The 55,485-nt window shown below is 64.2% G+C and carries 57 protein-coding genes, 3 tRNA genes and 5 riboswitches (1 of these 65 only partly in view); of the genes, 18 read left to right on the forward strand and 42 right to left on the reverse strand.

The features are described from left to right. Nucleotides 1–276: aspartate 1-decarboxylase (locus FEF27_RS09040; RefSeq protein WP_208009769.1), on the forward strand; the 276-nt coding region annotated here is incomplete at its 5' end. Nucleotides 277–447: 171 nt separating this feature from the next. Beyond that, nucleotides 448–819, forward strand: a complete 372-nt coding sequence (locus tag FEF27_RS09045; protein WP_138170540.1) for a hypothetical protein — start codon at nt 448–450, stop codon at nt 817–819. Between the two features lie 36 nt (nt 820–855). Here the strand turns inward: FEF27_RS09045 and FEF27_RS09050 are convergent, their stop codons facing one another. The 13 genes from FEF27_RS09050 to FEF27_RS09110 form a co-directional block, all read right to left on the reverse strand. Further along, nucleotides 856–1,542 (reverse strand): hypothetical protein, encoded by a 687-nt coding sequence (locus FEF27_RS09050; protein WP_243729176.1) that lies wholly within the window; start codon nt 1,540–1,542, stop codon nt 856–858. Between the two features lie 425 nt (nt 1,543–1,967). Beyond that, nucleotides 1,968–2,690 carry a DUF6318 family protein gene (locus FEF27_RS09055; RefSeq protein ID WP_138170541.1) on the reverse strand — a complete coding sequence of 241 codons (723 nt, stop codon included), beginning with the start codon at nt 2,688–2,690 and terminating at the stop codon, nt 1,968–1,970. 171 nt (nt 2,691–2,861) lie between these two features. Continuing rightward, a complete protein-coding gene (locus tag FEF27_RS09060) occupies nt 2,862–4,019 on the reverse strand; it encodes a hypothetical protein (protein WP_166429982.1) in 1,158 nt (385 codons plus the stop codon). Nucleotides 4,020–4,035: 16 nt separating this feature from the next. Beyond that, nucleotides 4,036–4,752, reverse strand: coding sequence for a hypothetical protein (locus FEF27_RS09065; protein WP_138170543.1), 717 nt, complete (start codon nt 4,750–4,752; stop codon nt 4,036–4,038). 76 nt (nt 4,753–4,828) lie between these two features. Then, nucleotides 4,829–6,232 (reverse strand): LLM class flavin-dependent oxidoreductase, encoded by a 1,404-nt coding sequence (locus FEF27_RS09070; protein ID WP_138170544.1) that lies wholly within the window; start codon nt 6,230–6,232, stop codon nt 4,829–4,831. A gap of 11 nt (nt 6,233–6,243) precedes the next feature. Next, the gene (locus FEF27_RS09075; RefSeq protein WP_138170545.1) at nt 6,244–7,047 is read right to left on the reverse strand and encodes an ABC transporter permease; all 804 of its coding nucleotides are present in this window, start codon (nt 7,045–7,047) and stop codon (nt 6,244–6,246) included. Further along, nucleotides 7,044–8,096 (reverse strand): aliphatic sulfonate ABC transporter substrate-binding protein, encoded by a 1,053-nt coding sequence (locus tag FEF27_RS09080; protein ID WP_138170546.1) that lies wholly within the window; start codon nt 8,094–8,096, stop codon nt 7,044–7,046. The genes FEF27_RS09075 and FEF27_RS09080 overlap by 4 nt, the downstream gene beginning before the upstream one ends. 83 nt (nt 8,097–8,179) lie before the next feature. Next, nucleotides 8,180–9,022, reverse strand: a complete 843-nt coding sequence (locus FEF27_RS09085) for an ABC transporter ATP-binding protein (protein ID WP_138170547.1) — start codon at nt 9,020–9,022, stop codon at nt 8,180–8,182. 3 nt (nt 9,023–9,025) lie between these two features. Next, a riboswitch (SAM riboswitch) is annotated at nt 9,026–9,124 on the reverse strand. Nucleotides 9,125–9,210: 86 nt separating this feature from the next. After that, on the reverse strand, nt 9,211–10,440 hold the full coding sequence (locus FEF27_RS09090) for an acyl-CoA dehydrogenase family protein (protein WP_138170548.1): 1,230 nt from the start codon (nt 10,438–10,440) through the stop codon (nt 9,211–9,213). Further along, nucleotides 10,437–11,312 (reverse strand): MetQ/NlpA family ABC transporter substrate-binding protein, encoded by an 876-nt coding sequence (locus FEF27_RS09095; RefSeq protein ID WP_138170549.1) that lies wholly within the window; start codon nt 11,310–11,312, stop codon nt 10,437–10,439. Before FEF27_RS09095 ends, FEF27_RS09090 begins: the two co-directional genes overlap by 4 nt. A 17-nt stretch (nt 11,313–11,329) precedes the next feature. Then, on the reverse strand, nt 11,330–12,214 hold the full coding sequence (locus tag FEF27_RS09100; RefSeq protein WP_138170550.1) for a MetQ/NlpA family ABC transporter substrate-binding protein: 885 nt from the start codon (nt 12,212–12,214) through the stop codon (nt 11,330–11,332). Nucleotides 12,215–12,257: 43 nt separating this feature from the next. Further along, nucleotides 12,258–12,932 carry a methionine ABC transporter permease gene (locus tag FEF27_RS09105; RefSeq protein WP_138170551.1) on the reverse strand — a complete coding sequence of 225 codons (675 nt, stop codon included), beginning with the start codon at nt 12,930–12,932 and terminating at the stop codon, nt 12,258–12,260. Next, on the reverse strand, nt 12,932–13,840 hold the full coding sequence (locus tag FEF27_RS09110) for a methionine ABC transporter ATP-binding protein (protein WP_138170552.1): 909 nt from the start codon (nt 13,838–13,840) through the stop codon (nt 12,932–12,934). Before FEF27_RS09110 ends, FEF27_RS09105 begins: the two co-directional genes overlap by 1 nt. 6 nt (nt 13,841–13,846) lie before the next feature. After that, nucleotides 13,847–13,935, reverse strand: a riboswitch (SAM riboswitch). A gap of 124 nt (nt 13,936–14,059) precedes the next feature. Further along, nucleotides 14,060–14,179, forward strand: a riboswitch (SAM riboswitch). Nucleotides 14,180–14,299: 120 nt separating this feature from the next. Between FEF27_RS09110 and FEF27_RS09115 the strand changes: the two genes are divergently transcribed. Then, on the forward strand, nt 14,300–15,766 hold the full coding sequence (locus FEF27_RS09115) for an NtaA/DmoA family FMN-dependent monooxygenase (protein ID WP_138170553.1): 1,467 nt from the start codon (nt 14,300–14,302) through the stop codon (nt 15,764–15,766). Here the strand turns inward: FEF27_RS09115 and mgrA are convergent. Both mgrA and FEF27_RS09125 read right to left on the reverse strand, forming a co-directional pair. Beyond that, nucleotides 15,763–16,833, reverse strand: coding sequence for an L-glyceraldehyde 3-phosphate reductase (gene mgrA, locus FEF27_RS09120; protein WP_138170554.1), 1,071 nt, complete (start codon nt 16,831–16,833; stop codon nt 15,763–15,765). The genes FEF27_RS09115 and mgrA overlap by 4 nt on opposite strands. Nucleotides 16,834–16,941: 108 nt before the next feature. Then, nucleotides 16,942–18,162 (reverse strand): acyl-CoA dehydrogenase family protein, encoded by a 1,221-nt coding sequence (locus FEF27_RS09125; RefSeq protein ID WP_208009771.1) that lies wholly within the window; start codon nt 18,160–18,162, stop codon nt 16,942–16,944. 7 nt (nt 18,163–18,169) lie between these two features. After that, nucleotides 18,170–18,260: riboswitch (SAM riboswitch) on the reverse strand. A gap of 162 nt (nt 18,261–18,422) precedes the next feature. Then, a riboswitch (SAM riboswitch) is annotated at nt 18,423–18,510 on the forward strand. 7 nt (nt 18,511–18,517) lie between these two features. On the opposite strand from FEF27_RS09125, the gene FEF27_RS09130 reads away from it, so the two are divergent. Genes FEF27_RS09130 through FEF27_RS09145 form a run of 4 tightly spaced genes read left to right on the forward strand, consistent with a single transcriptional unit; the run spans nt 18,518 to nt 22,995 of the window. Beyond that, a complete protein-coding gene (locus FEF27_RS09130; RefSeq protein WP_138170555.1) occupies nt 18,518–19,057 on the forward strand; it encodes a flavin reductase family protein in 540 nt (179 codons plus the stop codon). 5 nt (nt 19,058–19,062) lie between these two features. Continuing rightward, nucleotides 19,063–21,159 (forward strand): acetate--CoA ligase, encoded by a 2,097-nt coding sequence (locus FEF27_RS09135; RefSeq protein WP_138170556.1) that lies wholly within the window; start codon nt 19,063–19,065, stop codon nt 21,157–21,159. Then, on the forward strand, nt 21,156–22,451 hold the full coding sequence (locus tag FEF27_RS09140; protein WP_138170557.1) for an O-acetylhomoserine aminocarboxypropyltransferase/cysteine synthase family protein: 1,296 nt from the start codon (nt 21,156–21,158) through the stop codon (nt 22,449–22,451). The genes FEF27_RS09135 and FEF27_RS09140 overlap by 4 nt, the downstream gene beginning before the upstream one ends. 4 nt (nt 22,452–22,455) lie before the next feature. Continuing rightward, the gene (locus FEF27_RS09145) at nt 22,456–22,995 is read left to right on the forward strand and encodes a CoA-binding protein (protein WP_138170558.1); all 540 of its coding nucleotides are present in this window, start codon (nt 22,456–22,458) and stop codon (nt 22,993–22,995) included. Here FEF27_RS09145 and FEF27_RS09150 read toward each other — a convergent pair. Further along, the gene (locus FEF27_RS09150; RefSeq protein ID WP_166429983.1) at nt 22,964–23,893 is read right to left on the reverse strand and encodes a PfkB family carbohydrate kinase; all 930 of its coding nucleotides are present in this window, start codon (nt 23,891–23,893) and stop codon (nt 22,964–22,966) included. The genes FEF27_RS09145 and FEF27_RS09150 overlap by 32 nt on opposite strands. Before the next feature lie 32 nt (nt 23,894–23,925). Next, entirely contained in the window at nt 23,926–25,212 is a 1,287-nt protein-coding gene (locus FEF27_RS09155; protein WP_138170560.1) for an adenylosuccinate synthase, read from the reverse strand. A gap of 94 nt (nt 25,213–25,306) precedes the next feature. On the opposite strand from FEF27_RS09155, the gene FEF27_RS13345 reads away from it, so the two are divergent. Beyond that, nucleotides 25,307–25,465, forward strand: coding sequence for a hypothetical protein (locus FEF27_RS13345; RefSeq protein WP_166429984.1), 159 nt, complete (start codon nt 25,307–25,309; stop codon nt 25,463–25,465). A 5-nt stretch (nt 25,466–25,470) separates the two neighbouring features. Here FEF27_RS13345 and FEF27_RS09160 read toward each other — a convergent pair whose 3' ends face one another. The 10 genes from FEF27_RS09160 to FEF27_RS09205 all read right to left on the reverse strand — a co-directional run bounded on the left by FEF27_RS09160 (nt 25,471) and on the right by FEF27_RS09205 (nt 33,977). Beyond that, nucleotides 25,471–26,121 (reverse strand): thymidine kinase, encoded by a 651-nt coding sequence (locus FEF27_RS09160; RefSeq protein ID WP_138170561.1) that lies wholly within the window; start codon nt 26,119–26,121, stop codon nt 25,471–25,473. Next, nucleotides 26,121–26,546 (reverse strand): DUF3151 domain-containing protein, encoded by a 426-nt coding sequence (locus FEF27_RS09165; RefSeq protein ID WP_138170562.1) that lies wholly within the window; start codon nt 26,544–26,546, stop codon nt 26,121–26,123. The genes FEF27_RS09160 and FEF27_RS09165 overlap by 1 nt, the downstream gene beginning before the upstream one ends. A 44-nt stretch (nt 26,547–26,590) precedes the next feature. After that, complete coding sequence (gene phnE / locus FEF27_RS09170; protein ID WP_243729178.1) at nt 26,591–27,769, reverse strand: phosphonate ABC transporter, permease protein PhnE; 1,179 nt, start codon at nt 27,767–27,769, stop codon at nt 26,591–26,593. Beyond that, entirely contained in the window at nt 27,766–28,845 is a 1,080-nt protein-coding gene (locus tag FEF27_RS09175) for a PhnE/PtxC family ABC transporter permease (RefSeq protein WP_138170563.1), read from the reverse strand. Before FEF27_RS09175 ends, phnE begins: the two co-directional genes overlap by 4 nt. Continuing rightward, nucleotides 28,842–29,636, reverse strand: a complete 795-nt coding sequence (gene phnC / locus FEF27_RS09180; RefSeq protein ID WP_138170564.1) for a phosphonate ABC transporter ATP-binding protein — start codon at nt 29,634–29,636, stop codon at nt 28,842–28,844. The genes FEF27_RS09175 and phnC overlap by 4 nt, the downstream gene beginning before the upstream one ends. Before the next feature lie 31 nt (nt 29,637–29,667). Continuing rightward, a complete protein-coding gene (locus FEF27_RS09185) occupies nt 29,668–30,762 on the reverse strand; it encodes a phosphate/phosphite/phosphonate ABC transporter substrate-binding protein (protein WP_138170565.1) in 1,095 nt (364 codons plus the stop codon). Nucleotides 30,763–30,963: 201 nt separating this feature from the next. Further along, the gene (locus FEF27_RS09190; RefSeq protein WP_138170566.1) at nt 30,964–31,761 is read right to left on the reverse strand and encodes an HAD family hydrolase; all 798 of its coding nucleotides are present in this window, start codon (nt 31,759–31,761) and stop codon (nt 30,964–30,966) included. A 29-nt stretch (nt 31,762–31,790) separates the two neighbouring features. Then, nucleotides 31,791–32,813 carry a class II fructose-bisphosphate aldolase gene (gene fbaA / locus FEF27_RS09195; protein WP_138170567.1) on the reverse strand — a complete coding sequence of 341 codons (1,023 nt, stop codon included), beginning with the start codon at nt 32,811–32,813 and terminating at the stop codon, nt 31,791–31,793. 103 nt (nt 32,814–32,916) lie between these two features. Next, nucleotides 32,917–33,228: an AzlD domain-containing protein gene (locus FEF27_RS09200; RefSeq protein ID WP_138170568.1), complete on the reverse strand. Its 312-nt coding sequence runs from the start codon at nt 33,226–33,228 to the stop codon at nt 32,917–32,919. Beyond that, nucleotides 33,225–33,977: an AzlC family ABC transporter permease gene (locus tag FEF27_RS09205; RefSeq protein WP_243729179.1), complete on the reverse strand. Its 753-nt coding sequence runs from the start codon at nt 33,975–33,977 to the stop codon at nt 33,225–33,227. Before FEF27_RS09205 ends, FEF27_RS09200 begins: the two co-directional genes overlap by 4 nt. 63 nt (nt 33,978–34,040) lie before the next feature. On the opposite strand from FEF27_RS09205, the gene FEF27_RS09210 reads away from it, so the two are divergent. Continuing rightward, nucleotides 34,041–34,493, forward strand: coding sequence for an Lrp/AsnC family transcriptional regulator (locus FEF27_RS09210; protein ID WP_138170569.1), 453 nt, complete (start codon nt 34,041–34,043; stop codon nt 34,491–34,493). A 35-nt stretch (nt 34,494–34,528) separates the two neighbouring features. Further along, entirely contained in the window at nt 34,529–35,188 is a 660-nt protein-coding gene (locus FEF27_RS09215) for a glutamate racemase (RefSeq protein WP_138170570.1), read from the forward strand. Here FEF27_RS09215 and FEF27_RS09220 read toward each other — a convergent pair. Next, nucleotides 35,160–36,149, reverse strand: a complete 990-nt coding sequence (locus tag FEF27_RS09220) for a diacylglycerol/lipid kinase family protein (protein ID WP_138170571.1) — start codon at nt 36,147–36,149, stop codon at nt 35,160–35,162. The genes FEF27_RS09215 and FEF27_RS09220 overlap by 29 nt on opposite strands. Nucleotides 36,150–36,233: 84 nt before the next feature. Between FEF27_RS09220 and FEF27_RS09225 the strand changes: the two genes are divergently transcribed. After that, nucleotides 36,234–36,527, forward strand: a complete 294-nt coding sequence (locus FEF27_RS09225; RefSeq protein ID WP_138170572.1) for an MGMT family protein — start codon at nt 36,234–36,236, stop codon at nt 36,525–36,527. Nucleotides 36,528–36,537: 10 nt separating this feature from the next. Here FEF27_RS09225 and FEF27_RS09230 read toward each other — a convergent pair whose 3' ends face one another. Next, entirely contained in the window at nt 36,538–37,212 is a 675-nt protein-coding gene (locus FEF27_RS09230; RefSeq protein ID WP_138170573.1) for a TrmH family RNA methyltransferase, read from the reverse strand. Between the two features lie 61 nt (nt 37,213–37,273). Between FEF27_RS09230 and FEF27_RS09235 the strand changes: the two genes are divergently transcribed. Next, nucleotides 37,274–38,455 carry a MalY/PatB family protein gene (locus tag FEF27_RS09235; protein WP_138170574.1) on the forward strand — a complete coding sequence of 394 codons (1,182 nt, stop codon included), beginning with the start codon at nt 37,274–37,276 and terminating at the stop codon, nt 38,453–38,455. A gap of 58 nt (nt 38,456–38,513) precedes the next feature. Here FEF27_RS09235 and pyrE read toward each other — a convergent pair whose 3' ends face one another. After that, complete coding sequence (gene pyrE / locus FEF27_RS09240) at nt 38,514–39,104, reverse strand: orotate phosphoribosyltransferase (RefSeq protein ID WP_138170575.1); 591 nt, start codon at nt 39,102–39,104, stop codon at nt 38,514–38,516. Nucleotides 39,105–39,211: 107 nt separating this feature from the next. Between pyrE and nadE the strand changes: the two genes are divergently transcribed. After that, nucleotides 39,212–40,039, forward strand: a complete 828-nt coding sequence (gene nadE / locus FEF27_RS09245; RefSeq protein WP_138170576.1) for an ammonia-dependent NAD(+) synthetase — start codon at nt 39,212–39,214, stop codon at nt 40,037–40,039. Nucleotides 40,040–40,067: 28 nt separating this feature from the next. Continuing rightward, entirely contained in the window at nt 40,068–40,871 is an 804-nt protein-coding gene (locus FEF27_RS09250) for an exodeoxyribonuclease III (protein ID WP_138170577.1), read from the forward strand. Nucleotides 40,872–40,889: 18 nt separating this feature from the next. On the opposite strand, the gene FEF27_RS09255 is transcribed toward FEF27_RS09250, so the two are convergent. The 3 genes from FEF27_RS09255 to FEF27_RS13655 are packed head-to-tail and all read right to left on the reverse strand — an operon-like array spanning nt 40,890 to nt 42,708. Next, nucleotides 40,890–41,207 carry a P-II family nitrogen regulator gene (locus tag FEF27_RS09255; protein WP_138170578.1) on the reverse strand — a complete coding sequence of 106 codons (318 nt, stop codon included), beginning with the start codon at nt 41,205–41,207 and terminating at the stop codon, nt 40,890–40,892. Next, nucleotides 41,207–41,812 carry a DUF1538 domain-containing protein gene (locus FEF27_RS13650; RefSeq protein ID WP_243729180.1) on the reverse strand — a complete coding sequence of 202 codons (606 nt, stop codon included), beginning with the start codon at nt 41,810–41,812 and terminating at the stop codon, nt 41,207–41,209. Before FEF27_RS13650 ends, FEF27_RS09255 begins: the two co-directional genes overlap by 1 nt. Then, the gene (locus FEF27_RS13655; RefSeq protein WP_243729181.1) at nt 41,812–42,708 is read right to left on the reverse strand and encodes a DUF1538 domain-containing protein; all 897 of its coding nucleotides are present in this window, start codon (nt 42,706–42,708) and stop codon (nt 41,812–41,814) included. The genes FEF27_RS13650 and FEF27_RS13655 overlap by 1 nt, the downstream gene beginning before the upstream one ends. Nucleotides 42,709–42,853: 145 nt before the next feature. Between FEF27_RS13655 and FEF27_RS09265 the strand changes: the two genes are divergently transcribed. Next, nucleotides 42,854–43,285: a VOC family protein gene (locus tag FEF27_RS09265; protein ID WP_138170579.1), complete on the forward strand. Its 432-nt coding sequence runs from the start codon at nt 42,854–42,856 to the stop codon at nt 43,283–43,285. Nucleotides 43,286–43,339: 54 nt separating this feature from the next. Here FEF27_RS09265 and FEF27_RS09270 read toward each other — a convergent pair. From FEF27_RS09270 to FEF27_RS09280, 3 genes are all read right to left on the reverse strand, one after another. Next, a tRNA-Phe gene (locus FEF27_RS09270) sits at nt 43,340–43,412 on the reverse strand. Nucleotides 43,413–43,434: 22 nt separating this feature from the next. Further along, nucleotides 43,435–43,508: transfer RNA gene (locus FEF27_RS09275), tRNA-Asp, on the reverse strand. Nucleotides 43,509–43,596: 88 nt separating this feature from the next. Beyond that, a tRNA-Glu gene (locus FEF27_RS09280) sits at nt 43,597–43,669 on the reverse strand. Nucleotides 43,670–43,813: 144 nt separating this feature from the next. Between FEF27_RS09280 and FEF27_RS09285 the strand changes: the two genes are divergently transcribed. Both FEF27_RS09285 and FEF27_RS09290 read left to right on the forward strand, forming a co-directional pair. Further along, entirely contained in the window at nt 43,814–44,179 is a 366-nt protein-coding gene (locus FEF27_RS09285) for a metallopeptidase family protein (protein WP_138170580.1), read from the forward strand. A gap of 389 nt (nt 44,180–44,568) precedes the next feature. Then, nucleotides 44,569–46,887 carry a C40 family peptidase gene (locus tag FEF27_RS09290; RefSeq protein WP_138170581.1) on the forward strand — a complete coding sequence of 773 codons (2,319 nt, stop codon included), beginning with the start codon at nt 44,569–44,571 and terminating at the stop codon, nt 46,885–46,887. 140 nt (nt 46,888–47,027) lie between these two features. Here the strand turns inward: FEF27_RS09290 and FEF27_RS09295 are convergent, their stop codons facing one another. The 3 genes from FEF27_RS09295 to FEF27_RS09305 form a co-directional block, all read right to left on the reverse strand. Then, a complete protein-coding gene (locus tag FEF27_RS09295; RefSeq protein WP_138170582.1) occupies nt 47,028–48,065 on the reverse strand; it encodes a universal stress protein in 1,038 nt (345 codons plus the stop codon). A gap of 80 nt (nt 48,066–48,145) precedes the next feature. Beyond that, entirely contained in the window at nt 48,146–49,156 is a 1,011-nt protein-coding gene (locus tag FEF27_RS09300) for a hypothetical protein (RefSeq protein WP_138170583.1), read from the reverse strand. Nucleotides 49,157–49,174: 18 nt separating this feature from the next. Next, nucleotides 49,175–50,503, reverse strand: coding sequence for an endonuclease/exonuclease/phosphatase family protein (locus FEF27_RS09305; protein WP_138170584.1), 1,329 nt, complete (start codon nt 50,501–50,503; stop codon nt 49,175–49,177). 152 nt (nt 50,504–50,655) lie between these two features. On the opposite strand from FEF27_RS09305, the gene FEF27_RS09310 reads away from it, so the two are divergent. Continuing rightward, complete coding sequence (locus FEF27_RS09310) at nt 50,656–52,788, forward strand: BCCT family transporter (protein WP_138170585.1); 2,133 nt, start codon at nt 50,656–50,658, stop codon at nt 52,786–52,788. Nucleotides 52,789–52,811: 23 nt separating this feature from the next. Here the strand turns inward: FEF27_RS09310 and FEF27_RS09315 are convergent, their stop codons facing one another. The 3 genes in view from FEF27_RS09315 to FEF27_RS09325 are tightly spaced (at most 41 nt apart) and all read right to left on the reverse strand, a layout consistent with a single transcriptional unit that may run on beyond the window. Next, a complete protein-coding gene (locus tag FEF27_RS09315; protein WP_138170586.1) occupies nt 52,812–53,597 on the reverse strand; it encodes a LytR/AlgR family response regulator transcription factor in 786 nt (261 codons plus the stop codon). 41 nt (nt 53,598–53,638) lie between these two features. After that, nucleotides 53,639–54,997 carry a histidine kinase gene (locus FEF27_RS09320; protein ID WP_138170587.1) on the reverse strand — a complete coding sequence of 453 codons (1,359 nt, stop codon included), beginning with the start codon at nt 54,995–54,997 and terminating at the stop codon, nt 53,639–53,641. Next, a protein-coding gene (locus FEF27_RS09325; RefSeq protein ID WP_138170588.1) for a sodium/solute symporter crosses the window boundary here: on the reverse strand, nt 54,987–55,485 show its 3' end. It continues 1,199 nt past the right edge of the window; 499 of the gene's 1,698 nt are visible here — the last part of the coding sequence; its start codon lies beyond the right edge, outside the window; the stop codon is at nt 54,987–54,989. The genes FEF27_RS09320 and FEF27_RS09325 overlap by 11 nt, the downstream gene beginning before the upstream one ends.

Consider the following 55,485-nt stretch of genomic DNA (forward strand, 5'->3'; position numbering starts at 1 on the left):
GACCCGGTACACAAACTAATTGACACCCCCATCGCCGGGGATCCGGGATCAGGAGTAGTGGGCATCAACGGTGCTGCGGCTCACCTGGTACACCCCGGTGACTTGGTCATCATTCTCTCCTATGTGCAGCTCGCAACTGCGGAAGCAAGAGTCCACCAACCACAGGTGGTCCATGTTGATGCCGGTAACCGGGTGATCCAGTTAGGGCAGGACGCTGCTCAACCCGCACCGGGAGCCGTCGACCAATTTGATCCGCGTCAAGCCACTCGCGTTTGAGTGCACTGTGAACCTGCACGAGTGGGCTGGGGGCCAAGCTCTGCTGCCTCTGACGGGAAAGTATCAGGGCAATATCAGGGCCTGATCAGGGGGCAATCCCCGTGACAGGGGGCCTGCGACCCCGCTAGATTGGGGAGATCCGGAATGATATTCACGAGACAGGAGCACATCATGGGACTGCTTTCACTGGGCGCCGGAGTAGCCATCGGCTACCTGATCGGGACACAGACCGGTCGAAACAAGGTCGACGAGGGGATCGAGCAGGCCAAGAAATCCGCTCAGGAGACCCTGGGCCGTGAGGAGGTCCAGGACTTCGTCTCGATGGCCTCTGACACGGCGACCAGGGTGACGCACGAGATCGCGGAGAATGCCAAGAGGGCTGCAAAATCTGCCTCCGAAGCTCTCCGGAAAGCCGCCGACAAAGCAGACGAAGCCCAAGCGATGATGGCTGACGTGGTAGACGAGGCGGAAGAGACGGTGGAGTCCAAGGCTGAAGAAGTCACCGGCCAAGGTTCGAAGTCTTCGGGGTCAAACAACACATAAACAGCCCGCGGCCCGCGGAGTCCGTTGACGTGGGGGCTACGGGGAATGGGACCCGATGTATCTTCCGCTGCTGTCGTAGTCCTCAGCGAAAATTTTCGGAGGCCGGTCCCCGGGGCCCAGCTCTACAGGGCCTGAGCAGCCCCAGTGGCTGGGTTCTCGGCATGCGCCTGAGACATGCCGATGGCTCAGGCGCCAAATATCAGCCTCACCGGGTGTGGCCGGAATTTCGACTGAGCCGCTAATCGGGGTCCAGGCCTCGCCGGGCAACCGATATTCCCCGATGAATGTCGTAGTGACGTTGACAGGAAAGACGCCAGTCTCTTGGTAAATGTGGGAGGTGGCAGTTTCCACTTCCCACGAGGAAGCATCGGCCCCCCGCGCCCGCACGGGAGCGGAGGGGCCTCCGGGATCAGATGATGTTCGACTGGTCCCATCGCCGTAGTCGAATTGATACTCCACCGGTACTGCGCGGATTTCGACGTTGATTCCCAAGAGCGATTCACTGAACGTTTGGGTCTCGACCTCGGCAAACACGTTGGTGTGCTGATTGATGTAGCCAAAGCCCAGCAGCTCTTCGTCAAAGGCCACTGCGCCACCTTCAATCGGCAGGTTGGCGAACGCGCGCTGCACCTCTCCAGGTATTTGCGAGAGCACCAGTTCCCAATCCGGCTCGCTCTCCTCCGACAAGTCTTCAGGCACGGCTTCTGTCGACGGGGGAGGCACGTCTTCTGCGCACCTTGGGGCATCCAATGACCCGGGTTGCCGCACCAGGATACATTCGGCGCCTGTAACGGGATTGGTTAGAGCAGCAGCAAAGTCCAGACAGCTTGAATCAGGCTCGCCATTCGAATCCATACAGTAGAAGGAGCTGGGACTGGGAGAATCATTTCCGGCGCGAGAGCTCGGATGCGGGTCTGGCCGCACGTGATTGACCTCCCTCTCACTCACTGGAGGTACAGTTTCCGGCACTTGCCTTCGCTCCTCGTCCTGAACTGGAGGCCTATGAGATTCGAGTTCTAGCGTGATTGCACGCTCACCGAAACCTGCATTGAACAAGCTCGGAGGCTGCTCTCCGGATGGGTCGTCTTGCTGGCTCAGGACAGCCCCCACCAATAAAGAAGCAACGGATATTGTCTTCGTATTCGCTTTCATTGAGCGAGCCCCCGCGCATCGGACTGGCTGGTCTCATGGCTCCACAATGAACCTACATGAGATACCTTCCAGCCATCGTCGATTAAATTAGCATTAAAAATGTATGTATTATTCTCAACATTTTTCATTTTCCCATATGATTTACCTTGCCAATGTGCATCGAACTCAGATTCCTCCAAAATAAACATTCCGGTGGCATTACCTGGCGTCTCGACACGGACATAAACGCTTGTTACTGCATCCCCGTCGCCTGTGTACCAGCCATTATTCGCAAATACTTCTTGGACTAACTCGCCCTCTAGGCGACACATTTCACAGTCTTCGTGGGAGACGTCCTCCAGGGGCTGGGTGTCGCCAGTTATTCGCGCGTAGTGGCGAGCGTCAAACCAGTACTGCAGGAGCGCTTCGGCGCCTTCCTCAGTCGGCTCGTAGATTTCTTCGGGCGGCTCGGGGGCGGGCCAATTCTGGGCTGGGCCCTCTGACGATGCCGGGATCGGCTCAGGCTCTTCAGATTCCTCGGGCTCGTCGTGGACCTGCTCCTCTTCCGCATCCCCCTCCGAGGACTCGAGGCCGGCGTCGTCCGAGCTGTCGTCGGCTGACTCCTCAGCCGTCGGCCCCATCTCCTCAGCCTCGGCTCGGTCCGTCCCCTCGGCACAAGCCGTGCTTACTGCCATAAGCGCTGCAGCCGCAGCTGTCCCCAGAACCTTGAAATGTGTCATTTTCGGTCACCCGTTCGCGCCCATTGCGGCACGGCGGAGTCCCTCCAGCAGCACCGCGAATACTCTCACGTGCTCAGCCCTGATCCAGAAGCAAGAACTGTGGCACATAGCCTAACCAGTCCCATCTGCTGGCACCAGACCCCGATCGCGATCTGTGGAAAACCCTTGGCGCTACCGCGAGGCCCGTTCCAGAATCTCGTCCATCACGGCGTCATTGACCTTCCGGGGCTCCCCATAGCTGGGATAGTGGAACTGCATAATGTTGGCGTAAGGATTCACCTCCAGCACCACCGCGCCTTCAGCAGTGCCCAGATCCGGGACCAGCAGATCCACAGCCGCGGCACCAAGTCCAGGGATGGCCCATAGTCCGTCAACCGCCAGCTCCTTGAGTTCCGGACTGAGCAACTCCAGGACATCTACCGCGACGCCGCCTCCCCTGCCGGTGTCAGCTATCTGGGTCAGATACCGCAGAGTTCCCTTCGGCAGCACCGTGTCACGGCGAAGCCCCACTCCCGCCAAGAACGCGTCGGTGACCTCCGGCTGGCGGCTCCGCAGATACTCATTGGACCGCCGCCGTGCAATCTCCGCATCAGCCAGTGCACCCACCGTGGAATCACCGTCACCGATGACGTAAAGCGGCAAGCGCGCCACCGCACCCACTACGCGGCCGCCAACCACGTAACACCGAACGTCCAGACCCGGTGCGTACTCCTCAATCACTATCAAGTACCGCGACTCCGAAGTCACTGACCGGGCGGCCATGGCTGCCTGCCACGCGGCCCGCAGCTCCGACTCTTTGGTGACGTTAATACTGATACCCCGCGCCGCCCGGCCCGCTGAAGGTTTCACTGCCACGCGCTTGCCCAGAGCTTTCATGTACTTCACTGCCCGGGCGAAATCAGTGGGGTTGATCGCCTTGCCCTTCGGCGTGGGGACTTCAGCCGAGGCCAGGTAGCGCTTGGTCATGGCCTTGGAACGTGACACCCGCCTTGCCTGGTGGCTCACCAACGAAGTGATAACCCCATCCATCCCTCCCACCAACACCCCGGAGAGGAAGAAGAGCTGATTCGACTCGGAAATCTTCTTGATGGTCATCCGCTTGCGGCGGGCGGCACGCTGGAGCAACTCATCATGGGCCAGGGTCGAATTCCATCGCCGCAGCTGCGCGTAGTGCGGCTCCACGTGTTCAGCGATGAACGCAGTGGTGGCCGAGGGATCCTCCCCCAGCCTGACCGTGGGCCGTCCCGCCTGTGCCACTGCCGGCGGCGGCGGAGGGCTCTGCCCTGGCCGAGGCCCCCGTCCGGGCGCGGGAAAGTACGTCTCTGGCATGGGACTTACCCTAGCGTCACAGTGCAGCCGTAAAAAGAATATGTTCTGCCAGGGCCTCTGCCACCGGCTGGCCCGGGCCCAAGTCCGGGTAGTGATGTGGAACCGTACTGGCCATCTCATCGATGCCGATCACGACGCCGCCCTCAGCAGTCTCCAGGGAGCTCACCTGAAGGTTCACCGCACCAGCCAGCAGCCCAGGAACACTGCACATCCCATCGACCGCAAGCTGCCCAATACCCTCCTCCACCCGGTCGGTGACATCTATGGTCAGGATCTTCCCCGTGTGGTCGGGGTCCGGTACCGCGCCAATAACACTGACCGCTTCCTTCCCCACACAGTAGGCCTGCAGAACCACCGGGTGATCCTCCTCATTCGGAGAGCCCTCCAGCTCGAGGGGGAGCATAGGCTGGAACTGCTCAGAGGCGTCGTCGAGCTCAATGGCGTGTGGCACCTCCATCAGGTCCAAGTGAGCCCGTAGCTGCTCAGGATCCCGCAGCAGGCGCCGCGAGTGCGCACTGACCAAAGTGGTGACCCGGTTGGCGAAGCCCCCGATCACATGGCCGCGGAACTCAAAGACCCACCTGCCTTCGGTGATGCGCTTGGCCGTGACGTACCGCTGAGCCAGTGCCGCAGCCAGCAGCTGGGAGTCGCTCAGCAGCGGGTCGGGACGCGCAGCATTGACCTGGTCCTGCTGGGCGCGCAACGGCGGGAGGAGACTGAGCAGCGGGTGCATAGCCACTCAAGAATAGCTTCCGCAGGGCCACTGCGCCCGTGACACGGCGGCGGTGCCCAGCACCGGCAGCTGTTGCCTAACGGGAACGACGCAGTTGGAACTGTGCTCCGTGGTGGCTCTCCGGCAGGTGGTCCCCGGCACCGAACAGCTTGTTCCGGAGCGTTCCGGGTGTGTACTCGGTCTTGTAGCGGCCCAGTTTCTGCAGTTCGGGCACCACGTACTTCACAATGTCTTCGAAGGTCCCCGGGGTGATGTGGTACGCGAGGTTGAACCCGTCAATGTCGGTCTCCTCCTGCCACTCAATCAGCTGCTGGGCCGCGGAGGGCCCGTCGCCGATGATGACCGGTCCGAAGCCCCCGACGCCGACCCACTCCGCCAGCTGCCGGACCGTCCAGACCTCGTCCTCACGGCCGGAGGCCTTCTGGAATGTTTCCACAGTGGACTGAATCGCATTGGACTCCACCTCACCGATGGGCTGGTCGAGGTCGAACTGGGAGAGGTCAATGCCCATCCACCCGGACATCAGCACCAGACCACCTTCGGCGTCGACGTAGCGGGTGAGGTCATCGTACTTGGCCTGTGCGGCGTCGTTGTCCGGGCCGGTGACGATTGTCTGCATCGCGAAGATGCGCACATCGTACGGGTCACGTCCAGCATCAGCCACTGATTGCCGGATCCGCTGCACCGAGGCCTTGGCCAGCTCCTTGGTGGGTGGGTTGATGAACACCGCTTCGGCATGCTTGCCCGCGAACGCCCGCCCTCTGGTGGAGGCGCCCGCCTGGTAGACCACCGGCATACGCTGCGGTGAAGGTTCGACGACACCGATGCCAGGAGTCTTGAAATACTCACCCTGGTGCTCAATCCGGTGAACTTTGGCGGGGTCGGTGAAGATTCCGGACTGCTTGTCCGCCAGGACCGCGTCGTCCTCCCAGGAGCCTTCCAACAGTTTGTAGACCACGTCCATGTACTCATCGGCGTGGTCGTAGCGCTGATCGTGCTCCATCTGGTCCTCCTGCCCCATGTTCTGGGCAGCGGAGGGCAGGTAGCCGGTGACCACGTTCCAGCCGACTCGACCTCCGGTCAGATGGTCCAGGGTGCCCAGCCGCCGGGAGAACGGGTAGGGGTGCTCATAGGCGGTACCTGCGGTGATGCCGAATCCGAGGTTGTCGGTCACCGCGGCCATTGCTGAGATCAGCAGGAACGGGTCCTGCAGCGGGATCTGTGCCCCGGAGCGCAGCGCGGCCTCGGGGTTGGCCCCAAAGACGTCGTAGGGGCCGAGCACATCGGCGATGAAGAGTCCATCGAAGAGGCCCTCTTCCAATGTTCTGGCGATGTGGGTCCAGTAGCCGATGGTGTTGTAGTCGCGCGCCCGGTCCTCTGGGTGGCGCCACAGGCCCGGCGACTGATGCACCACGCAGTTCATGTCAAAGGCGTTGAAGAGGATCTCGCGGTGACCGGCAGTGGTGGTCGGGTAGCTCATGTGGTTCTCCTTTATGCCCAGGTCTTCAGCGCTTTGCGCTCAATGACGCCAAGCAGCGCGTCGGTGATTTTGCCCAAGATTGCAAGTAGCACGATGGCGAGCAGCAGCCGGTCCACGCGCCCGTTGTTCTGTGATTCGATCAGTAGGAACCCAAGACCTTCGGACGAGGCCAAGAGTTCGGCGGCGACCAAGAACAGCCAGGACTGCGCCAGTGCCAGACGAAGTCCGGAAAAAACCGGTGGGACCACAGCCGGTAATTGGACTGCGGTCAGCAGCCGGGTGCCGTGGTAGCCGAAGGCTCGGCCTGCTTCCACCAAGTGGGGGTCCACGTGGCGCAGCGCTGAGTGCACTGAGGTGAAGACGGGGAAGAACGCGCCGATGGCGATCAGCAGCACCTTGCCGTCTTCGCCGATGCCGACCCAGAGCAGGATCAGCGGCACCCAGGCCAGGGAGGGCACGGCACGGAACGCTCCGACAGTCGGGTGCAGCAGCCCGTCGGCGATGCGCGACAGTCCCAGCAGTGAGCCCAGGAGCAGTCCGGCAGCTGCGCCGAAGAGGAAGCCCAGCAGCACCCGCTGGACCGAGACCCCCACATGGGCAAACAGCGCTCCCCCGTCAAGGAGGCCCACCCCTGCCTCAATTACGCTCTGGGGTGCCGGCAGCTGGGTCGCGGTGAAGAGGTTAAGCGGACCGGTGACCAACCACCACACCCCGACGATCAGCAGGGGAACGGCTGCGCCGATGAGGATCCGCCCGCCGGGCAGGGACTTAGCCCGGCGCGGCGGTGCCGACTGTGTGGCGAGAGTGGTCGTCATTGTTCCTCGTCCTCGGTGATGGTGGCCTCATCGGCGGCATCTTCGGTGCCTTCGGCGTCAGTGGCCTCGCGCGCTTCGGCAAAGTCCGGCCAGAAGAGGTCTTCGAGTGCCTCGTCCACGGCCTCCTGGCTGTCGACGTCGCCGTTCTCCACGAAGAACGGCCCCACCGGTTCCAGGGCGGCGTGGAGGTGCTCGCCCGGCACTGGGTCGATGTCGAAGCTGACGCGTTCACTGAGCACGCGCTGGGCCACCTCGCCGTCGATACCGGCGTATTCAGCGAGGATCTCGGCAGTCTCATCCGGATTCTCCTGCGCCCACTGCCGCGCCTGCTCGTAAACATTGACTACGATCTGCGCAATTTCGCCGTGGTTCTCCAGAAAATCGCTGGGGGCGCTGATGACGCTGAAGGTGTTGAAGTCGACGTTGCGGTAGACCAGTTCCGCGCCGTCGACCTCCGCACTGGCCATGATCGGGTCGAGTCCGGCCCAAGCGTCGACATCGCCGTTGTCCAGGGCCTGACGTCCATCTGCGTGCTGCAGAGACTGGACCTCCACATCGTCAAGGGAGAGCCCGTGCTCAGCCAGGGTGCGGGCCAGGAAGAAGAACGGGTCTGTCGCCAGGGTCGCGGCCACGGTCGCCCCCTCCAGGTCCTCCGCGCTTTCAATGCCTGTGCCGTCCCGGGTGACCAGGGCAGACCATTCAGGCTGCGATTCGATGAGGAGGGTGTGGGTGTCGGCGCCGACGGCTCGGTTCAGCAGCGCCGCGGAGCCGGCAGTGGAGCCGATGTGGATGTTGCCTGCCCGCAAGTTTTCGTTTGCCCGGTTGGAACCGTGGGACTGTGTCCACTCGACGTCGACCCCGTGCTCGTCCAGCTCTTCTTCCAACCAGCCGTGCTCGAGGATCACCAGCGAGAGCGGGTTGTAGGTGGCGAAATCGATGTTCAAGGTCCCCAGCTCGTCCTCTCCGCCGCAGGCAGTCGCAGCGAGCAGCGCTGCGGCTGCTGAAGCAGCGATGACGGGTTTGAGTCTGGTACGGAAAAGAGCGGGCACGGAAGCGGGCCTTTCATGGTGATGGAGCGAATTAACGGATTACGGTGAGCTGAGGCGCGCAGCGGCGCGTCAGCTGTTGAGGTTCAGTGAGAGTCGACGCCGAGACCGGCGTAGAGTTGGCTGCCCAGCCGCGCGAGGTCTTGACTGGCGCGGTTCCGAGGCCGGGTCCCGGGTACCGTCACCAGCGACTTCACTGTCGCCCCTTCAGCCGGGTCCGAATCCGGACAGCCCAGCAGCAGGATGCGGTCGGCCAGCTGCATCGCCTCGTTGACGTCATGGGTCACCAGCAGCACGGTGGTGCCGGTGCTGGCGTGGACGTCCATCAGCAGATCCTGCATTTTCAACCGGGTGAGTGCATCGAGTGCGCCGAACGGCTCGTCAAGCAGCAGCACACCGGGCTGGCGTGCCAGCGCCCGTGCCAGGGAGGCCCGCTGGGCCATCCCCCCGGAGATTTCCCGGGGACGCAGGTGAGCGCGGTCGGAGAGCCCGACGAGGTCCAGGAGTTCGTCCACGCGGGCCTTCCCGGCGGACTTCTCCAGGTCACGGGGCAATCCCAACTCTATGTTGCGCCGGATGCTGCGCCATGGCAGCAGGCGCGGCTCCTGGAAGCCCACCGCAGTGCGTTCGTCGTAGCGAGACACTGCGCGGTCGCCGATGAGCAGCTCGCCGGTGAACCCGACGTCCAAGCCTCCTACAGCACGCAGAAGGGTGGACTTGCCGCAGCCGGAGGCCCCCAGGATGGCCACCACTTCTCCCGGGTTGACGGTCATGGTGACGTTGCGCAGCACAGTGCGGCCGCCGAAGGCGCGCCCGACATCGTTGAACTTCACAGACAGGGACTCTGGGGCGACCACGGGGGTGGGCAGCTCCGGCTCAGCAGACTCTGCGGTGCTCACCGGCTGCTCTAGAGCAGGTGCAGACGTCATGGAAAATCATCACTCCCATCGGCTCTGGCGTTAGCACCTTGCCCTGCGGGCCGGTTGCTGCGACGTCATCGGGCCAGATCCCTCAGTCGCTCTGGATGGTTTGTACAGCTGGAGCTAACTGTAAGTGCTGATCCCGGTGGTCCGCAAAAATCCTGGCCTGCCGCGTCACACGGCGTAAGAATGCCTGGTCAGTTGCGGCTGTCTCCGATCGCGTTGAGGCCCTCAGGAAGTGTCCGGTTGATTTCGTAGTCCCCGATCGACCGTGCCCGGAACACTGTGGGGTTGTGCGTGGCGACGGTTTGGGCGTTGCGCCAGTGGCGGTCCAGGCCTTTGGTGCGCAAGGTGGCGGATGCTCCCACCGTCTGGAACAGCTCCTGGGTCACCTCCAGGACCAGCTCGTGCACAGTCACCTGCGCTTTCTCCACGGCGAGTTCGGGATCGTAGACCTCCTCTGGCAGCTCCCCGCGATACCCGGGATGGTGTGTGCCCGCCTGCAGTCCGCTCTGCAGCGCCTGGTCGTGGATTCGGGCCACCTCTAGCACTGTGGCCTTGGCCGCGAAAGCTTTCGCGGACATGCGGCCGACAATCTGTTGGATCAGCGGATCGTCTTTGAAGGCGGCACCGGCTGCCGAGGTGTTGAATGTGCGAGTGCGACGCCGCACAGTGGCGGCAGCATCGCGCAGAGCCGCCTGGGCGATGCCGACCTGTACTGCCAGCAGGTAGAGCTGGAAGAAAGCAGCTTCGTGCACTGCTTCGTGTGATCCGTAGTCGCGGTTGAGCAGGTTCAGCGCAGGGACGCTCACGTTCTCAAAACGGGTGGTGCCGGTACCGGTGAGCTTCTGTCCGAAACCGTCCCAGTCGTCGACTACGGTGACGCCGGAAGCCTGCACAGGCACCACCGCGAACCGCCGGCCGGGCACACCAGGGTCCTGGGCGGCCGAGACCCGGGTGTAGTCTGAGAAGATCGTGCCAGTGGTGTAGAACTTCTCGCCATTGAGCACCCAGCCCCGCTCTGTTTCCGTCACCGTGGTGTTCAGGGACCCCAGTGCGTTTCCGCCGCGCTCGGTGGAGGCATTGCCGACCGTCCCTCCCCCCAGCACCACGGGGTACCACGCGTGTTGGATCTCGGGGGGCTGGAATCTGAGTGATTCCACAAAACCAAAGTGTCCCCGGTAGAGGTGGGCGATATTGGAATCGGCCTGGGCGAGCGCGATGACCTCAACGATGAGCTCCTCCACACTGGCCCCGGGGCCACCGTGCTCAGCCGGCACACGCAGGGCGCCGAATCGGCGCTGATCCAGACTCCTGACTTGCGCAAACGGCAGGACGCGGTCCAGGTCGCGCTCTGCAGCACCTGCGGCAATCTCGTCGAGCAGTTCAGGTTCAAGCACACGCGGGTGGTCGGTGGTGGTCGTCATCGGTTCGCTTCCTCCCACGCGGCGTCAATGTCACGGTCAAAGGCCGGCGTGAGCAGACCGCCGAGGTATTCGCCGTACCACTGACGGACCTCCGCAGAGTGATAAGCGCTCTTCAACGCCTGGTACTTCTCCGGTTCAGCCTCCCGGAAGCCGGGTTGGGCCACGATTGTCATAGCGAACGGCAGCGCCTCATCCTGAGTTTCGATGATCAGCGCTTCCTCGGGCATCACGTCCACATCGGCCAGCAGTCTCGCAAACCCAAAAACGGCGTCGACGTCGTCATAGACAGTGCCGACCGACTGCTGGTCAACTTCGACGAACTCCAGATCCTTGGGGTTGCTGGTGATGTCGTTGACGCTGAGTTCCGGGGTGCTCTTGGACTCATCAACGTCAATCACTCCCGCACGCGCCAAGAGCCGGATGCCTCGTCCGTTATTGGCGGTGTCCACCGGCAGCGCGACCTGCGCCGCATCTGGAAGCTCATCGATGGAGTCGAACTCTTTGGAGTAGATGCCGGAGGGCTGTTCGAACATGAAGAACAGGGGCTCCAGGTCCAGTCCGTGGTCCTGATTGAACTGCCAAAGGTAGGTGAGGTTCTGGAAGAAGTTGACGTCGTATTCGCCGTTGTCGACGGTGAAATTGGGCTGGATGATGTCGGTGACGTAGGTGGTCTCCAGGGTCCATCCGTCCTCGTTCAGGAGGTCCTTGGCGATCTCTGTGGGTTCCTGAAACGGGGCGTTCTCGGTCACGACCATGCTGATGGTCTCATCCTGCCCTGCCCCGGGCATGAGCCCGCAGCTGGTCAGTGCCAACGCTGAGGCTCCGGCTGCGGCGGCGGCCAACAGGCTCTTCGAGGTGCTGGTGTATCTCATGGGTGGCTCAGTTCCTCTCAGGCTTCACCGTCGGTGAAGTCGTTCCAGGTCTCCTCGGCGTTGTCCAGGGTGATGAAATCGGCGAAGTCGATGACCCCGCCTTGGTACTCGGTGAACCATTCCTCCACCTCAGGTGAGTGGAAGGCATCCTGGAGCGCCTGGGCCTGCTCATCGGTGACTCCGTCCGGGCCCACCGCCACGACACAGGTGAAGGGGGTACGCACCTCGTCGCGTCCGTCCTCGAGATGGACAAGCGTCTGGTCAACCTCGTAGCCGGCCTCAGCGACTAACCGGACGAACGCGAAGCCCAGATCCACATCGGGCAGCACCTGTGCCCCGGACTGCTGGTCGGTCTCCACGAACTGCAGGTCCTTGGGGTTGTCGGTGATGTGATTCTGGGTCAGGTCGATGACCGGGACGTCCTCGTCGATCTCAATCAGATCGGCATCGGCGAGCAACTGAAGGGCCCGCCCGTTGTTGGAGGGGTCCACCGGCAGATTCACCTCTGCCCCGTCCGGAATGTCGTCGAGGTCGTCATGGTGCAGAGAGAACAGTCCTGAGGGCGCGTAGTACACCGAGAACAGCGGTTCCACCGCGGTGTCATTGGAGTCGTTGAAGTTGTTCAGGTAGGCCAGGTGCTGGAAGTAGTTCGCCTCGTACTCACCGGAGTGGACCACTTGGTTGGGCTGGTTGATGTCGGTGACGTAGGTGACGTCCAGTTCATAGCCTTGCTCCTCCAGCAGGTCCGCAGCAATCTCTGCAGGTTCTTGGAAGGGGGCGGACTCGGTGACCACAATGCTGATCACCGTCTCGTCCTCACCGGCGAGACCGCAACCAGTGGCAGCCAACGCAGCGGCCGGCAGCGCGGCAGTGGAGGTGAGCAGGCGGCGTCGAGCGTTCATTGATCCTCTTTCGGGCTGTGAGTGGAGTGGGACTGAAGGTGCTTCAGGCGGTGACGCGCTTGTCTGTGAAGCGGACCAAGCGGGTGCCGCTGTACTGGACAACCGTCACTAGGAGGACCATCAGCACGCAGGCCACCACCATGGTTTCTGTCTCATAGCGGTAATAGCCGTAGCGGATTGCGAGATCCCCGATTCCGCCACCGCCGACAAGGCCTGACATGGCGGAGTAGGAGATGAAGCTGACGGTGGTGATGGTGATGGAGCCGATGATCGCGGGTTTGGCATCCACCAGCAGCACGTGACGGATGATCTGCCCCCGCGTGGCACCCATGGCCCGGGAAGCCTCGACCGCGCCGGTGCCCAGTTGTGTGATGTTCTGCTCGACCAGTCGCGCGAAATAGGGGATGGCGTTGATCGTCAACGGCACGATCACCGCGGCTGTGCCCACCGAGGTGCCCACGATCAGCCGTGTGAACGGGATGATGGCGATCAGCAGGATCAGAAACGGGAAGGAGCGGACCATATTGACCACCGTGGAGACCACGGCGTGAGACTTGGGTGTGGGTTTCAACCCGGCGGGAGCATGGCTCCACAGCCAGATTCCCAGGGGGGTGCCTAGGAGCACTGCCAGAGGGATGGCCACGCCGATCATGGCGAAGGTTTCCAGCATTGCTTGGTTGATCTCCGGCAGACGTGCCTGAATAGTCTGGAGGTTCATCAGCGGAGTCCTCCTTCGACTGCGGCGAAGATCTTGTTCTCACGGGCGCGTGTGGGGTCCCAGGGCCTCGCCCCGGGTTCCGGTCCGGCCGCATCGAGTTCGTCCACGATGGCATCGAAGTCGGTCTCAGACGAGGTGTGCTTGCGCCGATTGAGGCTGATCCCGTCGGAGACCAGGTATTTTCCGATCGACGTGGTGGGAGAAAATCCCTCCCGCAGCAGATCGGTGGCGGGAAACTGCTCCACCACCCTGCCTGCTTCCATCACGGCCACATTGTCTGCCAGCGCTTTGATGACCTCCATCTCATGGGTCACCACCACTACGGTGATCCCGAACTCCGCATTGATGTCGGCCAGATATTGCAGCACCGTCGCGGTGGTGAACGGGTCCAGCGCAGAAGTCGGTTCATCGCAGAGCAGCACCTGAGGCTTGGTGGCCAGCGCGCGGGCAATTGCCACCCGTTGTTTCTGCCCCCCGGAGAGCTGGGCGGGGTAATTCCGGGTCTTGTCCGTAATGTCAACGATTTCCAGGGCTTCAGCGGCTCGACGGCGTCGCTGCCTGGGATCTTTCACTCCTGCGAACTTCAATGACAGTTCCACGTTCTGCACGACGGTGAGGTTGTTGACCAGGTTGAACCCCTGGAAGATCATTCCGATCTGGTGACGGGCCCGGCGCAGCCCTTCGGCGTTCAGACCCGTGAGTTCCGTATCGCCTATCCACACCTCACCGGAGGTTGGCCTTTCCAGAAGGTTGATATTACGCAGGAGTGTCGATTTTCCTGCACCAGAAAATCCAATGATCCCCTGAATACTTCCTGCCGGAATTTCCAGCGACACGTCGTCTACCGCAGCAATTGGTTCTTTTTTCCCGGCAGCAAACGTAGTGGACACACGGCGCAGTGAAATCATGTTAACTCTCCATCGTTCTGGCGTTAGCACCTTGCCTGTGAGGCCGGTTGCTGCGACGTCGTCGGGCCAGATCCCTCGGTCGCTCTGGATGGTGTACTGCTCGGTACTCTACGCAGTGAACATAACCCTACGTCAAAGTCGACTTCACAATTCGTCACCTCGGAGGCGCGGCGTCATATGGTTTGAACTTTGCTTGTGCAGAGTCGTACTGTTTCACCGTAACCATCCCGAGCGGCTGAGAGATCTGGCTCATTGACGCCGCAGCAACCCGGATACTGCAGACCTACCGAGTAGGGGAAGCACGTACCTGCCGGGTGCTACCGCCAGGACCGATGGGAGTCTTCTTGTGCTGAACATTATTGAAACCCACCCGAGAACGCCCTAGCGCCTCGGGGCAGTTCGCACCACGTCTGCCGCACCGAAGTTCTCCTGCATTCGCCCTATTTCACCGGAGGCCCCATGTCACGTCCGCCCCTGATCCTCAGTGCATTTCTCATGAATACCACCAGCCACATCATTGGTGGCGCCTGGCGCCGCGAGGAGGCCGAGCAGCATCGGTTTAACGAGCTCCCGCACTGGATTTCACTCATTCAGAAACTGGAATCGTCAGGTTTTGACATCGCGTTCTTCGCCGATGTGGTGGGGCTCTACGGTGACCATGAGGGCGGGTGGGCCTCGCACCTGCGCCGAGGACTCCAAGTGCCGTCGAATGACCCCCTGGTGCTGCTCTCAGCGCTGGCCGCGGTCACTGACCGCATCGGACTTGCGATGACGTCCTCTGTGATCCAGGCGCACCCGTTCACCTTCGCCCGGCAGCTCTCCACGCTGGATCACCTCTCAGCCGGCCGGGTGGGCTGGAATGTGGTGACAAATGTGCAGGAGAACGCGCACAAGAACTTCGGCGCCGCTGGGCTGGCCCAGCACGAGGACCGGTATGACTGGGCGGAGGAGTACTTGGAGGTCTGCTACAAGCTTTGGGAAGGTTCCTGGGAGGACGAGGCACTGCTGCAGGACAAGACGGCAGAACATGACCGGGGGCGCGGGCTTCACGCTGACCCCTCGAAGGTGTCAAAGATTCACCACCGTGGTGATCGATACTCAGTGGAGGGGCCTCACCTGAGCTCACCTTCACCCCAGCGGACTCCGTACCTCTTTCAGGCCGGATCCTCAGAACGCGGCCGTGAGGTTGCCGCTGCCCACGCGGAGGCCACGTTCTCGATGGCTCCGCGGAGGGACATTGCCGCCGCTCACGCGGCAGATATTCGCCGGCGCACCGCCAAGTTCGGCCGCCGCCCCGAAGATGTGAAGTTCATCCAGGGGCTGTCCTTTGTCATCGGCTCCACCGAGGCTGAGGCTGAGCAGAAGGCTCGTGATCTGGATGACTCCATCGATGACCATGCTCTCATCGCCCACACCGCCGGCAGTCTCGGGGTGGACGTGGGCCACCTGCCGATTGACGCCCCGCTGGAGGACCTCGAGCATACTGAAGGTGCGCAGGGTCATTTGTCTGAGATCAGGAAGATCGCACCCAATGGACGTGTGACCCTGCGGGATCTGGCCCATTTCCGCGCCCGGTCCACACGGATTGTGGGGACGCCGGAACAGATCGCGGATGTGCTGGCTGGCTGGCAGGAGGCTGGAGTCGACGGTGTCAACGTCATCAACTCCACCATTCCCGGGTCCTATGACGAGTTCATCGACCATGTGCTCCCGGTGCTGCGCGAGCGCGGCCTGGCCCGCTGGCCTGAACAGCTCCGTTCCAGCACGAGTCTGCGGGCACAGCTGACCGGCTCCGACCGCCTCCCATACTCACATCCCGCCGCCGCCCAGCGCGGTGCATTCCAGCACTTCAGCGCAGCTGCGACTGAGACTGAGACTGAGACTACGAAGTCACACACTGCTGAAGAGCTGGTGGCAAGACACTAGAGCTCGGAGGAGACCGACCAGATGTTGATGCCCGCATCACCCGTGGTGATGGTGTCAATGACCTCGAGCTCTTCAGTGGTGAAGCTGGTGTGGTGCACCGCTGCCAGGTTTTCGTCCAGCTGAGCCGTGGAGGAGGCGCCCAGCAGCACCGAGGTGGCGCCACCGTCTCGCAGCAGCCAGGCGATGGCAAGCTGCGCCAGGGTCTGCCCGCGTGCGGCGGCGACGTCGTTGAGTCTCCGCAGCCTGTTCAGGTTCTCCTCGCTCAAGTGATGATCCAGCAGCGATGACCGTCCCCCCGCGGGCTGCGCGTCAGGATTCTTCAGATACTTATCCGTCAGCAGTCCCTGCGCCAGAGGCGTGAAAGCGATGGAGCCCATACCGGTCTCCTTCAAGGTTGCCAACAGGCCGTCTTCCACCCACCGGTTGAGCATGGAGTAGGCCGGTTGGTGAATGACCAATGGCGTGCCCAACTCTCCGGCGATGCGCGAGGCCTCCTGGGTGCGCTCCGCGGAGTAGGAGGAAATTCCCGCATAGAGTGCCTTCCCGGAACGCACCGCCGTGTCCAGGGCACCAATCGTCTCCTCCAAAGGGGTGTCCGGATCCACCCGATGGGAGTAGAAGATATCCACATAGTCCAGGCCCATCCGAGTCAAGGCCTCGTCCAGGCTCGCCAGGGTGTACTTCCGGGATCCGAAGTTGCCGTACGGTCCGGGCCACATGTCCCACCCTGACTTCGACGACACAATCAGCTCATCCCGGTAGGGCTTCAGATCCTTGGCCATGATCCGCCCGAAGTTCTCTTCTGCGGCACCGAAGGGCGGTCCGTAGTTATTGGCCAGGTCAAAGTGTGTGATCCCGGAGTCAAAGGCGTGCCGGATGATCTCACGCTGGCTGGCAAATGGTGTGGTGTCACCGAAATTCCACCAAAGCCCCAGTGAGATCGGTGGCAGCAGCAGTCCGCTGCGACCCACGCGCCGGTAGTCGAACTGGGCATAACGGTCACTTGGGGCTGTATACGGCGTGTGGGTCTCCTGACCCCACGCGGAAACATCAACAGACTGCGTCACTGGTACTCCATTCGTTGCGATGGGACTGCCTACAGGTACCCTACCGAGGTCGTACTCACCCAGAGTGCCCGGGGTGGAGCACGGCTCCTCCGCTCGGCGTCTTCCCGCCTACACCTTCTGGGTTTCCTGCGGTTCTCCGACGCTCCAGAGCCGCACCGGTGCCGTTCCGTTGACCCGGTAATCTCCGGCAATGCGCGCCTTGTACACCCAGGGGTTGTGGCTGGCCACGGTCCGGGCGTTGCGCCAATGTCTGTCCAGGGACTTCCCCCGGTTCGTACCTGAGGCCCCCAATGCGTCGAAGATGCGACTGGTGGCCTCCAGCACCGGCTTATGCAGCGCCACCTGGGCCCGGCCGGTGGCCAGCTCCACCTCATCGACTGCCCTGTCCTGCTCCTCTCGGCTCAGCTTCCGAGTCGCGAAAGCCTCATCGAGTGCCCGCGCGGTGGCCAGGACCTGGGCCCGGGCTAGAGCTGCCGCGGCGTCGACCTCCCCCACCGCCTGCAGCAGCTGAGGGTCAGAGGCGGGCTGCAGCGTGTTCGCGTGGGAATAGGTCCGCTTACGCACACGGAGGGTCTGCGCAATATCGCGTACGGCCGCCTCAGCGATCCCAGCCCACACAATCAGCAGGATGTGCTGGTACAACGCGGTCTGGTACGGGAATCGGTCGGTCAGTTCGCGGACCTCGTAATGGGTCACCGCCGCATTGGTCAGTGCGGCAGACCCGGACCCGGTGGTCCGCTGGCCGAATCCATTCCAATCGTCACTGATCGCGACCCCGGGCTGGTCCCGCCGGACCAGCAGGCCCAGCTCGTAGCCGGCCTCATCACGCGCGGTCACGTCAAGCCAGTCCGCGAAAATTGAGCCGGTCGTGTAGTACTTCACGCCGTTGACCACCGGGCCGCGCGAGGTGTGCTTCAGCACGGTTCCGGAGCGGTCAAACCCACCCTGACCGGGCTCGGTCCACGCGTTCCCGGCCAGCTCGCCAGCGCCAAACCGCTCCAACCAGCTCCGCGCAGACTCATTGTCGGACCCGCGCCAGAGCGCGTCTTCCTGCACCGCGAGGTGACCGCGGAAAATTTGTGGGAGATTGCTGTCCTGCGCGGCAAGCTCGACCAGCACCTCCGTGGTCTGCACCCAGTCCAGACCCAGCCCGCCCAACTCCTCGGGAACCCGCAGCCGCCCCAGACCGGCCTCCGCGAGCGCCCTCACCTCCCGGTACGCCAGAGTCCGGTCCAGCTCCCGGTCCAAGGCGTTGGTCCCCGCCTCAGAGATTGCCTTCTCCAACTCCTGGGGCAGGTGGAGCCGGGACAGGTACATACGTGCATTCATGGGTTCTCCTCCATCGTCTCTGGCGGTAGCACCGGTCCTGTGTCAGGGGGTTGCTGCGATGTCTGCGGGCCAGATCCCTCGATCGCTCGTGATGGTCTTCCCTGAAATGTTCAAGGCAAAGTCAGCCTAATGCTCAATTCCCTGAAGCACGCAAGCCCTCTGCGGCTCGCGTCACACAACGTCATGCTCGTCCACCCGGTTACATCTCGAAATGTGACACATCTTTTGCCCGGTCAAGACTCAGAGGCGTACGGTAGAAGAGTCCATCCCGAGCGGCCGAGAGATCTGGCTCTGTGACGCCGCAGCAACCCGGAACATGCCGGGTGCTACCGCCAGGTTCGATGGGAGATCTTCCATGAGTTTGTCTGCAGCAACCCTCGCAAGGCCCTCGGTGAGCGCTGAAGCCCTGGATCCGCTGGAGCTCCGGGCTGCTTTCGCCCAATTTCCGCAGGGGATCGTGGTGGTCGGCGCTGAAATAGACGGCGCCCCACAAGGCCTGGTGGCTTCCACCTTCACTGTGGGTGTCTCCCTGGATCCGCCCCTGGTGACCTTCGCAGTCCAACACACCTCCGGGACCTGGCCGCGGCTTCGGGAGGCCGCCTCACATCTGGGCGTATCGGTGATCGGCGCCGAGCAGCAAGGCCTGTGCCGGCAGATCGCGTCCAAGGATCGGGCTCAGCGCTTCGCCGGGGTTGATTACATCACCGACGACGACGGCACCCTCGTCCTCAATGCCACTCCGCTGTGGCTGAAGACTCGGATCTACAACCAGTTCACCGCAGGTGACCACGACATCGTGGTCCTGGAGGTCCTGGACCTGGCGGCCGACGCCACCCGAGGTGGATTGGTCTTCCACCAGAGCGCCTTCACTCCCCTGCCCTCGCACGAGGCCTGACCTCGATGACCCACCCCGCTGAGCACCAGTCTGCCCTGGGCAGTCCGGTCCACCCGGCTTCAGCCGACCTCCGCCAGTGGAAAGAGCCCCATCGCGGGGGACCAGAGTCTCAGCGGCTGGCCTTCTGGGACCGCGCTGCCGGGCTGCTGGAGTGGCACACCCCCTGGCACACCACGCACTCCTGGACACCGCCGGACACGCACGCCCGCCGCGGACCTGAGCTCGGATGGTTCCTCGGCGGGCGCCTCAACGCTGCGGTCAATTGCCTGGACCGGCACCTCGCCGCTGGCCGCGGGGAGCGGGTCGCCCTGCACTTCGAGGGTGAGCCCGGAGACGCGGAGTCGGTGACCTATGCGGACCTGCACCGCCGGGTCAGCCAGGCGGCGAACGCTTTGGAACGGATCGGCATCGGAGCCGGCGATCGAGTGGTGATCTATCTGCCAGTGTTGGTGGAGACGATCGTCATCACTTTGGCATGCGCACGAATCGGCGCAGTCCATCAGCTGGTGTTCGGGGGCTTCTCCGCCGAGGCGCTGAGATTCCGCGTCGAGGACACCGGCGCCAAGCTGTTGGTGACTACTGACGGGCAGTACCGCCGGGGCGCAGCGGTGCCGGTGAAGGCCAACGCCGATGCCGCTGTGCGGGGCCTCACCGTGGACGCCGGAGGCACCGTGGAACATGTCCTGGTCATCCGCCGGACGGGCTCGCCGGTGGAGTGGACCAGCGCCGATCTCAACGGTGACGGCCTGGGCCGCGACCTCTGGTGGCATCAGACAGTCGAGACCGCACCGACGGCGCATCAGCCGCAGTTCTTCGACGCCGAGGCTCCGCTTTTCATCATGTACACCTCAGGCACCACGGGTAAGCCCAAGGGCCTGGTGCACACCACGGGGGGGTACCTCACCGGGGCGCTGTACAGTTTCCTGCGCCTGTTCGCCCACCCCGACCCCAGTGCTCGCGACGACGACGTTCACTGGTGCACCGCTGACCTCGCCTGGGTCACCGCGCACACCTATGAGATTTACGGGCCGCTGGCCGCCGGCGCCACGCAGGTGATCTACGAAGGCGTGCCCAACGTGCCGCACGCGGGCCGGCACTTCGACATCATTGAAAAGCACCGTGTCACCAGCTATTACACCGCACCCACCCTGGTGCGCTCCCTGATGGGCTGGTTCCCCGAAGGGGTGCCCGCCCACTACGATCTCAGCTCCATCCGCATCGCCGGCACTGTGGGAGAAGCGGTCAACCCCGAGGCCGCGAACTGGCTGCGCGCCCAGATCGGCCGCGACACCCGCACCCCGGAGGGCAGCCCGGCCCTGCCGCTGGTGGACACCTGGTGGCAGTCCGAGTCCGGCTCCGCAGTGCTGAGCCCCCGGCCGGAATCCACCCGGCAGAAGCCCGGCAGCGTGGCGCAGGAAATGCCCGGATGGGAGGTCGAGGTCGTCGATGAGCACGGCGGCGCCACAGCTGCGGGCGTGCAGGGCAATGTGGTGGTCACCCGCACTGGCCCGTCCATGGCGCGCACCGTCTGGGGGAACCCGCAGCGGTACTACACCAGTTACTGGCAGAAGTACGCAGACCAGGGGTGGTTCCTCGCCGGTGACGCTGGACAGCGCGACGCCGACGGCGACATCTGGATCCTGGGCCGCACCGATGACGCGATCAACGTCTCCGGGCACCTGCTCTCCACCATCGAGATTGAGTCCGCACTGGTCAGCCACCCTGATGTGGTGGAGGCTGGTGTGGCGCCGGTGCACGATGCCACCTCAGGACACGCCGCGGTGGCCTTCGTCGTGCTCACCTCCGCCGCCCACCAGCGCCTCAGTGGTGACCCTGCGGCGGAGGCAGAACTGAGCAGCGCGCTGCGCCAGCAGGTCACAGAGGTCATCGGCCCGGTGGCGAAGCCCCGGTCGGTGATCCCGGTCCCCGAGGTCCCGAAGACTCGCTCCGGAAAGATCATGCGCCGGCTGCTGTCCCAGCTGCACGACGGCGAACCCCTCGGTGACACCACAAGTCTGCAGAACGAGCCCTGTGTGCCGCGGATCCAACAGATCTGCGAGACTCGCAGTACAGCACCCGTGAAGGAGAACACATCAGCATGACTCGCGACCATCAGTTCGGTTTCCGCACCCGTGCACTGCACGCCGGGGCCGTCCCCGACGCCACCTATGGCACCCGTGCAGTGCCGATCCACCAGTCCACCTCCTTCGTGTTCAAAGACACCGACGACGCCGCGAACCTCTTTGCGCTGCAGAAGTTCGGAAACATCTACTCCAGGATCGGCAACCCCACCGTCGCCGCACTGGAGGAGCGCCTGGCGTCCCTGGAAGGCGGGATCGGAGCGGTGGCCACGGCCTCCGGAATGAGTGCAGAGTTCCTGGTCTTCGCCGCGCTCTGCCAGCAGGGCGACCACATTGTGGCCAGCTCCAAGCTCTACGGCGGCACCATCACCCAGCTGGATGTCTCCCTGCGCAGGTTCGGCATCGAGACCACCTTCGTGAACTCCGATGAGGCCGAGGACTTTCGCGACGCGCTGCAGGAGAACACCAAGCTGATCTTCACCGAGGTGGTCTCCAACCCCTCCTCGGACGTGGTCGACCTCCCCGGGCTGGCGCAGGTGGCCCACGATCACGGCATCCCGCTGGTGGTTGACTCCACGCTGACCACCCCCTATCTCTTCCGCCCCCTGGAGCATGGGGCTGACATCGTCACCCACTCGGTCACCAAGTTCTTGGGCGGGCACGGCACCACACTCGGCGGCGTCGTGGTGGAATCTGGCCGGTTCCCCTGGGACAACGGCAAGTTCCCGCAGATGACGGAGACCGTGGACTCCTATGGAGGGCTCTCCTGGTGGGGGAACTTCGCCGAGTACGGATTCCTCACCAAGCTGCGAGCCGAGCAGCTGCGTGACTTCGGGCCAAGCCTGACCCCACAGGCGGCGTTCCAGCTGATCCAGGGCGTGGAGACCCTGCCGCAGCGCATGGAAGAGCACACCAGGAACGCCCAGCAGGTCGCAGAGTGGCTGGAGGCCGATCCCCGGGTGGACTATGTGAAATTCTCCGGGCTGCCCAGCCACCGTCACCACCAGCGGGCCAAAGAGCTGCTCCCCCACGGTGTCAGCTCAGTGTTCAGCTTCGGCATTGCCGGGGGCCGGGAGACCGGTGCCCGATTCATCGAGGCGCTGCAGCTGGCCAGCCACCTGGCCAATGTCGGTGATGCCCGGACCCTGATTCTCCACCCCGCCTCCACCACCCACCAGCAGCTCAGCGAGGCACAGCTGCAGGCCGGCGGGATCCCTGCGGACCTGATCAGGATTTCTGTGGGGCTTGAGGACGTTGAAGACATCATCTGGGACCTGGATCAGGCCCTGGAGACCGCCACCAAGGGAGAGTGAAGAGATGACGACGACGCCAACCGCCCCTGAGAGCACCTCGGCAGATCACCCGCACGGGCTCTGGGAGGAGCCGGGTCCGGCCCGCCGGCTGCAGCTGCTGCGCAGCGCCAAGTCGGTGGCGATCATCGGCATGAGCGACAAACCCTCGCGTGCCAGCTATTTTGTGGCGACCTACCTGGCTTCCGACTCCAGCTATCAGCTGTACTTCGTCAATCCGCGGCTGGTGGGCAAGACGGTGTTCGGACAGCCGGGCTATGGTTCGCTGGCTGAGCTGCCGGAGGCCCCCGATGTGGTGGTGGCCTTCCGCAAGCCCGAGGATCTGCCACACCTGGCCCAGGAGGCTGCTGATTCCGGTGCCAAGACGCTATGGGTGCAGCTGGGCATTGAGAATGACGAAGCGATGCAGATCGCCACTGACCTGGGGCTCAACGCAGTACAGAACCGGTGCATCAAAATTGAGCACGGCCGGTTCCACGGTAATCTCCATTTGGGCGGATTCGACACTGGAGTGATCAGCGCCAAGCGCCAGATAGTGGACCGCTGAGGCTCACTGGTCCCCAAGGGGCGAGACCTTGAAGTATGCGGACATCGCGCCGGGGTGCTCCGCTGCGCGGGCGGCGAAGGTACTCGCCCGGACCAGCGCCTCCTCCTCGCTGCATCCGCGGGTCAGCGCCGCCAGCATGACCCCGGCGAACGCATCCACCACACCCGGTGGTGTCCTGCACCTGGGCGGGCTCTGCGGGCTGATGCAGGGGCAGCTGGCCCCGGCGGAACAGGTCTACCCCTTCCCCACCACGGGTGACGACCACCGCCTGCACACCCACCGCTGCGGCGAGGTCGGCAGTCTGTTTCCAGCCGGCACCGGCGATGTCGAGGATTTCGACCTCGTTGACGATGAGGACGTCGATCAGCCCCTCCGGCAGCGACCCCTCAAGCGCCGGGGAGGCGTTCAGCGCCACCTGGACACCGTAGGCCTTCGCGCGAGCTGCGAACCGGAAGGCCTCGGCTTCCGGCACCTCCAAGCTCAGCAGTGCCCATCGTGCACCTGCCAAGGATTCTTCGCTGGGGTCAGCGGCACTCAGCTGGGCGTTAGCTCCGGGCTCCACCACAATAGTGTTCTCCCCGTCGGTGCGGACGCTGATATAGGCAGTCCCGGTGGCCGCACCTGCGCAGCGGCGCAGCTCAGCGGTCTGCACTCCGGCGGCCTGCAGAGCTGCACGCGCGGCTGTCCCGCCGGCGTCGTCTCCCACTGCCCCGATCATCCGGGTCGCCGTCCCCTGCAGGGCGGCAGCTACGGCCTGGTTGGCGCCTTTGCCGCCAGTGGCCCGAGTGACCGCCCGTGCGGTGACCGTCTGGCCAGGCTCGGGAAATTCGCTCACCTGCAGCATGACGTCTTGGTTGACGGAGCCGAAGACCACGAGCGCCGGAGTCGCTGCGGTCATGTGTGCGGACATCCTCGCTGCGCCAGTCAGCGTCAGCTGATGAGGTCGCGGACCTGGATGACCTGGTCCCGGCCGGGCCCCACTCCGATCGCGGAGAACGGGGCACCTGAGATCCGTTCCAGGGCGAGGATATAGTTCCGCGCATTCTCCGGGAGGTCCTCCAGGGTGCGTGCGGCGGTGATGTCCTCAGTCCAGCCGGGGAAGTTCTCGTAGATCGGTGTGGCGTGGTGGAACTCGGTCTGGGTCATCGGCATCTGGTCGTGCCGGACGCCGTCGACGTCGTAGGCCACGCACACCGGGATCTGGTCGATCCCGGTCAGCACGTCGAGCTTGGTGAGGAAGAAGTCGGTGAACCCATTGATGCGGGCGGCGTAGCGGGCCATCACGGCGTCGTACCAGCCACAGCGGCGGGGGCGGCCCGTGTTGACGCCGAACTCACCGCCGGTCTTCTGCAGGAACTCCCCCCAGCTGTCGAACAGCTCGGTGGGGAACGGCCCGGCACCCACACGGGTGGTGTAGGCCTTGATGATTCCCACTGAGCGGGTGATGCGGGTGGGCCCGATGCCCGAGCCGACACTGGCCCCGCCGGCGGTGGGGTTCGACGACGTCACGAACGGGTAGGTGCCGTGGTCCACGTCCAGGTAGGTGGCCTGACCACCTTCCATGAGCACCACCTCCTCGCGGTCCAGGGCGTCGTTGAGCAGGATGGTGCTGTCGACCACCATGGGTCGCAGTCGGTCCACGAAAGCGAGAAAATAGTCGGCGATCTCATCGACGGTGATGTCGCGCCGGTTGTAGAGCTTCACCAGCAGCTCGTTCTTCTGCCGCAGTGCGCCTTCGATCTTCTGCCGGAGGATGGATTCGTCGAAAATGTCCTGCACACGGATGCCCAGCCGGCCGACTTTGTCCATGTAGGTGGGGCCGATCCCGCGCCCGGTGGTGCCGATGGCACGCTTGCCGAGGAACCGCTCGGTGACTTTGTCCATAGTCTGGTGGTACGGGGCCACCAGATGAGCATTGGCGCTGATGCGCAGTTTGGAGGTGTCAGCCCCGCGGGCTTCAAGTCCGTCGATCTCTTCGAAGAGCGCCTCGAGATTGACGACCACCCCGTTGCCGATCACCGGGGTGGCGTTGGGTGAGAGGATGCCGGCGGGAAGGAGCTTGAGCTCGAACTTCTCGCCTCCGACCACCACGGTGTGCCCGGCGTTATTGCCTCCGTTGGGTTTGACCACATAGTCGACCCGGGAGCCGAGCAGATCAGTGGCCTTGCCCTTCCCCTCGTCGCCCCATTGGGCACCGACAATGACAATGGCTGGCATGAGCGGGAGTCCTTCCGAGGCGGGTGTTGAGCCTCACTGAGTCTACCAACGCTCCATCCAGCATGCGCCAAGGCCTCCTACGTAGGGTCGTGGCATGTTTGCAGCGATCAAGAGGCTCCTCATCACGGCGTTCAAGGCTCGCGTTTTGGCCAAGTTGGCGTTTCCCAAGGTGGTGCTGGTCTGGCTTGGCTACAAGCTGGTCAGGGCTTTGCTGGGGCGGAAGCGGGGCGCCGACGCCGCGCAGGGACGCTGACCGGGTTAGCCCAGCGTCCCTCCCGAGAGGTGAAGGTAGCACCCGGCGCACAGCGACTCGTACCACACATCGGCGCCGTCGATGGCAATCTGCTCACCGTCGAAGAGAACCGCATCGCCCTGCCGGCGCGTGTTGAACACTGCTTTCCGGCCACAGCTGCAGATGGTCTTCAGCTCCTCCAACGTATGCGCCAGGTCCATCAGACGGGCTGACCCGGGGAAGGCGTGAGTGCGGAAGTCGGTCCGGATGCCATAGGCCATCACCGGCACTGCGTCGAGCACGGCGATGCGCAGGAGGTCGTCCACCTGTACCGGGGTGAGGAATTGAGCCTCATCGACTAAGAGGCAGGCCACCGGCTTGACCTCGGCTGCGGAGTGCGGCGTGGCCTCCCCCAGTCCTTCAAGCAGGGTGCCGGTGGGGTCGGCCGTGGCATGGCGATGGTACAGCGCCCGGAGATCAGCATCGGGGGCGATGAGGAAGTCCACGCTGCGGGCCACGCCCAGCCGGGAGACGATCTGGTCGTCGCCTTTGGTGTCCAGACCCGGCTTGGCCAGCAGGACACGCTGATTGCGTTCTTCGTAGTTGAACGCAGCCTGCAGCAGCCCGGTGGACTTCCCCGAGTTCATCGCCCCGTAGCGGAAATAGAGTTTTGCCATCAGCTCCGCAGAGCGCGGATCTGCTCCGCAGCGGTGGGGTCGCAGTCGTTGAGCAGGGTGCCGATACGTTCCACCTCACCGTGCTCTGCAATAGCAGCAGCGGCCTGCCCCAGGGCAGCGAGGGAACGGAGGAATCCTCGGTTGGGTTCGTGCGTCCAGGGAACCGGCCCCTGCCCGCGCCAGCCGTTGGCGCGCAGTGCGTCCAGCCCACGGTGGTACCCCACCCGGGCGTAAGCGTAACCCTCAACGGTGTACCCAGAATCCAGGGCCTCTTCGGCCAACAGGGCCCATACCAGGGAGGAGGTGGGGTGTTTGGCGGCCAGGTCAACGGGCTCCTCGCCGGCAGCCAAGGATTCGATCACTTCCGGCTCCAGCGGCAGCAGGGTGGGTTCCGGTTCCATCAGGTTTCTACCGAGAATGCTCATGGTGCTCATCCTAGCCGGGCGGACCGCCGTGTCCTGGCGGGATGTCAGAGGGCGACTGCCCGCGGGGGTTCCGGCGGCGGGGCGGCCTCAGCTTGCTTGCGCGTCCGCCGCCTGACTGTCTTGCCGTGTATGACCCGGTGCCGGACGAACCCTGAGATCTGGTCCACCGCCATGGTCACGGCGATGATCACAAACAGGGTGATGCCGATAGCTTCCCAGTCGTAGGGCCGCTGACCGAACAGGCCATTGGGCGGACTGATCAGGCGGCCGATGCCCCCGGCGCCGAGGGCGCCCAAGATGGCGGAGGCCCGGATATTGACTTCGAACCGGTACAGCCAGATGGCGAGCACCTCGGGCAAGACCTGTGGAAGCACCGCCCAGCGGATCATCTGCATGTGGGTAGCTCCGGACGCGCGGGAGGCCTCCAGCGGACCCTGGTCGACTCCTTCGATAGACTCTGAGATCAGTTTGGACAGGGTGCCGATGGAGCTGATGCCCAGTGCGAAGGCCCCGGCCATGGCTCCGCCACGCTCAGCGGGCCCCACGCCCAACAGGGGAATGAAGATGGCCACGGCGAAGACAATCTCCGGCACCGCGCGGATGACCGAGAGGATAAACCGCATCGGAATGTAGGTCCCCAGTGGCGTCAGGTTCCGAGCGGCCAAGATACCGCAGGGCAGCGAAAAGAGAGCCCCGACGAGTGTGCCGATCCAGGCGATCGCCACCGATTCGAGCATGGCGTCGAAGGCGGAGGACCAGTCTCCCCGGACGTCTTCGTCGGGGATCTGCGCCACTCCCCCGATCATCTGACCCGAGAAGTCCCAGACTCGGGCAGGCATCTCCAGCAGCGCGCTCAGCGTCATGCCCGTTCCAGCTGCTGAAGAGACGAACAGGACCCCCAGCATGATCAGCGCCATGTTCCACCAGAACTTCGCGGGCCGGATGGGCCGCAGGTCCAAGCGGTCCGGAGCGTATCCCTGGCGCCCGTGGCTGGCGGCGAGGCGGCGCCGCTCCGCTGCGCGCTGTCTGCCAGTACCGGCGTAGGCCAGCCCGTACACTGCCAAAGCCACGGTCACCGCGCCAGCTGCGAGGGCGGTGCCCCACATCATCCGAGAGAAAACATCCGATGCATTCGCTGCAGGGGAATAGGTGAGAAGGAAGGCGCCAGCCGCCAGCAGCACGGCACCGACCAGCGCCGAGGCGACCTTGTGTCCGTGGCTCACAGCAACCTCCTGCGGATCCACAGCGAGAGCAAGTCCACCATCAGCACTACCAGCACCAGTGCCCAGAGGATGGCGCCGACATTCTCATACCCCTGGGACATCCTGCCGATCTGTCGACTGAGCTCGCCGCCGATGCCGGCCACACCGACCACGCCCAGCGCTGCCGACGCCCGGATGTTGAGCTCGAAGACATACAGGCTGTAGGAGATGAAGCTGGGCATGACCGCTGGAAGGACAGCGACGCGGTCACGTTGAACCAGAGTGGCTCCGGCCGCGTCGGCAGCCTCCAGGGGGCCTGGGTGAATGGCGTCGATCGATTCGCCAAGCAGCTTGGCCACGATGCCGATGTTGAACATGATCAGCGCCAGTACCGCCGCCAGGGCACCAAGACCGTAGGCCGTCCCGCCCAGGAACGCGGCGAACAGCAGCGCCCACCCGACGTCCGGGATGGACCGGACGACTGAGTTGATGGCTTTGACGGTTTGGCTGGTGCCGGTGTTCAGACTGGAGACGGGCGAGGCGAGCATGGCCAGCAGTAACCCGATGAAACAACCGATGATGGTAGCCACCACCGCCATGCACAGCGTGATCAGCCACTCCCCCCAAATCGGACGGGAGGTGCCTGCCACATTCTGAAACAGCAGGTATGACCAATCGGGATTGAAGTAGCCCACCAGCTGATCGCGGGTGTTGCCGCCGGTCAGCCGCCGGGGCACCTCCGCAATGCGGTCGATGAAGTGAATATTGGACCCAGCCCAATAGGTGATCACCACGATAGCAAGCCCGCCGAATGCTCCCATCGGGCTGACCCGCAGCCGCCAGCAAAGCACCAGGATGAGCATCATCGCCCCGAGCCCCAGCAGCGGGTCTCGAGGCGCCCAGAGCACTGTGTCCCCCAGCGGGAGGAAGAGCACCGCCTGGCCTTCCCAGTTCCAGATGAAGAAGCTGGCGGCGGCCGCAGCGAGAAGCACCAAGCCCAGGTAGGGCGCCAGTGCGGGCTTGGGTGGAGAGGGCCGGTCGGTGCCAGGCTCCGGCCGAGGCTCAGTGACTGGACGCTCCGACAATGCCGCGCTCACCCAGGCTCCTTGCTGGAGACCTCGGCCTCCGGTGCCAATTGGTCTCCGGCGGAGACCTCACGCTGGTAGACCTCGGCGATGACACTATCAGTGGCCTCGGCGGTGGGACCGTCGAAGACGACCTTTCCGTCGCGCATGCCGATGATCCGGTCCGCGTAGTCACGCGCGAGGTCCAGATGGTGCATATTCACCACGCAGGTGATGCCGAGGTCACGCTGGATGGTGCGCAGATCCCCCAGGACTTTACGCGCCGTGGGGGGATCCAGCGAGGCCACCGGTTCATCGGCGAGAATCACCTCCGGGTCCTGCGCCAGGACCCGTGCGATTGCCACCCGCTGCTGCTGCCCTCCGGAGAGCGCTGCTGCCCGGTTATAGGCCTTCTCCACAATCCCCACACGCTCCAAAGACTGGAAGGCCACTTCCTTGTCCTGGTGACCGTACCAACCGATCAGCGAGCGCCACGTCGGGGTGAAGGCCGAGCGGCCGATGAGCACATTGTTGAGAACGGTGATGCGGCCCACGTTGTTGAACTGCTGGAAGATCATCCCCACTTTCGAGCGCAGCTTCCGCAGCTTCGACTTGTTCTTGGGGTCCACCACCGTCTCACCGACGCTCAGCGTGCCGTGGGTGTAGGGAACCAGACCGTTGACTGCCCTGATGAGTGTGGATTTGCCAGCACCGGAGAGTCCGATAATGGCCACAAACTCACCCTGATGAATTTCCAGATTGATGCCGCTCAGGCCCCGGAAACCGTTGGGGTAGACAACCTCGACATCCTCAAACTTAATCATGGGCCCAGCTCAGATCAGCTCAGCGGCCGAGTCACTGATCGCCGAAGTCGTTGTAGACCTGACGAGCGACATCGAGGGCTTCCTCGTCGGCGGGGACCAGACCGTTGATCTCGTAGACATCGTAGAGCGGGTCTCCTTCCTCGAGGTCACCGGACTCGGCGAAGCTCAGCCATGCCTCGACCAGCAGATCCAGCTCTTCGTCGGTGAACTCATCGGAGGCGACGATCCCGTCATTGGGGATCGGCCCCGCCCAGGCGAAGACCACCAGCTCCTCACCCACGTCCGGGTTGTCATCAACAATGTTCCCGCGGGCGTCGTCAAAAGATGTTCCGATGGTGAAGTCGCCGTTGTAGACCGCTTCCACCGCCTGGTCGTGTCCGCCGGCGAACTGGGCGTCAACCTCGACCCCGAGCTCATTGAGCTGAGTCTGCGGGAAGTAGAAGCCGGAAGCGGAACCCTCTTCCACGAACGCCACCGGTGTGCCGTCCTCAATCAGCTCCAGGGCCTCCTCACCCATGGGGCCGTATTCGGCCATTTCCCCGGTCTCTTCGTCGAGGATCCCGTTGCAGAAGAGGAACCCGTCCTCGTCGGCGACCGGCTCGTCGTCGAGGCAGTAGGTGTCGGGGTCGTTGGTGAACCACTGGGTGACGTAGGTGTCGGAGCCGAAGCGCAGCGACTGCAGAATGGGGGTCCCGCCTGCCTCATCCTCGGCCTGGATCATGCCTATCGGCCCCGACATCAGCAGCTGGACGTCTCCTGACTGCATTCCTTGGATGACCCCCAGGTAGCTGTCGGCGAAGAAGATGTCTACGGGGAAGCCGTCGAGCTGCTCGGAGAGCTGTTCGGCCAGCGCCTCAGCGTTCTGCTCCTCCGCCTCCGTGGCGGAGTCGGTGGCTGGCACCAGGCCGATGGTGATGGAGTCGACGGATTCGATCTCACCGGCGGCTTCGCCGGCGTCCTCACCCTCCTCAGTTCCCTGATCACCGTTGTCCGTGTCGTCCACGTCAGCGGCGTCGTCGTCATCGGCGTCATCGCCGGTGAGGTCACCCTGATCGCCGGCGCAGGCCGCGAGGGAGAGGGTCAAGACACTGGCCAGGGCGAAGGCCGACTTGGTGTTCATGCGCATGTGGGGGTGTCCTTCGAGTCAAGTCAAAGTGCAGGTGCGGTTACCCGAGCGAAGCGGCTTGTGGCCCGCCCGAAACAGTCTCCAGGCACCGGGCCTGTGAGCCTCACCTCACTCTAAGTGGCGGGCGAACCTGGCCACAACCTGAAAGCGTGCCTCACTGGAAGGTTTCATGCAGCGTTAACTTCCGGGAGCTGCCAATTCTCAGTCCGACCAGCTGCGGATGATGGGTGCTGAACGCGCGAAACTCTCCACCCGATGGTCGGGGTCCCCGAGGCCGGTGGCGAAGCGATCGATCAGGACGGTGGTTCCCCCGAGGGCATCTACGTGAGCTAAGTCGTTGGCCCAGATATCGCCCACGGAGAGCACCTGGGTCTGCGGCACCGGTTGCGCACCGGTGACACGCGCCTGCTCCAGTGTCTGCGGCATGCCAAAGGGTTTCTGCGCGGAGTTGATGACGGCATCGAAGCTGGTGTGCAGGCCCAGTGCCTGCAGCCATACACCGAACCCCTCCGCAGGTGCGTTGGTGGCCAGGACTGCGCTCACCCCTGAGGCGCGGACCTCGCTGATGAGGTCCGCGGCCTCGGCGGGTGCATGCACGTCTGTGTGGTGCAAGCCCCGGGAGAGCAGCTGCTGCCGGGCCTGACGGAACGCTAGGCCGGTCTCCTCATTGGTGAGCCCAGCCTGGGCCGCCAGCAGCTGCACCAGCTGGTAACCGTCCTGCAGCGGCCAGCTGACCGGGTGGGCCTTGCCGACGCTCGCAGACGGGTCGGTGCTGACCGCCAGCGGGGTGCCTGCGGCCTCGTACTGAATATCCTCAACCAGCAGACTGTTCTGCTCCAGGGCGGCGGTGACGGCTTCCCGGACGCTGCGGCCTGCAGGGTAGCTGCGAGGCTTCTGAGCCAGCATGCCGTCGACTTCGTCAGCGTAGGCCAGTACCGGATCGTCACCGAGGCACAGGGTGCCGTCGAAGTCCAGCAGGAGGAGCTTGGGCGGTCTCACCGCAGACGTGTCGCCTTCCGGCAGTGGGGTTACTTGATGGATTTGCCGGCCGAACCGAGCCGCTGGGCCGCTTCGACCACTCGCTGGGCCATGTTCTCCTCAGCGGCCTTGCCCCAGACCCGCGGATCGTAGGTCTTCTTATTGCCGACGTCACCGTCGACCTTCAGCACCCCGTCGTAGTTCTTCAGCATGTGATCGACCACCGGCCTGGTGAACGCGTACTGCGTATCGGTGTCGATGTTCATCTTGATCACCCCGTAGCTGACCGCATCGGAAATCTCCTGCTCGGTGGAGCCGCTGCCACCGTGGAAGACCAGATCAAAGGGGTTCTCCTTGCCGTACTTCGCGGAGGTCTGTTCCTGGATGTCCTTGAGGATTTCCGGGCGCAGCTTCACATTGCCGGGCTTGTACACCCCGTGCACGTTGCCGAAGGTCAGCGCCGTGATGTAGCGCCCCTGCTCACCGAGGCCGAGAGCTTCAATCGTTGCCACGGCGTCCTCAACAGTGGTGTAGAGCTTCTCATTGATCTCGTTCTCCACGCCATCCTCTTCACCACCGACGGTGCCGATCTCCACTTCGAGGATCTGTTTTGCCGCAGCGCTGCGCGGAAGCAGCTCAGCAGCAATTCGGAGGTTTTCTTGCAGCGTTTCCGCCGATCCGTCCCACATGTGGGAGTTGAAGACGGGGTCACGTCCGGCCTTCACCTCAGCCTCTGAGGCTTCCATCAGCGGGAGCACGAAATCATCAAGCTTGTCCTTGGGGCAGTGGTCGGTGTGCAGGGCAATGTTCACCCCGTAGTTCTTCGCGACCTGCTTGGCGAAAGTGGCGAAGCCCAGCGAGCCGGCCACCATGTCCTTCACGAACGGGCCGGACCAGTACGCTGCGCCTCCCGTGGACACCTGGATGATGCCATCGGACTCAGCGTCGGAAAAACCCTTCAACGCCGCATTCAGCGTCTGGGAGCTGGTGACATTGACCGCTGGGTAGGCATAACCACCTGACTTCGCCGAGTCGATCATCTGGTTGTACTTGTCAGGGGTTGCAATGGCCACGCTGAAGCTCCTTTGACGTTGAGTCTGACGGCGCAGCGCGGCAGGCTGGGCACTGCGCTGCTGCTGTCCATCCTATGGCAGGCCGGCCGGGTTGTCAGAGTCTCTAGGGTATTCCCAGCAGGCGAAGTCCAGCCGCGGCCGCGGCTCCGGTGAGCACCACCACGATGAACGGCGCGCGCAGCGCCAGCGCCGCAGCGGCGGCCACAAGGGCTCCCAGACGAGCATCGAAGGTGATTCCGGCACCATCCGAAAAGGTGTTCATCGCCACCAGCGCAGCCAGCAGGGCGACAGTCATGGTCCCCGAGATCCGCATCACCACAGGGTGGCTGAGCCAGCTGCCGGGGACCAGGTACCCGATGATCTTGGTGGTGTAGGCGGCAGCGCAGGCCAGCAGGACCCACATCCAGAGACTCATTGTGCGTTCCTCCTGCGCGTGCGAGCCCCGTGCTGCTCAGCGCCGCTGAGACGGCCGCCGTCGCGGTCGCGGCGTGCGGAGATGAGCCCCCAGATCACCGCCACTGCGGCAGCCACCAGCACTGGCACACCGGCAGGAACCGGGGGCATGATGAGCACGGTGATCAGCGCAGCGACCACCGCCAATGCCCAGGGTTCCCGGGAACGCAGCCGGGGCCATAACAGCCCCAGGAACGCAGCGACGACGGCGCCATCGAGCCCCAGTGCCTCCGGCTCAGCGATGAAGTCACCGAGCAGGGCCCCGATCACGGTAGCGATGTTCCAGCCCAGGTAGCACGCGATGCCGGTAATCCAGAACCCGCGCCGCTGTTCAGCGGCGGTCTCCTGCACCGTGGAGGTCGCCATCGTCTCGTCGATCGTCAGCTGAGCCGCGGCCAGCTTCTTCACTCCCCTGGGGTTCAGCAGCGCTTTGAGCTGTACGGCGTAGATGGTGTTGCGCAGGCTCAGCAGGGTGGCACCGCCAAATGCGGAGGCGGCAGCCCCTCCGGTGGCCACGACCCCGATGAACGCGAACTGCGAACCGCCGGTGAACATCAGGGCGCTGAGCGCGACCGTCTGCCCCAGCGTCAACCCGGAGGCCACCGCCAGCGCTCCAAACGACACACCGTAGAGTGAGATGGCCGCGGCAATCGCCAGTCCGGTCTTCGCTGCCGGGGTGAACCGGAACAGCGCCTCATCATGCTTGCTCACAACGCAATATTAGTGAAAAAATTGCGCGATTATATTGCCAACTCATGAGGCTCAAAGACTATTATGCGCAACAAACACACTCTTGACGAGCTGGATCACGCGATTATTGCCGAACTCGTGGCAGATGCCCGGCTGAGCAACACGGAGCTGGCGCGGCGAGTCGGGCTGACCCCGGCTCCATGCTTGCGCCGTGTGCAACGCTTGGAACGCGCCGGCGTGATCGCCGGATACCACGCGGCAGTCAGCGCCAAGGCGGCCGGACGGGGCTTTGAGGTGATCGTGGCGATCGATATCGCCGTCAACAACAGTGTCACCATCGAAGACTTCGAATCCGCAGTGGTTCAGGTGCCAGAAGTGACCGAAGTCCGCCGTATGTTCGGCCAGCCGGACTACTACCTTCGTGTGGAGGTCACCGACGGTGAGGCCTACGAGTCCTCCGTCATCCGGACACTGTCCCAGCTGCCGGCGGTCAATCGGATCCTGTCACACCAGACTATGCGGCGACTCAAGGGGTGAACGCCGCCTCAAGCCTGATGCGCTAGCGTACCTCTGTGCAGATTGGTGTGTTCGACTCCGGAATCGGCGGCGAGGCCGTGGCGGCTCGGCTGCGCGAGCTGCTGCCGCAGGCACACGTGGTCACCGCACACGATCAGCCCCACATGCCCTACGGCAGCCGCTCAGAGGATGAGGTGTACCGGCTCACCAAAGCTGCGATCCAGCCGCTGCTGAGTGCTGGCTGCGCTGCGATTGTGCTGGCCTGCAACACCGCCACCGCAGCTGCGATCGAGCCGCTGCGCACCGATTATCCGGACACTGCATTCGTTGGGCTGGAGCCCATGATCAAACCAGCCAGCGCGGTGTCGGTGACGAAGACGATCGTGGTCTGCGCCACCCCGGCCACCTTGCGCAGCCGCCGGTACCAGCAGCTGAAGCGCGACTGGGCCCTCGGCGTGACCGTGATCGAACCGGACTGCACGGTCTGGGCAGAAACCATCGAGACCCACAGGGCAGACCAGGTGGACCTGCAGGCGGTGGTGGAGGCTGTGCGGACGCACGCCGCCGACGTCGTCGTGCTCGCCTGCACGCATTACCACTGGATCAAAGCCCAAGTGGAGAGCGCCGTCGGGCCTCACGTGATGGTGCTGGAACCCTCCGACGCCATCGCCGCGCAGGTCCGCCGGCTCACAGCAGCAGCAGCGCACCGGGGATAAGTTCGACCTCCACCACCACTCCGGCTGCCCCAGCTCCGTGGCCCGAGTGCAGTTCATCTCCATCAGCGAAGACCGGCACCTGCCCCGGAACCTCCACTCGGAGGTGGCGGACCCGGCGGGTGGTCAGCGGCCGCAGCAGGCGGTGCATCCGCAGCATCAGCAGAGGGAACAACGCCACCAGCCCGGCCCTGCTCAGTGGCTCGATGTGTGAGACCTCAGCCCACCCATCGTCGACCCGGGCCGTCGGCGCCAGCGGAATTCCTCCGCCGATTGAGCTGCCGTTCTGAATGCAGACCAGAGAAGAGGCGTGGCGCTCTGCAACGCCGGCCTCCGCCTGCAGCACGAACTCCTCAGCGTGAAAATGCGGGACCTCCCGGACCAGGGCAGTGAGGTAGCGCAGCTTCCGGGGGACCCGGCGCTGGGCATTGGCCCGCTGATTGACCTGCGCGTCGAATCCGATGTTCACGGAATTGGCCACCCACTTCGGTCCGCTGAGCGTGGCCCCCGACTCGGCACAGAAGAGGGTCAGCCGCAGCGCGTCCACCCCCCGCACCGGAAGCTCGGGCTGCTTCAGGGCCTCCAGCACTCGGTTCAGGGCCGCGGTGTACCGCCGGGGAATGCCACAGGCGCGGGCAAAGTCATTGCCGCTGCCGGTAGGGACGATCCCGAGCGGGACCCCCTGCCGGGCGACCAGGTGGGCCCCGAGACTCACCATGCCGTCTCCTCCGCAGACCACCACCGCGTCGACACCCTGCCCCACTGCGGCCTGCGCCTGAGCCAGCTGCTCGGTCTGGTCACTCGGATCTGGGATCAGCAGCTCCACCTGCGGATCGCCGTGCTGCTGAAGGCGCCTCCGAGTGGTGTGGAGCACTGAGCGCCGGCCGGCGCCCGGGTTCATCAGCACCAGCACCCGGCGCACCGGCGCACCGTTCCCGCCCGCAGTCCCGGCAGCACTGGTCATGTCCGCACTCGAAATCGCCTCCTCGACAGTCTTCAGTCTGATGATCGTAGCGGCTGGACTCTGATGTGGAGATAAGGTGCTGGTGTGGAAGAACAGACCCACGAGCAGGTGCGCGAGATCATCGCCTCCGTACCTGCGCGAAAAGTGGCAACCTACGGCGATATTGCCGCCTTGGCAGGCCTGCCCACGCCACGGATGGTGGGCCAGGTGCTGCGCGAGGACGGCTTCGACCTGCCCTGGCACCGGATCATTCGCGCCACCGGCGTCCCGGCACCGCATCTGGTCACCGAGCAGCTGCAGCGCCTGCGCGCCGAAGGAGTCCTGGCGGTGAACTCCAAGGTTGATCTGCGGCGCTACCGGTGGAACCCGCAGTTCTGAGCGGGGCCGCTCACTCCACGGCGGCGTGCTGCTGGATCCAGGCGTGCATCGCGATTCCTGCGGCGACTCCGGCGTTGATGGACCGGGTGGAGCCGAACTGGGCGATGGACAGGGTGGCATGGGCAGCCTGTCTCACCGGCTCGCTGAGCCCGGGGCCCTCCTGACCGAAGACCAGCACGCACTGCTGAGGCAGCCGGTAGGTCTCCAGTGGCACAGACTCTGGGAACAGATCCACCCCGAGCACGACGACGCCGGCAGCCTCTGCCCAGCCCACAAAATCCTCCACTGAGGGGTGATGCCTGATGTGCTGGTACTTATCGGTCACCATGGCACCGCGCCGGTTCCAGCGCTTCTTGCCAATAATGTGCACCTCCTGGGCGAGGAAGGCGTTGGCTGTCCTGACCACGGTGCCGATGTTGGCGTCATGCTGCCAGTTCTCGATCGCCACATGGAAAGGGTGCCGTTTAGGGTCCAGGTCCGCCACGATGGCCTCATGCCGCCAGTACCGGTAGGGGTCGATCACATTGCGCCGGTCTCCGTGGAGGAGCAGCTCGGGGTCCAGGCGCGCGTCCTCCGGCCATGGCCCCTGCCATGGTCCCACCCCCACTTCACGCTCGGGCGCGGCTCCCGGGAGGGGCTCCGCGGGAGAGCCGGCGGCGTCGTGTGCTGTGTTGCCCTGATCCACGTCATCACCCTACTCCGGTCCCCGCCCTGCCTCATTAGTCTGCATTCGGTAGGCTCGTGCCATGAGTGATGCGCAGAATCCTCTGGAAGTCCTCGGTCTCGAGCAGCTCAGGCGCCGACGGTCCATGAAGTGGCGGACCTTCGGTGACGATGTGCTGCCGCTGTGGGTGGCCGAGATGGACACTCCGCTGGCCGCGCCGGTGGCTGAGGCGCTGCAGGAGATGATCGAGCTCGGCGATACCGGCTATCCGCACACCGGGCCCTATGTGGAGGCGTTCCTGCAGTTTGCGCAGCAGCGCTGGGGGTGGGCGCCCAGGTCCAGCCAGGTCCGCCCGGTGCGGGATGTCATGACCGGAGTGGCTGAGGCGCTGAAGCTCGTGGGTGAGCTCTGGGACACCGTGATTGTGTCCTCACCGGTATATCCCCCCTTCTTCACGTATCCGGTCAGCGCAGGGCGCCGTGTGGTGGAGGCCCCGCTGGGCCCCGACGGGCGGTTGGACTTCGACATGCTGGAAGAGTCGTTCAACCTGCGCACCACCGGCGGGCAGGCGACCTACCTGCTGTCCAACCCGCACAACCCCACCGGAGCAGTGCACACCAAGCAGGAGCTGCAGCGTCTGGCCCAACTTGCCGCGGACTACGGCGTCCGGGTGGTCGCCGACGAGATCCACGCCCCGTTGGTCTACTCGGAGGCGACCTTCACCCCGTACCTCTCGGTGGACCCGCACGGCTATTCGGTCATGTCGGCCTCCAAAGCCTGGAACCTCGCCGGGCTCAAGGCGGGCCTGCTTATTGCTGGCAGCGAAGCTGCCTCGGAGCTTGCCGATCTGGCCCCGGAGGCCTCCCTCGGTGCCAGCCACGCCGGTGTGGTCGCCCAGACTGCGGCGTACGCACAGGGCCAAGACTGGCTCGACGCCGTCATTGCCGGGCTGGAGGAGAACAGGTCTCTGCTGATGAGGCTTCTATCCGAATCAGCACCCGAGGTCACGGTCACTGTCCCGGAATCCACCTACCTGGCCTGGCTGGACTTTTCCGCCTATGGATTTGACGATGAGCCCGAGGGCGGCACCGAGTCGCCGCTGCAGGGCCCGGCCAAGCACCTGCTGACCGAGGCGGGGGTTGCCCTCTCCCCCGGGCATGCCTTCGGCACCGGCGGCCAACGCCACGCACGGCTGAACTTCGCCACTAACCGGGCGGTGCTCACCGAAGCGGTCCAGCGCCTGGGCGCCGCCCTGAGCCGCTGACCCCTGAAAGCGCTGAGCCCTGAAAGCGCTCACCCCGGAGCGCGCTGACCCCGGAGAGTCAGTCCAGCCCGAGGTCTGCCTTGGAGTAGGCATAGAAACAGGGAACCCCTGCCTCGGCCTCGATCTTCTCCTTCGCCCCAGTATCCCGGTCAACGATCACGGCGACCGCCTGCACGTCTCCCCCGGCAGCCCGCACCCCTTCCACGGCTTGGAGTGCGGATCCGCCGGTGGTGGACGTGTCCTCCAGGACCACCACCTTCCGTCCCTTGATGCTCGGGCCTTCCACCTGCCGCCCCATCCCGTAGGACTTGGCCGCCTTGCGCACCACAAAAGCGTCCAGTTCCCTGCGCTGAGCGGCAGCCGCATGCAGCATCGCAGTGCCCACTGGGTCAGCGCCCATGGTGAGCCCGCCCACGGCTGAATACTCCATGCCGGCGTCGTCGAGCATTTTCAGCATCACGCGGCCCACCAGCGGGGCAGCCTCATGGTGAAGGGTCACCCGGCGCAGATCCACGTAATAGTCAGCCTCTTTGCCGGAGGAGAGCGTGACCCGCCCCCGCACCACAGCGTGCTGGCTGATGAGATCGCTCAGGCGGCTGACTTCAGGGTCATTGTGCTGCGCAGCAGCGGCAAAGGAAGACGACGTCATGGCCCCATCCTATGCGGGTGTCACTCACCTGACGGGGACAAAACTCCAAGCTGGTCACCAGTAGGGGTTCACCCCGCAGTGACATGGGGCTGGCTACACTGGCGGGTATGCGCGAGCTTCAGAGAGTCATCATCGAAGAATTGGGCGTCAAGCCCCACATTGATCCGGCCCACGAGATCGACCGGCGCGTGAAGTTCCTCGCCGACTACGCAGAGGCCTCAGGTATGCAGGGGTTCGTGCTCGGCATTTCCGGAGGCGTGGACTCGACCTTGGCCGGCTATCTGGCGCAGCAAGCCGCGCAGACCCTGCGCGACCGGGGCACCGACGCCCGGTTCCACGCCATGCGGCTTCCGCACGGAGTCCAGCAGGATGAGGCCGACGCCCAGTTGGCCCTGGACTTCATTGACGCGGACCACGTACACACCTTCAACATCGAAAAGTCGGTCACCGGCGTGGACGTAGCCTACCGGGAGGCCTTTGGCAGCAGACTGGCCGACTATCACCGCGGAAATGTGAAGGCCCGGCTGCGGATGACGGTGCAGTATGCAGTCGCCGGCGAGAACAACGCCCTGGTGATCGGCACTGACCACGCCGCAGAGTCAGTCACCGGATTCTTCACCAAGTTCGGTGACGGCGGTGCGGACATCCTGCCGAACTACACGCTGAACAAGCGCCAGGTCCGCCAGCTCCTGCAGCACCTCGAGGTGGAGGAGCATATCTGGTCCAAAGCGCCCACCGCAGACCTGCTGGACGACAATCCGGGGCAGCTCGACGAGGCTGAGCTGGGCATCACCTATGACGAGATTGACGACTATCTTGAGGGTCAGCACATCGACGACGACGCCGCCGCCCGGCTGGAGCGCCAGTACCTTGCCACCCGGCACAAGCGCACGATGCCGGTGACCCTCTTGGACGAATGGTGGCAGCGCGGCTGAGTCAGCTGGTGCTGGTAGGTTTGGTCGCGTGAGAATCGCGACCTGGAATGTCAATTCGATGCGTGCCCGGGCCGACCGGGTGGAGGCCTGGCTGGAGAAGTCGGACGTCGACGTCCTGGCTATTCAGGAGACCAAGTGCAAGGACGAGAACTTCCCCTGGGAGCTCTTTGAGCGCAACGGCTACGAGGTGGCGCATTTCGGATTCAGCCAGTGGAACGGAGTGGCGATTGCCTCGCGGGTGGGCCTGACCGAGGTCGAGCGGGCGTTTCCCGACCAGCCGGCATTCGGCAAGAACGGCAAGGACCCGGTCGAAGAGGCCCGGGCGATTGGCGCCACGTGTAACGGCGTGCGGCTGTGGAGCCTCTACGTCCCCAACGGACGCTCACGCCATGACGAGCACATGGAGTACAAGCTGCGTTGGCTGCGCCAGCTGCGCGAACACGCACAGTCTTGGCTGGCTGAGGATCCGCACGCGCAGATCGCCTTGGCCGGGGACTGGAACATCGCCCCGGAGGATGACGACGTCTGGGATATCGACTTCTTTGAGCGAAACCAGCTGACACACGTCACCGCGGCCGAGCGGGAGGCGTTTCAGGAGTTTGTGCAGGCCGGCTTCACGGATGTGGTCCGCCCTCACACGCCGGGACCAGGGGTCTACACCTTCTGGGAGTACACCAGCCTGCGGTTCCAAAAGCGGCAAGGCATGCGGATCGACTGCCACCTGGCCTCACCTGCGCTGGCTGCCCGGGTGCGGCACGCGTATGTGGACAAGGACGAGCGGCGGGGCAAGGGAGCCAGCGACCACGCCCCAGTGGTCATCGAGCTCAGCTAGGACCGCGGCCGGAACGGATCACACGGTGTCGAAGTGGCCGGGAATGGACACCTGGTCCACCGGCACCGAGAAGCAGATCCCGTGGGAGTCGTCGCCGTCGAAGATGACCTCGTGCACGCAGGCCATCAAGGTTTTCACCTTTTCAGTGGGCACCACCATCATCAGCAGAGACTGCGCTCCGGTGAAGCGAACACCGAAGATGGTCCGGCGGGCGTGGGATCCGACGCCCCGCGCAGAGAGTGCGGTCACGCCCGTGGCGCCGGCGTCCTCCAACAGTGTGATCGCCTTTTCTTCCTGATCGTCTGGGGTGACCACGAACACCACGCTGTGGGCCATCAGGCACCCTGCCGGGTGGGGGAATCGGGCGTGGCCCCTCGGGCCGCTGCTGTGAGTCGCACAATGCAAGCATAACTAAGCACAGCTATCACGGGGCCGACCGAAGCGAAGGCAATCAGGCCGAAACCGTCCATCAGCACATCCCGCCCCGGCACTGCAGCCGTCAGGCCGATGCCCAAGGCGGTAATCAGCGGCACAGTGATCTCACTTGTCGTGACTCCCCCGAGGTCGAAGGCCAGCGGCACCAGGTCCTTGGGAGCGAGCAGCATCAGCACCAACGCCAGAACATACAATCCAACGATGGCGCCGACGAAGGAGCCTCCGGTGAGAATTCTGAGCACCCCTATCCCGATGCCGAGCGCCACACCGCAGGCGACCAGCATACGCAGCGTGCTGGAGCGGAGCCGTTTCTCGGAGATCTCCTCTGCCTCATCACTGATCGCCATCAGTGCGGGCTCCGCCATGGTGGTCGCAAACCCGATCAGCACCCCGAACAGGATGACCAGTAGCACCTGATCGGTCGCGATCAGCTGCTCGGCCATCTGGCGCCCCATCGGCAGCAGTCCGATGTCCAATCCCACGATGAACCCGTAGAGCCCCAGCACTACCAACCTAAAGCCGAGTGTGACCCCCACCGGATTGCCCGCCGTCTGCGCAACACGACGAACTGGAAGAACAGCACCACCGCAATAACCGGCAGGACGTCGCGCACCACCGTCATCAGTCCCACCACCAGATGCAGCCACTGCAACTGACCCTCGGGAGCCTCCGGGGCGCCCAGGTCTGCCGGGGCACCGAATCGGTATACAGCGATACCGTAGAGCTGCACGCTGATCATCGGCACCATCACGCACAGTGCCATCAGGCCGAACCCGTCTCCCAGTCGGCTCCTGCCGCGTATCGAGGCTGCCATGCCGATTCCGATCGCGGCGATCAGCGGTACGGTGACAATATTGGTGGTCACTCCGCCGGAGTCGTAGGCAAGGCTGGCCACCTCTTGCGGTGAGACCAGAGTGAGGGCAAGCACCACGCCATAGCCGATCAGCAGCACGCGGTGCAGCGGCCACCCTAGGAAGACACGCACGGCTCCGAGGACCATCACCGCGCCCACGCTGAGCGCAATGACAAACCGCAGGGTGAGGCTGTTGATCCGACCCTCGCTGACTAATTCTGCCTGGTCGGCCACAGAGATCAGTGCTGGTTCCGCAATCACCGCGGCAAATCCGATGCCGAAGCAGAAGGGCAGCAGCTTCCACAATGACGCCGTTTTCACCAGTTTGTTGGTGATGGATTTTCCGACCGGGAAGACGCTGCGCTCGAGTCCCTCCAAGAAGAGGGCGATGCCAGCTGCGACGATCAGCAGGCCGGTCAGGATGGAGATGGCATTCTCAGGCATCTGCCGGAAGACGGCGGCCTGAAAGAGCAGGACTACGGCGAGAATCGGAGCCAATGCTTTCAGCGCGTGGATAAATCTGCGCCGCAGGGAGTGCAGCAGCTTCACGTTCGCTCCCCTCCGCGCGCCCGCCGCACACCGCCGGTCTGTATGTCCTGTACCAGGATACGTGCAGCTACAACAGTGCCGGACCGTGGTGGTGGAGCCAGGGCCCCACTCTGGATTCCGCGAAGCTCCGGAGTAGGCTGGGCGCATGGAGCCACGCATCTCCCTGGTCACTTTGGCGGTGGACCACCTCGGTCGATCGAGGGAGTTTTACGTGGTCGGGCTGGGGTGGGAGCCAGCGGTGGAGGCCCCCGGAGTTGTCATGATCAAGACTGGCCAGCACCTTCTTTTCTCGCTGTGGGACAGGTCTGAGTTCGAAGAAGAGGTCGGCCCGGTTGCCCGTGGATCTGGCGTGCCCCCGATTTCCTTGGCGCATAATGTCGCTTCGCGGGACGAGGTCGACGCCGTGCTGGCAACTGCTCGGTCCGCCGGTGCGAGCCATGTGTCGCAGGCCGTCGAACGCCGGTGGGGAGGCTATAGCGGCTACTTCGCCGACCCTGACGGATACCGGTGGGAGATCGCCTGGGCCCCCGGGGCCATTGAGGCGTTGGTGCTTCCCGGCCATGAGCCCCAAGCTTAAAGACTGAAACCCCCGGTTTCCCAGGGGTTTCAGTGCCGAGACACCGGCTATTCGTGGCTCCGACCGGCGTCGATCCGGTGACCTTTCGATTTTCAGTCGAACGCTCTACCAACTGAGCTACAGAGCCAAGTCTGAAAACCGATGTCCTGCGACCCTGACGGGACTTGAACCCGCGACCTCCGCCGTGACAGGGCGGCGCGCTAACCAACTGCGCCACAGGGCCTTACGTGCTGCTGTGCCGAACTCGGCACGAGGAGAAACTTTATCAGAGCTTCTCCGGCTCCGCCACTTCGCAAGAGTGCCGGAACACGTACCCCCAACGGGATTCGAACCCGTGCCGCCGCCGTGAAAGGGCGGTGTCCTAGGCCGCTAGACGATGGGGGCCCGAACCCTGCGAGGAAGTCAGAGACTCCCCTCAGGGGAACCTGTAAGAGTCTAGTTCCTCATGCCTCAGCGCGGCAAATTGCGCACTGCCAGCCACCCGCCTGAACGGCGATTGCTGCCCCGTACCCCCTTTAGACTGAGTCGATGCCCGTTCAGATGAGCGATGACGAGTTCGATGCCGCGGTGACCGACGCCCTCGACCTGATTCCTTCGGAGCTTGCCGCGAAAATCGAGAATGTGGCCTTCTTTGCCGAAGAGCGCTACCAACCCGAACCGTGGGAGGATCCGAACACTGTACTGCTAGGGCTCTACGAAGGGATTCCCCTGACCGAACGGGGAGGCGAGCCGTGGGCCATGCCGGACCGGATCACCTTATATAAGGAAGCGATTCTGGAAACCTGTGAGACTCGCCAAGATGTCGTGGAACAGGTCACCATCACCGTCATCCACGAGGTAGCACACCATTTCGGCATCAGTGACGAGACTCTGCACCAACTCGGCTGGGGCTAGCAGCACAACTGTCCGTGCAGATCGAGCAGCTGGATGCTTAGCACAACCCTGTGCTGAAGTTGTGGAGCTCCAACCTTCAACCTACTTGAAGGTTGGCAAACATGGATTTTGCCCCTTGGATCCCCGGAAATACGGGTTTTTGTCTTCACAGCTTCGTCACAGAAACGACACGGCCTATTGCCTCCGTGACCTTTTCGCAATTATCGTGAACGCCAGCAGCACCGCGAAGGGTCCACGCCAGACGCGTTTCCCATCGCAGTCGCTCACACGAAGGGTCATCGCACCCGGGAGGTGAGCGTCCGCGTCTGGACCGGACCCACAGCCCGCCTTTCCCAAGACGGGGCAGGCTGACGCGGCACTGCGCCCATGAGAAAAAGTGAGGAACTACCGTGAAGCACCCCCGCAATCTTGCGGCGGCGGCCGTCACCGCCGCCGTCGTGACGACAGCACTTGTCGGGACCACCCTGGTCGCTGATCGCACCTCCGATGATTCGATTGACCAGGCCACTGACCAGGCTCTCTCGGCTGAAACTCTCGTGCGGACTGATCTGCCCGAGGTTCCCTCAGCGGACGATATCTCCACGGCCAGGGAATCACAGGACGCCCGAGACAGCATGATGGTCGACATCGTGGGCCGTATTGACCAGGCTATCGACCGGGCCGACGAGCTGGAACTTGAGCTGATGCGCCAGCACTCCCTGGCTCAGGCGCGCCTTCAGGAGGCCGCAGACCTGCAGCAGGAAGCTGAAGACGCCGCAGAGGCTGCTGAGGCAGCCATGGCGATGGACGCCTCCGAGGAGTACCAGGAAGGCGACACCTCCGCCGCCGACGTCCTGTTGGGCGATGAGGACGCACTGGCCGAGGACGCCACTGATCAGCAGCGCTCCGACCAGGCCGAACGTGAAGCTGTCGATGCCGCTCAATTGCAGCGCGAAGCCGAAGCCGCCTCCGACGCCGCTGCGAGCGCCTCCGAGGAAGCTGCTGCGACGCTGGCCAGCACCGGCACCCAAAGCGGATCCACCCAAGTGGGCCTTGAAGATCTCGACAATGTGCTCCGGGACCTGCTGGACACCCTGCGGGAAGAGGAAGGCTTCGAAGGCAGCCTCAACGAGTTCCTCACCTTCATGTACGGCGAGAACGACCGTACCGACGGCGGCTCCGGGTACTTCGACGCCGATGGGAATCTCGACGGCGACGCACTGCGCGAACGCATCCGCCAGCTTCGAGCCGCTGGACCTCAAGTAGAGGTCGCAGCCGCCGAAGAGACCCCAGATACCACCGAGGATTCTTCGGACGATGCGGAAGGGGAAGCCACGTCGTCCGAAGAATCTGAGGTCACCGAGCCTCCCTCGCTGGAGTCGCTGAGCTCCGAGCAGCGCCGGCTTCTCTCGCAGGCCGCCGAGCTGGAGAACTTCGACAGTACGTCTGCGTACTATCGGGTGGTGCTGAGCAACTCCGACCTGACCAGCGGCGGGACTGTGGACTGGGACGCCTTCAGCGCCCACGTCGACTTCCTGAACTCTCAGTCCGAGGAGGCTGAGACCGATGCGGCGGAGTCGACCCCTTCGCCGAGCCCCACCTCAACTCCCTCGCCGAGCCCGACCGCCTCGCCGTCACCCTCGCCCACCGCGACGACATCGTCTGTGCCGGGATACAACTCGCTGAGTTCGGGGCAGCAGTCACTGCTCTCTGAGGCTGCGGACCTGGAACCGGACTTTGACGGTGGTGCCCGCGACTACTACACGCTGCTGCAGAGCAATGATCTCTTCACCACCAGCAGCGGTGCCGTGAACTGGACCGTGCTTGAGGGTCACGTCTCTTACCTGAACAACCAGGCGGAGGCCCGCTCCAGCGCGCAGCAGGAGAGCAGCTCGGAACAAAGCAGCACGGAGCAGAGCACCCAGAGTGCCGCCCCCAGCCCCTCACCTACACGCACCTCCTCACCGAGCCCGACGCCGACCCCCTCGCCGTCACCGACTCAGACCTCGAGTCCAGCACCCTCACACTGGGACGACCTCAGCAGTGAGCTGCGCAGCCTGCTCAGCGAGGGTGCTCAGCTGGAGCCCGGCTTCACCGGCTCCGGTGGCGACTACTGGCGAGCAGCTCTGCAGAATCCTGAGCTGACCAACAGCGATGGCACGGTTTCCACCTCGAAGCTGGCCTCTCACGTCAGCACCCTGCGAAACCAACAGAGCACGTCCTCGGAGAGCTCCTCCACTAGCGGCAGCTCTTCCTCCAGCAGCTCTTCAGGGAGCTCCTCCAGCGGCAGCTCCTCCACCAGCGACAGCTCAAGTGGCAGCAGCACTGCCTCATCCTCCACCAGCAGTGGGTCACAGCCCGCCAGCAGCAGCAGCGGAAGCAACGCTGCGTCGATCGCGGTGAACTGGGCCCGCAATGAGGCCACCCGTCCCGGCACCAGCTATGTGCTGGGGGCCAATGGGCCCGACGCCTGGGACTGCTCCAGCTTCACCCAGGCAGCGTACCGGGCAGCGGGAGTCAGCTTGGGCCGCACCACCTGGGATCAGATGGTTCAGGGCCAGGAGGTCTCATGGGCGGACCGCCGTCCAGGTGACCTCATATTCTGGGACGACTGGCATATGGCAATCTATCTCGGCGACGGCATGATGGCCGACGCTGGCAACCCGAGAGTGGGAGTGTCAGTGCGCAGCGTCTTCGGCAGCCCGACCATGGTCCGCCGCGTCGCATAATTTCACATAAGAACCGTTGAGGGCCCCGGCAGGTGAACTGCCGGGGCCCTCAACGGTTCAACGTGTGAAGGCGTGAAACGCCACTCCCCCGGTGAAGGTGCGCAGCGCAAGTGAGTCCAGTTCAGCGGTCCCTGGTCAGCTCAGAGAACCGGTCCGAAGTCCGCACGGTTCTTGATGCGCTCGTCGTCCCCGTCAGGTACCACCATCAGCGGACCTTCGGCATGCTGAAGCACACCCTGTGAGGTGGAGCCCAGGAGCATGCCCGCGAACCCTCCGCGTCCCCTGGTGCCCAGGACGGTCAGCTGGGCATGGCGGGTCTCTTCCACCAGCACATCCACTGCTGTGCCATCGATGACTTCAATCTCGATATTCAGCTCCGGGAAGTGGCTGTTGAGCCAGGCGCGGCCGGCACTGAGCTTCTTCTCAAGCTCGGCCTGGGCATCTGAGTCATCGATATGCGTGGGAATCCACACCAGCGTGGATCCCAGAGGCGGCAGCGCACAGACCAAACGCAGCTCGACACCGCGCTCCAGCGCTTCCTGTGCGGCGACAAGTGCCGCGACGCGGCCGTAGTCTGAGCCGTCGACGCCGGCCACCACGGGCCGGGAGTCCCGGGTCCGGATGGGGTGGGCGCCCTCCTGAATGAGCGCTTCAGGGGCCTCCGCGCCAGGGTGGGGGCTCGACGAGACGATAGGGATGGCGCCGGTGGCGGTGGTCATCGCGTTCTCCTCCTTGATGGAGAACTTCAGCGGCACCAGGACCGTGGGGCATTTGGCATGGGCGGGGAGCGCTGAGGACACTGAGCCCAGCAGCCGCCCCAGGAAGCCACCGCGTCCCCGCGAACCAACCACGAGCACCTCGGCACGTTCGGCATATTCCAGCAGCACAGCTGTGGGGTCTCCGGATTCGATCCGATAGTCCACCTCTCCCGGATAGTCCCGGAGGAACTGCCGCGCTTGGCGCATCACACGTTCTGCCCCCACTTTGAGCGATGAATCGTCCATCATGGCATAGCCGCCATCCATGGAAGAGGCGGCAAATGCCGGAATGGAGTAGGCGGTGAGGACTGTCAGCGGGAGTTTGCGGCGGTAGGCCTCAGCAGCAGCCCAGTGCGTTGCCCGCAGTGACTGTTCAGAGCCGTCCACACCAACGACCACGCCGGGATTTTCCTGAATCATGATGGCCCTCCTCCTATCAGGTGTGCTTTTATGGTACCGATCACACCTGGGGCTCGCGAAGCTCTAGCCGACGTGGCACATCAAGGCTTCTGGTCCGTGCCGCGCTGCTTGAGTTCCTTGCGCTGAGCCTGGGTGGAGGCTTTCAACTCACGCTTTCTCACCCGGCGCTGTTTGCGGTCGGCCCGCTGTCTCTCCCGGAGGAGCCCCCGCCGGAAGTCTTCGACGAGCGCTGGGGGAGTTTCTTCCGGCAGTTCACCGAAGGCGGCGCGAGCACTTGAAGTGATCTGCCGAGCCAGGACACGGTTGCCGACTCCCCCGATCACCGCCCCGATGCCGAAGGGGACCGCGCGCGCAGCGATGGAGGTTCCCCGGCGGAGGAAGAATTTGCGCACGAACTGTTTGCGCAGCTGATTGCCCAACAGTTGCGAGACGGTGGAGGCGCCTGCCGAGCCCACTGCGGCATTGCCCATCGGGGCGATAGAGGCAATCGGACCCGCTCCACGGCCTTGAGCCTGAGCCGACAGTTCGCCCAGCAGTTGCCGTCCCTCCTCACCCAGCATGATGCCCATCACCAGCAGCTGGGCACGTTGGGGGTCTTCGGTGGTGATCCCGGCGAGTTCCGCCTTGGACTGCGCGTACAGCGCACACATCTCCAGGAACCCTCCGGTGGCCACGACAGAGAGGCCCATGGAGGTGACCGTTCCCACCCCTGGCACTGCGGCACTTGCCCCGATGAGCGCACCGCCACCGGTCATCGACCGGGTGAACTCTTTGTCCAGACGCTCCGCGAGCTCACGGTTGGTGAGCGTGGGGTGGGCCTTACGGAGCCGACGAAGATTCCTCAGCACCAACGGCCGCTGAACGGTCACCGCACGGGTCAGCCAGACTTCTGCGGAGGGGGTGAGCTGCCCGTCCTCGGTGAAGGCCTGACGTGAGACCAGGGCAACCGATTTGGCGGCGAGAAAACCACCAGCTGCGCTGCGCAGCACCGGCCGAGGAGCCTTCTTGACTCTGCGACGATCCCGAGTTTGTGTTCGATCCGGTGCACCGGAGGCTGGACCGGTGTGGGAAACAATGTGGGTGGAGGCCATGGGCCTGAGTCTAGGCGTTCAGTCGCTGATCGTCAGGTCAACCCAGACCAGGCGGTCCTGGAGACTGTAGGAGGAGTCGGGATCTACGACCTCGTAGCCGAACTCACCTTCAGCTGGCCAGAAGACTCCGGAGTTGCTGATCTGCAGACTCCTGGAGGGCAGCACGAACGACGCTCGCTGGCCTTCGTTATCTGCCACGTGACGGGTATCCACCAAATCGGTGGCCCAGGCGGCGGCAGGATGCTGATCCTCGGGCACTTCGGTGACCGCTTCGGGCTGGGTGTCGCGCAGCATGGGCGAGTCCAGCAGCACCTCGAGGTTTTCCGGCTCGTCGGCGCTGGCTGACGGCGCGCCCGCGACGACAAATCTGGTGCCCGGAGCAGGGTGGCCGGTCTCTCCCTCGTCGTCGTAGAGATACCAGGCTCTGCCCTCGACATAGTCGGCCAGGACCTGGCGCATATCGTCCCCGCGCTCGGTGTCGGCGTGCTCAGCAGGAGCCGCCAAAGCGGAGGAGATCAGGTGAATCGTCTCCCCGTCAACCTCCACCGGTACGTCCCACATGCTGGTTTCGTTGAGCCGCAGAACCGAAGATTTCAAGGAGAAGTGCTGCCCCTGGACCATCGCTGATTCCGGCAGGTCACGCCACAGGAAGTCCTGGAAGGTGCGCACCTCCTCGTCCACCACGGGGTACTTGGAGAACACGATCATTCCGTACTGTCCGGGGTATTCGCCGTAGCCCACTGCATCGCCCGCACCGCCGATGATGCCGTCCCCGTCGAGGTCGACCCCGGACTCCCGGCCGGAATTCGTCTCGGCGGTGAAGAAGTAGGGGTAGTCCAGACCGGATTCGGAATGCTGTCCTGCAGCGAAGTACTCACGAAGCAGCTCTGCGATGTGATGCTCGTCGTCGTAGGTCACCCCGGTGAGGACCAAGACGTCCGGATCATTCATCTGGACGGTCTGGGCCACGGCTCGCGCCTGGGTGTGATTGCCGGTGCTCAGACTCGCGATGAGCTCAGCGACGGGCTCATCAGCACTGGGATCCGCCGTAATGTCAGCATGGAGCGTGGCTACTCGCAGATCCTCTTCATCCTTGTGAACCGTGGTGGCAGTCTTATCATCGTCCGAGCTGAGTGCATTGGGCTGACCCGGCGCAGGGAATAGCGCATCAGGGGTTGCGTCGTCTGCAACCCCGACCACTGCGCTGTGCGCAGTGGGAGCGGTACTGGACTGCGCGGCGGGAACAGCAGTAAAGACGAGGTTCGCCGAAACGGCCAGGGCGGCCCCTGTCTTGGCGATATTCCTCTGTTTCATCCGGAGCGCAGGCGGGTAAGAGCCTGTGGGCATGGCCTCTACCGTAACGCGTTTAAGAGCCGCCGCCAAGCCCCGGAAGCGGCCCCATGAGAAAAGTTACCAAGGCGTAACCTGCCACTGAGGGACAGTCCATGTATAGAGTGGCGCAGTAAATCACTACAGCACATGCATCGAGGAGGAACTTCATGGCTTCGCAGCCAGAAGTCGAAAAGCTACGGAATTGGTCATTTTCGGACGTCATTCGCGGGCTGCACATGTGGGTCTTCATCCCCGCGGTCATCATCATCTTCGGGGCACTGGTATTCGCTACCTGGTGGGGCAATCAATTCGGCGCGGAGGCGTTCGAGACCCTCAACTCCGGCATCGTGAACACCGTGGGCTGGTGGTATGTCCTGCTATGCACCGGCTTCGTGGTCTTCGCACTCTGGGCGGGCCTGTCGAAGGCCGGTAACATCCGGCTCGGCCGCGACGATGAGAAGCCTGAGTTCGCATTGGGCTCCTGGTTCTGCATGCTTTTCGCCGCGGGCATGGGCATTGGGCTGGTGTTCTGGGGCGTAGCCGAGCCGCTGTGGCATCTGATTGCGCCGCCGGATATCACCGCCGATGTAGGCGTGGACGCTGATGGGAACGTGATCGCTGGCAGCGAGTCCGCCAACGCCGGATCCGCCATCGGCCAGTCCCTTTTCCACTGGGGCCTGCACGCCTGGGCAATCTACGTGGTCATCGGCCTGGGCCTGGCCTACATGACGTTCCGACGGGGCCGGCCGCTGGCAGTCCGCTGGCTGCTGGAGCCGATCTTCGGCCGTAAACTGATCGAGAGCTGGGTCGGCCACGTCATCGACGTGGTGGCCATCGTCGGCACGGTCTTCGGCATCGTGACCTCCCTCGGAATCGGCACTCAGCAGATCGCTGCGGGGATGGGCTTCATGGGTTGGGTCGAAGACCCCGCCTCGGAGCCACTGCTGACCGGCCTGGTGGTGGTCATCATGGCCATCGCCACCATCTCTGTCATCACTGGCGTCCATAAAGGCCTGAAATGGCTGTCCAACTTCAACCTCATGGCTGCCGCGGTGCTGGCGATCTTTGTGGTGCTGGCCGGGCCCACGCTGTTCCTCCTCCAGTCCGTCATCACCAACATCGGCGAGTACGCCCTGGCTTTCCCGCAGCTGATGTTCCAGGCAGGTGCCGATTACGCCGTCGGTGCTGGTGAGGCCGACGGAGGGCTTCTCGGCAATGCCTGGTCCGCGGACTGGACCATCTACTACTGGGGATGGTGGATGAGCTGGGCGCCGTTCGTCGGCATGTTCATCGCCCGCATCTCCCGCGGACGCACCATTCGCGAATTCGTCCTCGGTGTCCTGCTGGCACCCACCGCCGTCGGGATCATCTGGTTCTCGATCTTCGGCACCTCCGGCATCTACTACCAGCTGACGGAAGGCACCATGCTGGTCGACGACGGTGAGGGCGGGGAGACCGTCGGCACCGAGGCCTCGCTGTTCCAGCTGCTGGACCACCTGCCCATCGCCGCCATCACCTCAGTGTTGGCGATCCTGGTCGTCACCATCTTCTTCATCACCTCAGGCGACTCAGGGTCTCTGGTGACTGATGTGCTCTCCTATGGCGGGCGCACTGAAACCCCGAAGATCACCCGTGTGTTCTGGACGGCGCTGATCGCCCTGGCAGCCATCGTCCTGCTGGCGGCCGGCGATGATCCCGATTCCTCCCTCCGCGTCCTGCAGGTGGCGGCCATCGCCTCGGCGGCACCGTTCTCCATTGTGATGCTGCTGGCAGTCTTCGCGCAGATCAAGCTCTACCTCTACGAGGGACGCGTCGCTTCCAGGTATGTCCGGATCCGCCGGCATGCCTCCAAGGCGGCCGTGGTGGAAACTGCCCGCCGCCATGCGGGGGCTGACGCCGGCCCGGCAGTGCAGCGTACGGTGCTGCAGATCATCAACGAGCAGACCAAGACTCTGCGCGCCATGTTCGGCGGCACCTCCGGGACACTGTCCGGACTGCCGCCGAAGACCGACGCTGGGCCTCCGGAGGCCAGCGGAAAAGCCAGCAAGGACCTAGTGCTGGCCGTCCAGGACCTCCCAGCCGAGGCCACCTATGTCAACCCGGAGACCGGTGTCCTGGGATGGGATGAAAAGGGTGCCTACCGGGACCCGCTGCAGGCCGATGAGACCTTCGCCACGCCTGAATTTGTCGACTCCTACGAGGGCTGGGAGCAGGAAGCTGAAGAGTACTTCGATGAGACCGTGGCTTCCGGCACCATCCCCGCGGTGAAGCCGGAGGACACCGGCGACGACGCCCGCTAGACGCCTCGAGCCTCGGGGGCTGTTCACACCCCGAGGCGTCGGCGCAGCTCGCGGGCGTGGCGGCGGGACACTTCCACCCGCGAGCGCTGCCGGTCGTTCATCACCAGGGCCAGGTGCCCACGGAAGTCGGGAACGAGCTCGCGCACATAGCGCAGGTTCACCAGGTACGAGCGGTGGACCCGGCAGAAGTGCCCGTGGAGCCGGCGTTCAAGCTCGTTGAGCGAGAAGGAGACCAACACCTTCTCCTCTGCAAGCTTCAGTGAGGAGTATCCGCGGGCTGCTGCGGCGTAAACGATGGCATCACCTTCAATGAGCATGGTCCGCCCATCACGCTGCACCGGGATCCGGACCAGCCGTTCGCGGTGATCGGGCTCGCTCGGCGGTCCGGTGTTCGCTGGGGCGTCGTCGTGCTTGGCGGCCTCCTGCGGGCGCACCGAGGCGGGCCCGGCCAAAGCCCGCTCCACAGCGCGAGCCAGGCGGTCGGCGTCGAAAGGCTTGACCAGATAGTCCGCGGCGGCCAGGTCGAAGGCCTCCACCGCATGGTCCGGGTAGGCCGTGGTGAAGATGACCTTCGGCTGCTTGGGCAGCTCGCGCAGCTGCGCGGCGACCTCCAGCCCGCTGAGCCCCGGCATCCGAATGTCCAAGAAGACCAAGTCATAGTCCAAGGAGCGCAGCAGCACCAGGGCTTCCTCCCCGTTGGTGGCTTCACCGACCACCTGGACCTGGGACTCCCCCGCGGCCTCCTCCAGCAGGTAGCGCAGCTCCTCTCGGGCTGGAGCTTCGTCATCTACTATCAGGGCGCGGGGCACAGGTCACAGTATACGGACGCCGGCCGTACTGGCCCGCCAGTTCAGCGGAGCGGGATTTTGAGCTCCACCACGGTGCCGCCGGACTTGGGAGTGGAGATCGATAAGTCGTAGCGGTCCCCGAAGAGCGAGTCGAGCCGTTCGGAGATGTTCCGCAGGCCCACCCCGGCGTGTTCTCCCACCGCAGGGGTCGGGTCGGTGAGCACGGTCTCGGACATCTCCCCTGGCTCCCGGTCACCGGTGGTGAGCCTCGCCATCACCTCCGGGTCCATTCCCACACCATCGTCGGAGACTCGGATGGAGGTGGTCCGGGTCAGCGGGTCCACCCGCGCCCGCAGCCGCACGGTTCCGCCCTCAGGTTTAGACCCGATGCCGTGCTTGACGGCATTCTCCACCAGCGGCTGGATGGTGAGCACCGGCACCCGCGAGGTGAGCACCTGCGGATCGATGTCATACCGAACCTGGAGCCGGTCACCGAACCGAGCCTGCTCCAGTGAGATGTAGGTGCGGACAAAGAAGTACTCCTGAGCGAACTCCGCCATATGCCCTTCTTGGCGCACCGCGTAGCGGAAGAATTCGGACAGCCGGAGCAGCAGCTCGCGCGCCTCCTCCGGCCTGGTGCGCGCTTTGGACGCGATGGTGTTGAGGATATTGAACAGGAAGTGCGGGTTGATCTGGGCCCGCAGCGCATCCAGCCGCGCACTCGCCGCCAGCTGCTTCTCACGGTCCAGTTCGGCAAGTTCCAGGTGCAGACTGAGCATCTTCGCCATGTCCTCCACCATCTGTTGGGGCGGGATCACGGTGGTGGCCTGATAGACCCCCAGGGTACCCACCACCCGGGTCCCGATCCGCAGGGGTGCGATCACCGCCGAGAGCACCTCGCAGTCGCTCTTCCGGCATCCGACTCCCGTCTTATCGCGCACCACCACGGTCTTGCCCTTCCGCACTGCCCGCGGGGCAGCAGTGGTCTGCATTGCGCCTCCGGGCCGGTGATGGTCCTCCCCCGGCCCGATGTAGGCCAGGATGTTCTCCGTGTCAGTAATGGAGACGGCGTCACCGGAGAGCATGGGGCGCAGCAATTTGCAGGTCCGGCGGGCAGCATCCTGGGTCAGCCCTGAGCGCAGCGGGATGGCGCGGATCGCCAGCTCCCCCACCCCATGGCCGGGTACGTCGTCGCGAACAGACCCGGCACGGACGCCGGCGCGGTTTCCGCGGAGGCTGCGGGACCCCCGTGGTCCGCGCAGCGCTGAGGGATAGCCCAGGACCACCGCAATGGTGAGCACGACGCCGATGCCAACAGTGGGCAGCACCGGAAGCGCAGGGGTCACCATCACTTGGGTGATCACATAAACCATCGTCCAGATCAGCAGCACCGCACTGGCCAGGATGACACTACCGCGCACGCCGGTCCTCCTTTCCTCGCCTGCGCTGCCGCAGGGTCAAATCCGCCACCCGTTCGGCCTGACGGTCCGCCGCAGTGCCGTGCATAATCAGCCAGTCGGATTCCACGTCAGTGGGTGGCTGCGTGCGCAGTGAGACTGCGATCGTGAGCAGGAACGCCAGCGGAGCGGCCACCAGGGTCGGGGCGGCCATCAGCTCCCGCAGCGGCGAGGCCTCCATGAAGCTGGCACCCAGGAACATGCTGATCGACAGTGTGGCACCACTGATCAGCCCCGCCAGCGCACCGGCGGCAGTGGTGCGCCGCCACCAGATGGCCAGCACCACCACCGGGGTCAGCGCCGAACCAGCAATCGCGAAGGCCCAGGTCACCATGGTCGCCACCAAGGACGGCATCGCAGGGGTGAAGGCCTCCGGGCGCAGTGCGATGGCCAGGGCCGCGGCAGCACCGGCGGCGATCAGCGTGGACCCCCGGCCGACCCAGACCGCCTGC

The organism is Nesterenkonia sphaerica (genome assembly GCF_005771565.1).
Classification (GTDB): domain Bacteria; phylum Actinomycetota; class Actinomycetes; order Actinomycetales; family Micrococcaceae; genus Nesterenkonia; species Nesterenkonia sphaerica.

What these genes read in the sequence shown, in the direction of transcription:
- FEF27_RS09045 (WP_138170540.1), top strand. Translation starts at nt 448, where the DNA reads ATGGGACTGCTTTCACTGGGCGCCGGAGTAGCCATCGGCTACCTGATC.
- FEF27_RS09055 (WP_138170541.1), bottom strand. Translation starts at nt 2,690, where the DNA reads ATGACACATTTCAAGGTTCTGGGGACAGCTGCGGCTGCAGCGCTTATG.
- FEF27_RS09060 (WP_166429982.1), bottom strand. Translation starts at nt 4,019, where the DNA reads ATGCCAGAGACGTACTTTCCCGCGCCCGGACGGGGGCCTCGGCCAGGG.
- FEF27_RS09065 (WP_138170543.1), bottom strand. Translation starts at nt 4,752, where the DNA reads ATGCACCCGCTGCTCAGTCTCCTCCCGCCGTTGCGCGCCCAGCAGGAC.
- FEF27_RS09070 (WP_138170544.1), bottom strand. Translation starts at nt 6,232, where the DNA reads ATGAGCTACCCGACCACCACTGCCGGTCACCGCGAGATCCTCTTCAAC.
- FEF27_RS09075 (WP_138170545.1), bottom strand. Translation starts at nt 7,047, where the DNA reads ATGACGACCACTCTCGCCACACAGTCGGCACCGCCGCGCCGGGCTAAG.
- FEF27_RS09085 (WP_138170547.1), bottom strand. Translation starts at nt 9,022, where the DNA reads ATGACGTCTGCACCTGCTCTAGAGCAGCCGGTGAGCACCGCAGAGTCT.
- FEF27_RS09090 (WP_138170548.1), bottom strand. Translation starts at nt 10,440, where the DNA reads ATGACGACCACCACCGACCACCCGCGTGTGCTTGAACCTGAACTGCTC.
- FEF27_RS09095 (WP_138170549.1), bottom strand. Translation starts at nt 11,312, where the DNA reads ATGAGATACACCAGCACCTCGAAGAGCCTGTTGGCCGCCGCCGCAGCC.
- FEF27_RS09100 (WP_138170550.1), bottom strand. Translation starts at nt 12,214, where the DNA reads ATGAACGCTCGACGCCGCCTGCTCACCTCCACTGCCGCGCTGCCGGCC.
- FEF27_RS09105 (WP_138170551.1), bottom strand. Translation starts at nt 12,932, where the DNA reads ATGAACCTCCAGACTATTCAGGCACGTCTGCCGGAGATCAACCAAGCA.
- FEF27_RS09110 (WP_138170552.1), bottom strand. Translation starts at nt 13,840, where the DNA reads ATGATTTCACTGCGCCGTGTGTCCACTACGTTTGCTGCCGGGAAAAAA.
- FEF27_RS09115 (WP_138170553.1), top strand. Translation starts at nt 14,300, where the DNA reads ATGTCACGTCCGCCCCTGATCCTCAGTGCATTTCTCATGAATACCACC.
- FEF27_RS09125 (WP_208009771.1), bottom strand. Translation starts at nt 18,162, where the DNA reads ATGAATGCACGTATGTACCTGTCCCGGCTCCACCTGCCCCAGGAGTTG.
- FEF27_RS09130 (WP_138170555.1), top strand. Translation starts at nt 18,518, where the DNA reads ATGAGTTTGTCTGCAGCAACCCTCGCAAGGCCCTCGGTGAGCGCTGAA.
- FEF27_RS09135 (WP_138170556.1), top strand. Translation starts at nt 19,063, where the DNA reads ATGACCCACCCCGCTGAGCACCAGTCTGCCCTGGGCAGTCCGGTCCAC.
- FEF27_RS09140 (WP_138170557.1), top strand. Translation starts at nt 21,156, where the DNA reads ATGACTCGCGACCATCAGTTCGGTTTCCGCACCCGTGCACTGCACGCC.
- FEF27_RS09145 (WP_138170558.1), top strand. Translation starts at nt 22,456, where the DNA reads ATGACGACGACGCCAACCGCCCCTGAGAGCACCTCGGCAGATCACCCG.
- FEF27_RS09150 (WP_166429983.1), bottom strand. Translation starts at nt 23,893, where the DNA reads ATGACCGCAGCGACTCCGGCGCTCGTGGTCTTCGGCTCCGTCAACCAA.
- FEF27_RS09155 (WP_138170560.1), bottom strand. Translation starts at nt 25,212, where the DNA reads ATGCCAGCCATTGTCATTGTCGGTGCCCAATGGGGCGACGAGGGGAAG.
- FEF27_RS13345 (WP_166429984.1), top strand. Translation starts at nt 25,307, where the DNA reads ATGTTTGCAGCGATCAAGAGGCTCCTCATCACGGCGTTCAAGGCTCGC.
- FEF27_RS09160 (WP_138170561.1), bottom strand. Translation starts at nt 26,121, where the DNA reads ATGGCAAAACTCTATTTCCGCTACGGGGCGATGAACTCGGGGAAGTCC.
- FEF27_RS09165 (WP_138170562.1), bottom strand. Translation starts at nt 26,546, where the DNA reads ATGAGCATTCTCGGTAGAAACCTGATGGAACCGGAACCCACCCTGCTG.
- phnC (WP_138170564.1), bottom strand. Translation starts at nt 29,636, where the DNA reads ATGATTAAGTTTGAGGATGTCGAGGTTGTCTACCCCAACGGTTTCCGG.
- FEF27_RS09185 (WP_138170565.1), bottom strand. Translation starts at nt 30,762, where the DNA reads ATGCGCATGAACACCAAGTCGGCCTTCGCCCTGGCCAGTGTCTTGACC.
- FEF27_RS09200 (WP_138170568.1), bottom strand. Translation starts at nt 33,228, where the DNA reads ATGAGTCTCTGGATGTGGGTCCTGCTGGCCTGCGCTGCCGCCTACACC.
- FEF27_RS09210 (WP_138170569.1), top strand. Translation starts at nt 34,041, where the DNA reads ATGCGCAACAAACACACTCTTGACGAGCTGGATCACGCGATTATTGCC.
- FEF27_RS09220 (WP_138170571.1), bottom strand. Translation starts at nt 36,149, where the DNA reads ATGACCAGTGCTGCCGGGACTGCGGGCGGGAACGGTGCGCCGGTGCGC.
- FEF27_RS09235 (WP_138170574.1), top strand. Translation starts at nt 37,274, where the DNA reads ATGAGTGATGCGCAGAATCCTCTGGAAGTCCTCGGTCTCGAGCAGCTC.
- pyrE (WP_138170575.1), bottom strand. Translation starts at nt 39,104, where the DNA reads ATGACGTCGTCTTCCTTTGCCGCTGCTGCGCAGCACAATGACCCTGAA.
- nadE (WP_138170576.1), top strand. Translation starts at nt 39,212, where the DNA reads ATGCGCGAGCTTCAGAGAGTCATCATCGAAGAATTGGGCGTCAAGCCC.
- FEF27_RS09255 (WP_138170578.1), bottom strand. Translation starts at nt 41,207, where the DNA reads ATGGCCCACAGCGTGGTGTTCGTGGTCACCCCAGACGATCAGGAAGAA.
- FEF27_RS09265 (WP_138170579.1), top strand. Translation starts at nt 42,854, where the DNA reads ATGGAGCCACGCATCTCCCTGGTCACTTTGGCGGTGGACCACCTCGGT.
- FEF27_RS09285 (WP_138170580.1), top strand. Translation starts at nt 43,814, where the DNA reads ATGCCCGTTCAGATGAGCGATGACGAGTTCGATGCCGCGGTGACCGAC.
- FEF27_RS09295 (WP_138170582.1), bottom strand. Translation starts at nt 48,065, where the DNA reads ATGATTCAGGAAAATCCCGGCGTGGTCGTTGGTGTGGACGGCTCTGAA.
- FEF27_RS09300 (WP_138170583.1), bottom strand. Translation starts at nt 49,156, where the DNA reads ATGGCCTCCACCCACATTGTTTCCCACACCGGTCCAGCCTCCGGTGCA.
- FEF27_RS09305 (WP_138170584.1), bottom strand. Translation starts at nt 50,503, where the DNA reads ATGCCCACAGGCTCTTACCCGCCTGCGCTCCGGATGAAACAGAGGAAT.
- FEF27_RS09310 (WP_138170585.1), top strand. Translation starts at nt 50,656, where the DNA reads ATGGCTTCGCAGCCAGAAGTCGAAAAGCTACGGAATTGGTCATTTTCG.